The sequence below is a fragment of the Streptococcus dysgalactiae subsp. dysgalactiae genome (genome assembly GCF_900459225.1).
GTDB lineage: Bacteria > Bacillota > Bacilli > Lactobacillales > Streptococcaceae > Streptococcus > Streptococcus dysgalactiae.
Window position 1 is genome coordinate 1,717,672 of record NZ_UHFH01000003.1, and the last position, 57,671, is coordinate 1,775,342.

Sequence of the window (57,671 nt, forward strand, 5' to 3'; positions counted from 1 at the left end):
AAAAGTCATCCAAAAAACCAATGATGCCGTAAATGAGAACCACAGACAGAATTCCTGAGATTAATCCTAGACTTTGGCCATCGTGAAAAGAGAAGAAACCAATCAGAAAGGAGATGCTGGTGGCTACTAGAAGAAAAACAGTTCCTCCCATTGTAGGTGTTCCAGCCTTATCTAAGTGCTGTTTGACGTCTTCATGCATCTGTTGCCCACCAATTTTTTTTAGTTGGTAGAACTTGATAAAATGAGGCATTGCAAAAGCAGTTAACATAAGGGCTATGATTCCTGCGATAAGGGTTAAAAACATGTTAGTCTCCTAAAGTTATGGTAATTTTTTTGATTTTTTTCAAAGATTTGCCAACATCTAGACTCTGTTTAGTAACGCGTCCAGAATCTGATCCTTTAAAGGTTACATCAATTCCCGTCCATTTGGCAAATATTTTGACATTGGACTTGGTCCATCCATACATATCTGGCAACTCAGTAAAATGGTCAGATAGGATAAGAATCTGCTGGTTTTCCGACAAGCCTTTGCCTGCTTTTTGTGAGATTTTCTTAATCTTACTACCAGTGCCAAGAACAACAGGTTGAACGAGATTGCGGCGTAATTCGCTAGAAGTTTCACCAGGATTTTTACCAATAAAATCTGGCAATTGATAGGTTGTCTTATGTGCATCATCTGCTGCAACAGGTCTTGTCAACGTATCTTGCATCAAGTAAGCTTCTTCTAAAACAGGATTAACCACATCCTGCCAAAAAAGTGGGCCAAAATGCTCTGGCTGTGTCATGGTAACATACATCACAAAATCCGGTTTGTCAGCTGGAACCATGGCAACAACCGAGTAAACATAGTTAGTCAATCCACCATCTTGGTAACCACTTCCATCCTCGGCACCAATCTGAGCAGTCCCTGATTTAACGGCAACTGGAAGATCGCCAACCTTGATAATGGGACCATAAGTTTTAGAATAAAGGGTTCCAAACTCAGGGTCTGTTCCTACCCCAATCATGTAATGTCTGGTATCACTAGCAGCTTTCTTAGAAACAGGTTTTCCAACAACTTCTTTTTGGGCAGTCCTAAAACTGGCAGTGTTTGGATCATAAATTTGGCTAACAAATTGAGGTTCTAACATCTCACCATCATTAGAAATGGCCGTAAAAGCTCTTAGCATCTGAGCTTGGGTTACTGAAATCCCTTGTCCAAAAGCACTCATGGCTTGCGTAACGATATTGTCAGAAGGAAGCATTCCAGCATACTCATCTTGTAGACCAAAGCGAGTCGGGAAACCAAACCGGAATTTGGTCAAGTAGTTCATCCACTTAGCATTTCCCATCTTCTGTTCCAATTTGGTCATCCCCACGTTACTAGAAAAAGCAAAGCCTTGGGCATAGTTCATGTATTGCCCTGTAGAGATACCTTCGTTAATTGCCCAGTCTTGAATCGTTGCATCAGCAATGGTTAGCCCATTAGCGTTACTAAACGTTTCATTTGGGTTAAAGACTTTATCGTCAATAGCTGCCGCTAAGGTCATAACCTTCATGGTTGAGCCCGGTTCAAAGTTTCCTTGATGCAGCGCACTATACCACTTGTAATCTTTATTTTCTAACCCTTTAAGGGTATCTGCATTGTAGGTGGGACGTTGTGAAGTTGCTAAAATTTCACCGGTTTTAGCATTTACAAGTGTTGCCGTCGCTAGTTTACCATTGGATTTTGCTTGAAAAATATCCATCTGGGTTTCTAAAAACGTCTGGATAGGTTCAGACAAAGTGGTGTAAATATCTTTTCCATCAACAGCCTTTTTGACAGTCTTACCCGTTCCTAACAGAGTATTTCCATTTCGGTCCTTTTGATAGGTAATCACTCCGTCTTGCCCTGATAAAATCTTATCAAAAGAGGCTTCTAAACCTGATTTTCCAACTAAGCTTTTGACACCAGTCTTTTTATCTTCGGTCAACGACGCTAATCCAATAAATTCGGAAGCAAAGGTTCCATTGGGATACATACGTCCAGGACTATCAGAAAAAGCGATTCCTTTGATTTTAGCTTCTTCCATCGCCCTTTGAATATTAGACTTCGTGCTATAAGAAATGCCTGATCCTGAGGAACCAAAAGAGACTTGAAAAAGGCCTTTTCGTCTCAATTGTTTGATAACATCCTTTTTCTTCATGCCCAAATGTTCTTTTAAGATAGCAGCTACCTTATTGTATTGAGACGGCTGTACATACAGTTTTTCATCAGAAGCAGAAACAAAAGACTTATCAAGAATAGCGTAAATGCTGTAAGTTGTTGAGTCCACTGCAATAGCTGTCCCATTACGATCGTAGATGGTTCCACGTTTGGCTTGAACCGTGACAGTTTCTTGATAAACCTTTTTCGCACCTTCTGACAAACTAACCCCAAATTTCTGGTCCGTGCCTATAATAATCATGAAATTGATAATGAAAATAAAGAAGACGAAGATGGTTAAAAGCATCATGTTTTGCCCAACTCGGACACGGTTTTGAACTGGCGTCCGGCGGTCACGCACAACATAATTTAAAAAATATTTTTGCCATTTTCTCATAGATTACTCGACTTTCTTGATATTCTCATTGCGGTTACTCAAACCTGCTTTACCAGCGATATCAACAATGCGGTCACGACGTGACAATTCATTAACTTCTTGCTTAGCATTATTAAGTTCAGTTTTCTGATCTGAAATTTGACTGTTTAAGCTTGTGATATCTTGTTGCAACTGTAATTTACGGCTTTGCAGGTAAATAATGCTCACTGCCATGGTAATTGCCGTAATAATGATCGTAGCGTAAAAAGCTTTCTCAATTCGTGAGAAAGTTCTTATTCTTTTTTGAAGGGCATTTGAGACTGCCTGAGTTCTTTTTTCATTTGTCATAAGCTTATTTCCGGATTTTTTTGGCAACACGTAATTTAGCCGAATGTGCTCTATTATTGGCTGCTAGTTCTTCCTGACTAGGTAAAATTGGCTTGCGTGAGACAAGTTCAAATGTCGGTTTCATATCCTCAGGGATAAACGGTAGCCCTTTAGGCACATCCACCGTACTAACTTCTTTAAACAACTGCTTAGTCAAGCGATCTTCTAAAGAATGGAAGGTAATGACTGAGATACGACCATCGAGGGCTAATAATTCCATAGCATCCTGAATAGACTCATCAGCTGCACCAAGTTCATCGTTAACTTCAATGCGGATGGCTTGAAAAATCTGTTTTGCAGGGTGACCTTTTTTCTTCAATTCTTTAGCTGGTTTTGCTGCCTTGATTAATTCTGCCAACTCTGTTGTTGTCTCAATAGGCTTGATAGCTCTTGCTTGCTCAATTTTCCGAGCAATCTGCTTAGAGAATTTATCTTCACCATATTTGAAAAAAATCTTAACCAAGTCATTGAATGGATAAGTGTTAACCACATCGTAGGCAGTTAAAGGAGCTTGACGATCCATGCGCATATCCAAAGGAGCATTTTGCTTGTAAGAAAACCCTCGTTCCTTTTCATCCAATTGTGGGCTGGAAACACCAAGGTCGTAGAGAATCCCATCAATTTCGGTAACACCAAGAGCCTCTAAACGTGCCTTGAGATGTCTAAAATTATCCTTGATAAACGTCACTTGTCCCTTATCAATATATGGTTTGAGGATAAGCTGTGCATTATCGATGGCTTTTTGATCTTGGTCAAAACAATAGAGGTGCCCTTGTTCACTAAGTTTGGATAACAAATAAGCTGAGTGGCCTGAACCACCTAGCGTTGCATCAACATAGATCCCATTAGGCTTGATGTCAAGCATGTCCACTGTTTTGTGAAGGAGTACCGTCACATGATGAAATTCTTTTGTCATAACTTTAATTGTACCATACTTCAAAAGGTTTACAAATGAAAAAGCAAGAGAAAAGGGTTTCATTCCCGAGAGAATCTTCCTTTTCTCTAACTTTATCCTTTTTGTTAGTTATCAGCTAAGTCAACTTAGCAAGTGCTGATTTAGCCGCTGTTTCTAGAGTTTCAACTGCTTGTAAAAGATTTTTAGCTTCCTTAATCGCACGCCAATCTGTCAGTGGGTTGTCTAACCAAATATCAAAGGTTTGATCCCAACCCGTATTCGGTAAGTCAGCTAGTAATATCCTATCAACATCTGCCAGCTATTTTCGGCAGTTTTGAAGAGTAACGTGTAAGTCTATTAATAATTGGTTGACCTTGCTCATTTTTTGACATTTGATTCAACTGACAAGCATACCGTCTCCCAAAAAAATAAAAATAGCTCCACTTACGAACCAACCCTAATTTCTGATGACGGACCTGGACCTGTATCTGGTCTAACAAGCCATGTAAAGCAGCCTTTTCTTCTTTTTCTCTTTCGTTAGTCATTGACGGACCTTCTAGTAGCTTATTCTCTGATATGCCCATCCCCATTAATATAAAATTTACTACTGGTTAAGGCTTCCAATCCCATAGGCCCACGAGCATGCATTTTTTGAGTAGAGATTCCAATTTCAGCACCTAAGCCAAAGACAAACCCATCGGTAAATCGTGTCGAAGCATTGACATACACAGCAGCAGCATCCACTAAATCTTGGAAGGTCTCTGCTGCCTTAATATCCCTTGTGATGATAGCTTCGGAATGGTGACTAGTATACTGATTTATCCAAGAAATAGCTTCTTCCAAAGAGGAAACAATCTTAACAGACATGGTATAATCTAAAAATTCAGTCTCAAAATCCTCTGCTTTTGCAGGCACTGCCTGCTCAAATAACGTCAAAGCCTTGTCATCTGCCCGCCATTCTACTGGCTGAACCTCATTGATAGCTTTTTCAAGCATAGGAATAAACGTTGCTGCTACAGCTTCGTGAATCACCAAGCCCTCAGCTGCATTACAAACACTTGGGCGTTGGGTTTTAGCATTGATAACAATCTTAGTAGCCATATCTAAGTCAGCTTGAGCATCCACATAGATATGCACATTCCCCACACCTGTTTCGATGACAGGCACTTTTGCTTTTTCCTTAACGGTCTGAATTAATTTAGCACCACCACGTGGAATCAACACATCCACATAGTCCGTTGCCTGCATCAATTCTTCAGCAACAGCATGTGAGGGATCTTCAACTAGCTGGACAGCATCTGGAGTGATCCCTGATTTTTCCAGACTTTGTCGGATCAACTTCACCAAAGCCTTATTGGAATAAAGGGCATCCTTTCCTCCCCTGAGGATGATGGCATTATTCGTTTTGAACGCCAGACTAAAAGCATCCACTGAAACATTCGGGCGACTCTCAAAAATCATCGCAATCACCCCTAGAGGAACTCTCTTTTGGAGGATTTTAAGGCCATCGAGGTTAGTGTAGCCCTTAATGACTTGTCCGATTGGATCAGCTAAGTCAGCAACCTGTTGAACCCCTTGTGCTATCGCTTCAATCCGTTCTGCGGTTAGGCGCAAGCGGTCAGTCATGATATCAGAAATACCATGCTCTTTAGCATTCGCTAAATCTTTTTGGTTAGCAACTAAGAGAGTCTCTGTGTCGTCAACTAATGCCTCGGCTAAGGTGCTTAAAAAGCGATTTTTAATTTGCGTCGACAAAGGTGCTATTTCAAGACTAGCTTGTTTTGCCCTTTGCCCTAACATTGTTATATCAGTCATGCCTTACCTCTTCTATTTGTTTAAACCATGTGCCTAGTGGTTGCCCTTCAAGCACCCTTAAAATATCTCTAGGATTAGCTCCATTCATCAAGACCATCTGTCCTTTGTTTTCAAATACCATCTGGGCAGATTGAATTTTGCTAAGCATCCCACCTGTGCCAAACTTACTGCCCGCACCACCTGCTGACGCAATGATTTCTTGCGTAATGACCGCAACATGGCTGCGTAGCTGCGCATCCTCATAAATAGTAGGGTTTTTATCAAAAAGGCCATCAATATCAGACAACATGATTAATAAATCAGCTTTTGTGATACCAGCAACGACAGCAGATAGACGGTCATTATCTCCAAATTTAGTCGCATGATCCATTTCATCCACACTAACCGCATCGTTTTCATTAACAATCGGCACAATGCCCAAACTAATCAGACTTTCAAAAGCATTGGTAACATTCGCTAGACTTTCTGGGAAAACCACAACATCTCTCGTCAATAAAATTTGCGATACGTTAGTTTGGTAGTGTGCAAAAATTTGTGAATAAAGACTCATCATGGCCACCTGACCAACACTGGAAACTGCCTGTTGTTTAGCAAGATTGGTCGGACGTTTTTCCATTTTCAAAATATCTAGTCCAAATCCCATTGCTCCCGATGATACTAAAATAACTTCTTTGCCCTTATTCATCAAACTTGAAATCACAAAAGCCAGTTGGTCGATTTTTTCTAAATTAATTTTACCTGTTGGTAGCACTAATGAACTAGTACCGATTTTAATTACAATACGTGTTACATCTTCAAATTGTCGTTTCATCATACCAAGATTATAGCATAAAAAACAGCCCCAGAGGACTGTTTTTCCGAATAACGACCTCTCTTCGTTAAAGCTTCTCTAAGCTTTTCCAGAAGGTTTTTTGAATCCATAAGTGAGCAAGTCCTAAAACCATTAGTGTCAGACAACTCAATAGAATACTAATCAACAGAGGTTGGTGGATGATATTAGCAATGATAACAGCTCCAACACCTACTAAACCTGCGACTATTAAATTACCAAAGATAAGTCCCATTGTTAACCATTGCCCATTTCCTCTGGTAAATAGTTGTGTCATGTCTTGCCATTTCAAATCCAGAAGCCGGTAGTCACGACGATACATAAATTCCCCTTGCACAATCAGGGACCAGGCGTAACCAAGACAAAAAGCAATCGTTAGAAGGGGATGGAGGTGTAGCACAAAGAGACCAAGTACAAGATAAATAACCATAGGAACAATCAGTTGCAAACCCACGAGCAAGCAAAATTTATCCAGCAAGAATTTTTTTAACGTTATTGGTAAGCTTTTAATAAAGGTAAAGTTATCCTTTTCAAGGGAAATACCTACTCCAATAAAGCTGGTTGGTGTTGCACACATGACACCCAAACTGACCCCAAATAATAAGGCCACCCCAAAGTAATCTGGGGAAATATGCTTAAAGAAACCTGTGCCACGTGACAAACTTGGGCCGATAAAAAGCATCACATACATCAGAGGCATGAGATAGGTTTGTGTCAGTAAAGTTGCATTTTGTAACGTTAATAGGTGATGTTTTCGCAACAACTGCGCCAGTGATTGATTCTGATGAGGACGATTAACTGGTTTTTTAGTTTGCTTGGCTTTGTTCTCGTTACTAATATAAAAAGCCTCACGATAATAAGTTGGCATCACTTCTGTGACAATACCATATACCATAGCTAGAACCAGTAGCAATGACAACCAAAAGTTAAGGAGGGCCGCAGTAGAAAACGGTGCCTGAACAACATCATAGAATCCTTTGAAATACGGAATAGTTGGGTAATCAGTAAATACGCCATCCGTCATCGTACGATTGTTGTTACTAATATTAATCGCAAAAATTAAGACGAAAGCGCCAAAAGTTGAGACAAACATCATGATAGTTGAAATGAGTTTCCGCTTGCGACTTCTTACAATGATTTTACCCACCCAAGCATTGATATAAATGGCTAATACCATCGAACTCACTAGTAACACTAAAAAGAGCACAATAGCTACTAAAATAGACAAAGGATTTCCCAATAGTTGCCAGTAGGCAATTAAGAGAAGAGAGAGAAGAGGCATCAAAAAGACAGCACCCATCCCTAGCGACGAGACAATTTTTGCAATATAGAGTTCTTCTGACGTTACTGGTAAGTGAATATAAAGTTTTAGGTCATTACTTTCATAAAAAATGGTGTAAAGGGAGCTAAAGGCTGTCAAGGTTGACATAATAAAAAACATAGCAACGTCAAAGGAGAAAAGTCCTGGGTAATGACTGAAATCGACACCAATAAACATAAAGAGGTAAATTACCAAAAACATGGCAATCATTAAGGCCTGTTGCCTCATCATGCTTTTATAGGCTTTGAAGTTTTCTTTTGGGTGTTTTTCCTGACGCTTTTTGAGGTTAGCTAAACTTTGTGGATTGGAATAAAGAATGTTTATCTTGATAAGTTCCCAAATAGTAGACCAATTCATCCCATCACCCCTCTTCTTGCGCCTTACGCCCAGCGAGTTCAAGGTAGATGCTCTCCAAGTCTTTGTCAGGATGGTGTTCTTTCAACTCATCAATCGTTCCAACAAAAATCAATTTCCCTTTTTTTAGAATCCCGATACGATCACATAACTGCTCAGCGACTGATAGCACGTGAGTCGAAAATAAGACCGTATGTCCAGAAGCTGCATGAGCTTTCATCATTTCCTTAAGGTCAAAAGAAGCCTGAGGATCTAACCCTGTTAATGGTTCATCCAAAATCCAGATGTTGGGATTTGATACAAGAGCACCAATCACAATCACTTTTTGGCGCATCCCATGTGAAAAACTATCAATGGTTTGATTAACTTCTTCCTTCAGTTCAAAAAGTGTTGTCAATTGTGCTAACCGTTCTTCTCGATCCTCATCTGACACCCCATAAATTTTAGCTAAAAATTGCCAATACTCATTTGGAGTTAGATTCAAGAAAATATCAGGAGAATCTGGCACATAAGCAATTTGTTTTTTGATAGCTTCTCTATTTTCTGTCAGCAATTGACCATCCACAAATACTTCGCCATAACTCGCTTCGATAATAGAAGTCAAAATGCTGATGGTCGTGGTTTTACCTGCACCATTATGTCCGATGAGGCCAAAAATTTCACCGTCATTGATGGTGACGTTTAAATCGCTAAGAGCTTCTTTGTCGCCATACAACTTTGAAACGTGTTTAAATTCTATCATGGTATCTTTTTCCTTTTCTTCTCTATCTCTCCCTAGGCTGATGAGACTTCCTCTAAAATATAGTTGTCCAGTGCTTTTTTTAAGGGACAAAGTGAATTTGGGAGTAATAAGTCATTATCAAGCAAGTAGTGATCCAAGTCTTGATTCAACTGGTGCGCAATAACCAGAGGATTGCTCTGCTTAATTAATTTATTGGAAGCTGATAAAATAACTGTGATAAGACGATATTTTCACGATTTTCCGGGTAATCATAAGCCTGTCTAATCACATCTTATAAGCGCTGTCGTTTCTTTTCCATTTATACTCCTTTATTTTTGTACTTTTACGCTAATACAATAACAGTTAAATTATAATTTTTATGAATCGTTTTGTCAATGACTTCCTATCAAAAGAAGTGTATTAGGCAGTTTGAGGAAAAGAAAGAACTGGGTATTTTATTTTTTTTAAAAAAACAGAGTAAATCAAATGATTTACTCTGTTTGGGATGTTTAACTTAGAGTGATTTGTATAACTCAGTTGCATTTGCCACAGTGAAACCATATTCTTCGAAGATACGATTTCCTGGAGCTGAAGCACCCCAAGTGTCAATGGTCAATGTTTTTCCTGCTAGGCCGACATATTTTGCCCAGCCAAAGCTTGAACCTGCTTCGATAGCGAGACGTTTAGTCACAGCTGCTGGTAGGATGCTTTCTTTATACTCTGCTGACTGTTCGTCAAAGATATTTTGTGATGGCATAGATACGACACGCACATGAATGCCTTCTGCTTCAAGAGCTTCTTGAGTATCCATTGCCAGTTTCACTTCTGAACCTGTTGCAATCAAGATACCGTCAAGGTCGCCTTTGGCTTCTGACAAGATGTAAGCTCCTTTGTTAAGACCATCTTCTGCCAATTCTTTTGTGCCCTCAAGCACTGGAAGGTTTTGACGCGTCAATACAAGCATGGTTGGGCGATCTGTTTCACCAATGGCACGTTTCCAAGCAGCATTTGTTTCGTTACCGTCTGCTGGACGAATAACGTTCAAGTTAGGCATTGAACGAACACTTGCCAATTGTTCAATTGGTTCGTGCGTTGGCCCATCTTCACCGACAGCGATAGAATCATGTGTCATGACATAAACTGTTGGTAAGCTTTGGAGGGCTGCCATACGAACAGCTGGAAGAAGATAGTTTGAGAAGACAAAGAAGGTTCCGCCGTAAACGCGTGTTCCACCGTGAAGGGCAATACCATTCATAGCTGCTGCCATGGCAAATTCACGAACGCCAAACCAGATGTTACGGCCTTCATAATGACCTGGTTGGAAATCTGTTTCAGCCTTAACCATTGTGTTGTTAGATGCTGAAAGGTCTGCTGACCCACCCCAGAAAGAGGCTACTTGTTCTGAGATTTGTTGGATGGCTTGTTGGCTAGAAACACGACTCGCCATTGAGCTACCAAGTTCGTGCGCTTCAAGTTCTACTTGAGCAGCCTCGTTAGCAAAGGCTTTTTGGTATTCTGCTGCCAATTCAGGATATTCTGCTTGATAGGCTGCAAACAAGTCATTCCAGGCTTGTTCTGCTTTTTCACCACGTGCTTGAAGACCTTGAGCAAAACGTTCAGTCACTTCAGTAGGAACTTCAAAGTCTTGGTGAGTCCATTTGTAAGCATTTTTAGCAAAAACAATACCTTCTGCCCCAAGAGGAGCACCATGAACAGCTGATGTGCCCTGTTTTTCAGCACCAAAACCAATAATGGTTTTGACTTCGATGATGGTTGGTTTCTCAGTTTCAGCCTTAGCTGCTTCGATAGCGGCTGCAATTTCTTCTAAATCGTTTCCGTCTTTAACAAGGATATGTTGCCAGCCGTAAGCTTCGAAACGTCCTTTAACATCTTCTGTGAAGGACATTGAGGTTGGACCATCAAGAGAGATGTCGTTTGAATCGTAAAGCAAGACCAATTTTCCAAGTTTTAAGTGTCCTGCCATACTTGCTGCTTCTTGACTGACACCTTCCATAAGGTCACCGTCACCATTCAAAGCAAATGTGTAGTGATCAACGATGTCAAATCCTGGTTTGTTAAATTTAGCTGCTAGATGAGCTTCTGCCATGGCCATACCAACAGCATTCGCAATCCCTTGACCAAGAGGTCCTGTAGTTGCTTCCACACCATCGGTATGATTAACTTCTGGGTGACCTGGTGTTTTAGAACCCCATTGACGGAAGTTTTTTAAATCCTCTACAGATAAATCATAACCAGCTAAGTGTAACAAGCTATAAAGCATAGCACTTCCGTGTCCCGCTGATAGGATAAAACGGTCTCTGTTTGACCAATTACGACTTGTTTTTGGATTAATGTTCATGAAGTGATTCCAAAGAACGTAGGCCATAGGTGCTGCACCCATTGGAAGGCCTGGGTGTCCAGAATTTGCCGCTTGAATGGCATCCATTGATAGGGTGCGGACAGTATTTACTGCCAACTGGTCAATTGCATCAAATGTCATAAGTAAAACCTCTCTGTTTATTACAACTAAAATTAAACGTTTTCTATTGTCTATTGTATCACAAAAGTAGATTCTTTTTCAGAAAATCCTCTAAAGTTTCTAAATTCTTTTCTGCTAGAAAAATAACTAAAAACGTTATGTAATAAGCTCATATCACTTTCTTTTTGACTATCAAATAAGAAAGTCTGTTGACACATTGGCCACAGACTCTTTAGCCTTATTTTTTAAAGGAAGCCCAATCTTCCATAAATGTTTTCAATCCATCTGTTGTCAATGGATGTTGAGTCATCTTAGCAAATAATGGGTCTGGAATCGTCGCAATATGTGCTCCTAATTTAGCAACAGCTTCCACATGGGCTGTGGTACGAATACTTGCTGCGATGATTTCTGCTTGGAAATCGTACAAATCAATGATTTCACGAAGATCGCTGATTAATTGATAGGCATCTGTGCCAATATCTTCCAAACGACCGATAAATGGGCTAATGTAAGTTGCGCCTGCTTTCATTGCCATTAAACCTTGGCTTACTGTGAAAATCAAGGTCACATTAGTTTTAATCCCTTCTTTTGAAAGGATGTTTGTTGCTTTTAACCCTTCTGTGGTCATTGGAATTTTAACAACGACATTGTCATGCCATTTAGCAATGCTTCTAGCTTCTTCTACCATAGCATCTGCTGTTAATCCTGTCACTTCAGCACTGATTGGGCCATCGACGATGTCACAGATTTCTTTGATAACTGTTTCAAAATCACGTCCTTCACGTGAGATAATGGTTGGATTGGTTGTGACACCATCCACAACGCCAAGCTCATTAATCGCTTTAATAGCCGCTACGTTAGCTGTATCTAGGAAAAATTTCATTGTTTACCTCCAAAGTTTTTCAATATATTAACGCTCTAATTGGCAACAGTTTATCACCTATCGCCTAGAGTACCTACCTAATTATTATAAAAGTCTGACAGCCCTTAGAAAAGACCAAGTATCACACAGACTTGTGTTCAAAACTAGACTTAGCTTTTGGGCTAACCAGCGGTTCTTCCTCTTGTTTATTTTTTTGTTGAAAGAGTGATTTGAGAAAATCCTCTAAGGCAGCCAGTTCGTAGGGAGAATTGTACTGCTTTAAGCGATAATAAGGCAAATCTCTCCTCAGCAGGTGAGCATTTTGATAGGTTATTAGGCCATCATACTCTTTTTGAGGATTATAGATTTCTAACTGAAAATCTCGATTATTGCCCAACTGTCGCCGGATGGCAAGCTCTACAATGGCCGACTCTACCTTGTTTGGCCCCAGTGACAAACCTATTGCAAGGGGGACTTGATGTCGCTCAATAGAAAAAATTAATAATTCTAAGATGTCGTCACTTAGACACTGGCTAAAGTCTGTTCCCTGAATAGCTAACCTCCCTGTTTGAAGCATCAAATGATTCATCATGACAGTTAGAATTCCTCGTTTTTCATCATCAACTAGCTGGTAAAGTTGTTCTTTATTCTTTGATTGACTGATTATCGCTCCCTTAAAGAAATAGCTTTTTGCAAAAAAGAGTCCTAAACCATAAATGATTTCTTCTTTGGTCTGCTCTGCAATCACTTGAGCCTTCTTCAAAAGCCATAAAGCTTCTGAAATCCTATCTGCAATCGGACCACCAAAACCTAGAATATACTCCATGCTGGCAACTGGAAGCAAAGGATAGGAGTGCAGAAAAGCAAATAAACTCTTGGCTTCAAAACTGTCAAATTCAAGAGCATAACGTCTTAAATAGTGCAAGAGCACGCTTTCTAAACGCTTGAAGAACCTATTAGAGACGATAAAGTCACTATCTTTTAAAAGATTGGAACCTTCACCTTTTTGGAAAGCCATACGCCTCTGAGAAATCACTAACCAAATCAACAACTGCTCTAGAGCATCTTTAGACAAGGCTTGACCAATCAAACGCTCAAATAGATTAGCTAAATGCGGTGCATCTATACAACTTGTTAAGTCATTAAGCCCTTTCTTAGTCAACGTATGCCGCCATAATTCAAAGTAGAAATAACGCCACTGCAGTTCACTGCCAACTTGTCTTCCCTGTGACAAAGCCAAATCAAATTCAGCCAATAACTGATTGAGATGGGCTAACTGCCTGTTCAACGTTGCTTCACTAACCATTAGTTCCGCTGACAGAGCTGTAATGTTGAACTGTTCATGACAGCACAGGTAAGTCAAGACTTGATAAGCGACCGACTCTTTCAAAAGCGCTGCAACCAATTCTTGCCATGTCAGCTGCCCATTTTCTTCCAAAAAGACGATATCTTTGTCTAACACCACCTGACAAGATAAGCCTTGCTCTTGACACAAATGATTAAGGTTATCAATGTATTTCAAAAGGGTCACCTTAGACAAATGGGATTGCCTCATCAAATCTTTTAGCAATAAGCTATTTTTGGAAGCATAGAGAGCCTGCAAGAGACGATATTGAGCTTTTCGTTCTTTATCCATTAACTCTTCAATCTTCATGACTATGCCTCTTTTCAAAGAGTTTTAGACAAGCTTCATGAAGATGATAGGCGGCATCACTGTGACCTTGTAAAAAGAGAAAATCTTGAAAAGCAAGATGATCATCAGTTAATTTCAGGGCTACTGCTTGGCCTAATTGATTAGCCAGCAGCAAAGTATTGGACTTGGACAAGAGCTGAGCACCAACTAGAACCCCATCCTCTTTCCGAGCTATTAATTTCAGCCAGAAAAGATCTTCTGAGTAGCCGAATTGGTACAAGTAACTACAAGTATCCATGTACAGTTCTGCTTCTTCCTCGGTTAATCCAACACTAGCACGATAATACCCAAAATGATGGCTCCCAAACACCTTAACCGTTTGGAGTGGCGGAATAGGGTAGCCCGCCAAATGAAGTGCCAGAGCTTGTCCTGTTTTTATGGCCTGGTTAATCAAAGGCGTGTAGTATGCCATTCCGAGAACACCAAAATAGGAAGGAATTAAATCTCCAATGGCATAGATGTTCTCCTGACTGGTCTGTAAATGTTCGGTCACCAAAATGGTTTTGTCCAAGGCACAAGACACTTGACCTTCTAAGAGATGACTATTTGGTCTAAAGTTAATCGCCAAAATTGCCAAATCTCCTTGAAACAATTCCCCTTGTTCTGTTTGGGCTACAATTGCCTCATCCACTTCTTGGATGGCTGTCACCCGAGTATTCTTGATAAAAGTGACCTGCCTAGCAGACATATCGCTCATAATAGGAGCAATCATCTCTGCGTCTGTCTGGTAGACATCTGGACGGTCAGCCGCCTCAAGAAGGACAACATCTTTTCCTCGCAGCGACAAACTATAAGCAAGATCGAGCCCAATTAAGCCCGCACCAATAACCAAGATTTTCTGGCTGTTCTCAATCAGGTCTAAACTGCTCTGGCTATCATGATAATATTTGGTTACCAAAATCCTACGACTGGGTTGAACCTCCATATAATGAGACTCAGGGGTCGCCCCCATCGCACAAACCAAAGTCTCATACGGTTCTTCAAAAATCCGTCCTTGGCTATCTTTGAGAATCAAGAGATTTGAAGACGACTGAATTGCCAGCACTTCTGCCTCAATAAATTTATGTTGAGAAGGCGGATCCTGATAAGGACTTTGCCACATGGCTTCAGATAAGTTGCCGATATCTCCTCTCAATAGTTGATTAAGCCCATTGGGAATATAGTTCGGTGCTTTTTCCTTATCAATCACAATCAACTGGCAATCGGGGTTGAGAGATTGGTATTTGTCCACAAAAGCCTGTCCAGCAAAGGAAGCCCCAATAATATGTATTGTTTTCGTTCTTGATGTCATAATCATATTATAGCAATTGTTACCAAGATATGAAAACGTTTTACTGTTATCACTTGAAAGAAGTCATCAAGGGATTGACTAAGCTAGCCAATCCCTCAATTCAGGAACGTTTAAGACATTATTTGGAAGAGCAAGACCGCTAAAGCTGCTCCAATCATTGGTCCCACAATAGGAATCCAGGCATATGACCAAGCAGAATCTCCCTTGTTCTTTATGGGCAAGATAGCATGAATCATACGTGGTCCAAGGTCTCGAGCGGGATTAATCGCATACCCTGTCGTTCCTCCTAAAGATAAGCCGATCCCAATTACTAGGAGACCCACACAAAGGGTTCCTAAACCTGCTGGCATATCGTACAGACCAAAAGCTAAAATACCAAGCACAAGGACAAAGGTCCCAAAAATTTCACTTAATAAGTTTGAACTATTATCTCGAATAGCTGGGCCTGTTGCAAAAGTTCCTAAAATATCAGCTGGATTATCTGCAGCGACATAATGTGGTCGGAATTGAAGGAATACCAGAACTGAACCCAGCATGGCACCTAGCATCTGAGCCAGACTATAAACAATAGCTGTTGGCCAAGCAATGGTTCCCTTCATAGCAAAGGCAAGGCTGACAGCAGGATTCAGATGAGCCGGAGCTATTTTCCCGCTGATAAAAGCTGCCACAGCAACTGCAATTCCCCATCCAGTGGCAATAACGATCCACCCAGATGCATGGTTTTTAGTTTTGGGTAGGACAACCCCTGCCACGACACCATTCCCTAATAAAACCAATAGAGCCGTTCCTAAAAATTCGCCAAAAATATCCATGTTAGTCCTCCTGCTGGCCTTTTAGGGCACTCAAATCATTTTCTGCAATCACACGACGAAGCTCTTCTTCCTGCTTAACTTTTTCATCAGTTGACCAGTCAAAGTGTTTACCCATTTCCTCAATAACTGGCACTATTAAAGCATCTAGACTATCTCGCATAAACAAGAGGTGATTGGTTCTTCTCAGGAAATAATCCGTTGGTTTAAGAGCCATTTCATAATCCATCGCATAGTGTAAGGATAACGTTTCTGCTAAACTCAATCCTTCAGCGGCCTTTAATTGACGAGTTAAGGCAAAGACTTTTGGCGCATTAGATCCATACAGATTAGCCAAATACCTAGCATCGTCCATGGACAGTCCACTAAGAGTGCCTAATTGCGCATAAGCTTCCAATTCTGAATCCACGTTGGCTGGGTTAATTTCACCGCCAGAAACTGGATAGGTGGTTGAATTGATAAGCTTAAACGATTTGCCGAAATCTTCTTTTAAGACTTGGATAATGACTTTCAAAGCACCTTCAGCCATCTTACGGTAATCCGTAATCTTACCTCCTGCCAAGGTGAAGAGGCCATTCTCGTCACGCTCGAAACTGGAACCACGAGACACCGCTGAAGGATCCAATTCTTTTTCAGAAGTGCTGGTTTCTACCTGTTTAATGGCTTTCTCGACGGCTTCTCGACTATCTTCATGGTTAATATAGGCTTTAACGGTATCAATTAAGTGGTCAAAACTGTCATCGCTGAGTTTACCGCTATTGCCACCATTGTAATCAGAGGCACTATTGCCTGACAATAAGGGACGAAGACCAGCCCAACTACTTTCAATATCATTAATAGTCACGTTAGCATTTGGGAAGCGGTCATTGACAATCTCTAACAAATAGTCCACATCTTCTTGGGTAACTTGTGGGTGCTGCAAGTCTCCAGTGTAATCTGTATCGGTTGTCCCAAAATAAGTTTTTTCTTCACGTGGCAAGACAAAAACCATACGACCGTCATTTAACCCTGTGTCAACATAGACAGGTTGAGACACCGGTAATTTTTGACGGTCCACTACCAAATGCACTCCTTTTGTAGGACGCATTTGATGAATCGGTTGTCCCTTATGAGAGAATTGACGAATCTCATCACTCCATGGTCCTGTGGTATTGATGACCAATTTAGCCTTGATGATAATTTCTTGACCTGTTAATAAATCACGCGCCTTAACGCCGATAATGTTACCTTTATCATCTAACAGGAAGTCTTCTGCCTTCACGTGGCTAGCAATAAGAGCCCCATCACGATTAGCACGCTTAATATTCTCAATAACAAGCCTTGCATCATTATTGCGGAAATCAAGGTAAACACCACCACCAAGCAAGCCTTCTTGTTTTAAATCTGGTTCTCGTTTTAAGACTTCTTCCTTGGTTAACACCTTGTTGGCCGCCGGCGTATTGGACACACCTGCTAGAAGGTCATACAAATCCATAGCGACCTTCAAACGAAACATGCTAAAGGTGCTGCCAGGTTCGTCATAAACAGGTAATAGCATAGGATCTGGCTTAGGAATATGAGGTGCAATCTGTTGGACGACAGCACGTTCTGAAACAGTATCTGAGACGACTTCAACGTCAAACTGTTTCAAGTAACGAAGTCCCCCATGAACCAATTTGGTCGACCGACTGGAGGTTCCTTCCGCAAAATCTTGCATCTCAATCAGACCGGTATCTAGGCCACTAGCTGCCGCCTGAAGCGCCACACCAGCACCCGTAATACCTCCCCCAATAATCAATAGGTCTAAATCTCTTTCTTGCATTTTTTGAAGAGCTAAACGTCTTGTCTCTTTTGAAAATTCCATTCCATCCTCCTCTAATTATTCTGCGTCATCATCTTGCGTGAACACTTGAGTTGCTTTAACAGCGCGTTTCCAACCTTTATATAATTTTTCCTTGCGAGATTCATTCATGCTAGCTTTGAAGAGTTGTCCAGTGGCGTTTAATTCCTTCAAAGCATCCATATCTTCCCAATACCCCACAGCAAGCCCTGCCAAGAAAGCTGCTCCTAGAGCTGTTGTTTCTAAATTTTTAGCACGAGCGATGTCAATCCCCAAAATATCAGCTTGGAATTGCATGAGCATATTATTCATGGCTGCACCGCCATCCACACGGAGTTGTTGAATGTCAATACCTGAATCGACCTGCATGGTATCAATAACATCTCGCACTTGATAGGCGATAGATTGCAAGGTTGCTTTGACAAAGTCTTCTTTGCTGGTACCACGTGTCAACCCAAAGACAGATCCACGCGCATTAGAATCCCAGTAAGGAGCTCCTAAACCGGTAAAGGCAGGAACAACGTAGACTTCATCATCACTGGTAGATGCTAATGCCAGCTGTTCAGACTCTGGTGAGGTCTCAATCATTTTGAGACCATCTCGCAACCATTGAATGGCAGAGCCTGCAATAAAAATAGAGCCTTCTAAAGCATAGTGAACCTTCCCATTAATCCCGTAACCAATGGTGGTCAAAAGGTTATTACTCGATAGCTGCATCTCATCACCAGTATTCATGATGATGAATGAACCGGTTCCATAAGTATTTTTCACCATACCAGGTTCAAAGGCTAACTGACCAAATAGGGCTGCTTGTTGGTCACCTGCCATACCAGAAATAGGCACTTCCCCACCATAGAAATGGAAAGGAGCCGTTTTGCCATAAACTTCAGAATTGGATTTAACTTCTGGCAGCATCGCCTTAGGAATATTTAGCAAGTCAAGAATCTCATCGTCCCACTTGAGCTCTTTGATGTTATAAATCATGGTTCTGGCAGCATTGGAGTAATCCGTCACATGAACTGCTCCATCTGTTAATTTCCAAACCAACCAAGTATCAATGGTTCCAAAAAGTAACTCACCTTTTTCAGCTCGTTCTTGAGCACCTGGCACATGGTCTAAAATCCAACGGATCTTAGTTGCAGAAAAGTAAGCATCAATAACCAACCCTGTTTTTTCGTGAATCATTGCGGTGTGGCCATCTTGTTTGAGTTGCTCAGCAATTGGAGCGGTTTGGCGCGACTGCCACACAATAGCGTTATAAATCGGAAGACCTGTCTTTTTGTCCCAAACAACAGTTGTCTCACGTTGGTTTGTAATACCAATGGCATCAATTTGTTCCGGCTTGATACTGGATTCAATAAAAGCACCAGCAATCACAGACTGGACAGAATTCCAAATCTGATTGGCATTGTGCTCTACCCAACCTGCCTGTGGAAAAATTTGTGGGAACTCTTTCTGGCTACTGCTAATCTTTTCTCCTTTTTTATTGAAAATGATTGCCCGTGAACTAGTGGTTCCCTGATCAATGGCCATGATGTACTTTTCTTGTGACATGCGTCATCCTCCTTTTTGGTAAGCGTTTTCTTTTTTCTTGTTTCTATTATAACGAAATTTGATACAAATGTATTATCAGAAATTTTTAAAAGCTCAAAAAAACTGATAAGATCCCTACCTTACCAGTCAACTTTTTCTTAACCCTTTTCAACAATGATACCTGCTAGTATCTCACATTTTTCAAAAAAAGGGCCCTATGGCCACTCTAAAGATTCAGAGTGAGCGCGTAGAGCCGTAGAGAACTATGTCTCTTAACCATCAGGGCATTATTCCCAACGTCTAAGAGACTATAGGCCATTGGACACGATTGTCATTTCTTTGATGGTCATGAAGCATTCCTACTCATTAATCGGTTCAGAGGATTTTTCCACAATGTCACCTGTGTTAGCATCAATAGTGTAGCTGTATTCCTGATCTTTATGATGGAATTCAACGTCATAGACTGCCATGCCATCTTCATTTTCTTGACTAACGGTTACCATTTGAGCATCTGCTTCTGACACAGAAGCATCCTTAAAGGCAATTGATTTTGCTTTGTCTTCTGAAAGTTTAACTTTCTTGCTAGTTTGGCTTGTTTTTGGTTGATTATGCATGTGATCATCTTTATCATCCATGTCACAAGCAGCAAGGCTAAGTAAAGAGAGGCTGGCTATGGCTAAGAGAGAGAATTTTTTAATTGTCATAAGTACTACCTTCTTTCTTTTATTGCTTCTATTATAACTCAAATACATGATTTTTCCCAATATTTTGACTACACAATATAAAAACGTGTGGTCACTTTGGAAGTGTGATGCCGCTAAATAACAGTCATCACGATAAACAAAATGCAGCCCTAGAGCTGCATTTCTTATGATCTGGGGTCATCTAGCGAACGGCCATGCAAGCCTTTTTCGCGTTGCACTTGTCTTAATTTTTCAGGTGTCACGTCATTGCCTTCTTCATCCACAAGTTTAATGCCTTCGATATGGTGTCTAACAGAACGACGATAACCTTCAATATATTCTTCACGTAGCTTTGCCTGTTCCACCTTTTCTGGACCAGTTAGTCCTACCGTTTTTTTCTTTTTAGCAAGCTCATTGATACGAGCGATTTTTTTAGGATCCATACGGTGTCACACAGGACAGTTGACAGCAACAAGTTATGTGGGATTCTCTTCTTATTTTCAGAAAAAGAAATGCCTACTTCTTTACTTGTCACAAAGGGGACCTCTCTAGAACATCTAAGAGTTTCTTCTCAACTGCCCTCTCCTTTCTAATTACTTGGTGTTTAACTGATTAAATGCTGCAATACTCTTGGCCTTGCCAACCAAGACAGCTAAGAGAGCTAAACGATTGTTTTTAATAGCCTGGTCGTCTGCCATAACCATGGTATTATCAAAGAAGTCGTTAATCACAGGGCTAAGCGCGAAAACTTGTTCTACTTGGTTCTCGGCGCTTCCCTCTAAAGACAGGGATTGAATAGCTGCAAACAAAGCTTGTTCGTGGTCATTCTCAAAGAGACTAGGGTCTACACGGACAGACGCGTCCGCTTTCTCTGCCAAATTAAAGGCACGTGATAAGGACTCAACTGCTGGTTTATAATTTTCTGTATGACTAGCGTTCACAAGTACTTCAGCTGCCGCTAATATTTCAGGAACCACAAAGGTTGAACTCTCTAAAACTGCTTCACGAATATCTTTTGGAATTGCTTTGCCCATCATCTTATCCACACGAGCTCGAATAAAATTCATCACATCCACCTTATTGGCATAGTTCAAACTATCAAAGGACAAGTCATATAAGCTATCTACCAGCTTATCCATTGGGATGCGCCATCCAAAATGCTCAAGAATACGGACAATCCCTTGGGTTGCACGACGTAGAGCATAAGGATCATTAGAGCCAGATGGAATCAATCCAACAGAGAAGAAGGAAAGAAGGGTGTCTAATTTATCTGCTAAAGCTAGGACTGCACCAACTTTTGTTTCAGGCAAAACTCCTTCTGCAGCATCTGGCAAATAGTGTTCACGAATTGCTGTTGCCACTGCAGGGTTCTCACCAGCTAATAAAGCATATTTTTCACCCATAATACCTTGCAGCTCGTCAAATTCACCCACCATACCTGTTAACAGGTCAAACTTGTAAATTTGAGCAGCACGGTCAACAGCTGCCTCTTCCTCAGCAGATAAGTTAGCTTCTTTAGCGAGGGATGCTGCGATGACGCGTGTACGATCCATATGTTCAGCAAGAGATCCAATTTTTTCATGGAAAGTCACGTTAGCTAGCTTGGCTACTAAGTCAGCAACCTGTAATTTTTGGTCTTCACGCCAGAAGAATTCACCATCTTCCAAGCGAGCCACCAAGACTTTTTCATTCCCTTTAATAACATTGTCAATGGCTTGGTCGTTACCATTACGAACAGAAATAAAGTTTGGCATCAAGCGACCTTCTTGATCACGTACGACAAAATAGCGTTGGTGGTTTTTCATTGATGTCACAAGCACTTCCTCGGGAACATCAAGGTATTTCGCATCGAAACTTCCCATAAAGGCCGTTGGGAATTCGACCAAGTTCAAGACCTCGTTGAGCAAGTCAGCATCAATATCCACTTGTACTCCTTGAGCTGCCTCAATTGCCTTGATTTGATCCACAATCATCTCTTGACGCTCTTTAGCATCAGCAATAACAAACTGGCTGCGCAAATCATCCTCATAAGAGTCAGCACTGGTGATCGTTGTCTCTTTTCCAAGGAAACGGTGACCACGGCTGACGCGTCCAGAATGGATATCCAAGAACTCAAGGTCCAGAGCTTCATCATCCAAGAGTACAGTAAAGGTGTGAACAGGACGAATGTATTCAAAACTATTTTTAGCCCAGTGCATGCTGACCGGGAAGGTCATCTCTGCCAACACTTCTGCAACCCCTAGAAGTACTTCCTTAGCAGGTTTTCCAGCTTCGTGTTTGGTCACATAAACATATTCTTCTCCTTTGACTTCGCGGAATTCGATAGCATCTGTGGTCAAACCTTTACCACGAACAAAACCTTGTGCCGCCTTTGAGAAGTTGCCAGCCGCATCCAAGGCGATTTTTTTAGCAGGGCCTTTGAAATCCTCTGTCAAGTCTGTTTGTTGATTAGCAAGCCCAATCACACGCGCTGCCAAGCGACGTGGTGTTGAAAAGGTTTGTATATCTTCAAAAGAGAGACGATTTTCTGTTAAGAAAGTCGCCAAGCGCTCTCCCAGTTGTTTTTCACTTGGTGTGACCACGTAGGCTGGAAGTTCTTCCAGACCTAGTTCGATTAGTAGATTTTTGCTCATTTTATTCTCCTACTTTTTCTTGATACTTTTCTTAGGGGGCTCGGACGGCAGAAAACTCCTTTGGAGTTTCATGCCTAATTTTCAAGCCTATAGGTTTGAAAATTCCTTCAAAAATCAAGGAAGACACCTTAATCTTTGTTCCCCTATAGCGAAAAGCATCCTTGAGGCGACCTTCGGTCACCCACTTCTTGCTCGCTTCTAACATTACAAAGCTCACAACTAAAATCGTATTTAAGACAACTTATTCGCCATCTTCAGCTAGTAAAGCTGCTCGTGTTTTTTCGTCCAAGAGTGGGAAGCCAAGCTTCTTGCGTTCTGCAACAAAGGTCTTAGCAACGATACGTGCTAAGTTACGGATACGGGCGATGTAGCCAGCCCGTTCGGTTACAGATACCGCTCCACGAGCGTCTAGCAGATTGAAGGTATGCGAACATTTAAGCACGTAATCATAGGCTGGGTGAACCAAACCTTCTTCCAAAGCACGTCCTGCTTCTTTTTCAAACTTCTCAAAGTTTTCTAGGAGCATGTCTTGGTCTGAAATTTCAAAAGAGTATTTTGAATGCTCATATTCAGGTTGCAAGAAGATTTCACCATATTTAACACCTGGTGCCCATTCGATATCATAAACCGAATCCACTTCTTGAATGTAAGAAGCCAAACGCTCCAAACCATAAGTCACTTCAGCTGTTACTGGTGAAGTCGCAAGTCCACCAACCTGTTGGAAATAAGTGAACTGTGTGATTTCCATCCCATCAAGCCAAACTTCCCAACCGAGTCCCGCAGAACCAGTTGACGGGTTTTCCCAGTTGTCCTCAACGAAGCGAATGTCATGTTCCAATGGATTGATACCTAATTTTCCCAAAGACTCAAGATAAAGTTCTTGAATGTTTGATGGTGATGGTTTCATGACCACTTGGAATTGATGGTGTTGGTAAAGACGATTTGGATTTTCCCCGTAACGACCATCAGCCGGCCGGCGTGACGGTTCTACATAAGCCGCATTCCATGGCTCAGGACCGATGGCACGCAGGAAAGTATAAGGGCTCATGGTCCCAGCACCCTTTTCATTATCATAAGCCTGCATGAGCATACACCCCTGATCATTCCAGTATTGTTGTAAGGTCAAGATGATTTCTTGAAAAGTTAGTTTTTTAGACATAGTGTCCTCCATTATAAATTTCTTGTAACAGGAGCCGTTTGTCGCCGACAATGCGGCAAACGACGAGTTAGTACAGTATCTAGCTCAGTCATACTAGCAATGAGCGTTTGACAATACGACTAAAAGGAGAAAGTTGCTCTTGACACTGTGAAAAGTCAATTTTTTTGTTGACATAAATTCTCCATTCTGAAAGTTTAATATCTTGCGACGTGAGTGTCAGCAGCCAATAATGCTGCTGACAGCGAGCTAGTGCATAGGCTAGGCAAGTCGCTATTCAGCGATTGCTGTTTGGCATTAGACTGGTTATGTTTAGTTCCCGGTGTCTACTCCTGCTTCTTACAGGCAAACAAGCTCCTTGGTAATCGCTTTTCATCCCAGTTGAAGCTTTGATTCGGAGACCTCACTATTGAGTGAATCAATAACAAAAAACCACGCTCCTCGCCTCCCATGTCCATAGACATAGGGGCGTCAAAACGCGGTTCCACCCTAATTTATTACTTCATTGTCTTTAAATTGTAGTTCAAGTCAAGTCGCCTTTTTCAAATCTCACTTGAACAGAAAGCGCCAATCAACAATCCTAACATTCGGCTCTCACCACCCCGAACTCGCTTGAGATAAAAACTAGTCATTTTCTTTCCTAACGACTAGTTTAACATAAAATACCCGACTTGTCTAATAGGGAACTAGTATTCAGCTTAAGGTCTTAAGCTTTGGTCTGAGTACCGTTTGGGATAATCACTTCTGCCAATAACTTATTTTCTTCACGAATACGGAGGTAAATCACAATCACATAGCACGGGAAAAGCAACATAGCTGTGATTTGCGCGTGGCAAAGCAAAGCAATCCCCACGAGCTCTGGAGCGATATTCAAGAAATAGTTAGGATGCTTAACTGTCTTGAATAACCAGTGGTCAACATATTTATGGTCTTTGGCCAACATTAACTTAACAGTCCAGATGTCACCTAAGATACGTGTCACTTCATACAAAATAGATATTGAAAACAGCATGAGCAAGAGACCTAACAAACTGATGCCATCAAACTTAATTTGTTTAAGAAGGGCTTCTATCACCGCAAAAACATAAATCATGATATGAAGTAAGGTCAAGAATTTTGTATTTTGGACACCAAATTCTTGTCCTCCCTTGGCTAAAATGGCTTTTTCGTTTTTAATGGATTTTTTTAAGAATACTAATCGAATAGTAAACATCGCTAACATCACTAAAAAGATGATCACAATAGAACTCCTTATGTTTTAATTTATCGTTTTTTCACAAAACACTAATAAAGATTATAACTAAATGACAAATACTTGTCAAACCGTTTTCAAAAAAAGATTCAACCCGCTTAAGTTAAATCTTTAGTGTTAGGCTAAAAGTTAGTCGTATCAGGATTTGGGACCTCTGACATCCCTGATAGATGACGAATGCTATCTTTATCTTCCTGTGTCAAGCTCACATCAAAAATAGCCATATTTTCCTTGATGCGATCTTCATGAACGGATTTAGGGAGGGGAATAAACCCTTCCGATAGGGACCAGGCTAAGGCAATTTGTGCCACCGTTTTATTATATTTATCAGCCAACTCCTGCATGGTCTTATTATCAAAAATTTCCCCTTGTCCTAGTGGACTCCAAGCTTCTAGTAGAATTCCTTTCTGCTTACAGTAGTTAACCACTTCTTCTTGGAAGCATCCTGGTGCCAAACGAATTTGGTTCACAGCAGGACTTATGGTAGCAGTCTTACTAAGTGCTTCGAGATGATGCACCATAAAATTACTGACACCGATTGAGCGAACTAAGCCTTCTGCAACAGCTTCTTCCATATAACTCCAAGCTTCAGCATTTGCATCTTGCCAAGAATCACGTAGGGCTTTTGGATTTGGCCAATGGATGAGATAGAGATCCACATAGTCCAGACCTAGGCGATCAAGAGAGCCAGTCAAGGCTTCTTTAGCCCCTTCATAACTATGGGCATCATTCCAGAGTTTAGTTGTAACAAATAACTCTTCCCGAGGAATCCCTGAATCTTTAATGGCTCTTCCGACACTTTCTTCGTTTTTATAGATAGCTGCTGTATCGATATGACGATAGCCTGCTTTAATAGCTGCTAAGGTAGCTTGATAAGCTTCTTCGCCATTAGCAGCCTGGTAAGTTCCAAATCCTAAAACCGGAATATCATAACCACTAGTCATTTTTACTGTTGTTACCATCATAAGCTCCTCCTTTAATAATGGTTTCTATAAGCGATTACCACAACTTATTCTAACATATACAGAGGAAAAGTAAAAAGGATTGGTATTCCAACCCTTTCTTAGTTTATGAGGCATCAAAAACCTTTCGACCATCTAGATAGGTAGCTAGAAGCTCCAAATTCTGATCAAGAACAATAAAGTCTGCTGCATGACCGGATTTGATTTGACCACATACGTCGTCAATACCGACAGAAAGAGCCGGCACATAAGTCGCCATATGAATAGCTTCTGCTGGACTAGCAATTCCCCAAGCCACTACATTTTTAAGACCGTCTTTTAATTTCAAAATGGACCCTGCCAAATTACCACTCTCCTTGAGACGGGCAGTGCCATTCTGGACAACCACAGGAAATTCTCCTAACATATAATCGCCATCAGCAGAGCCACCTGCCCGCATACAGTCAGTAATCATAGCCACATAATCATGCCCTTTTTGTTGCATTAAAATATCACAAGCAACGGGTGAGACATGGTGTCCATCACAAATCAACTCTGCATAGGTGTTAGGCAAATTATAGACGGCACCAACCATTCCTGGCTCACGGTGAGTCAATCCTCGCATACCATTATAGGCATGGACCCAAACGCTAGCACCTGATTGGACAGCTTCGTTAGCCTCTTGATAGGTTCCATTTGAGTGTCCTAAGGCTACTGTGACACCTTGTTTGGTCACTGTGGAGATAAATTCTGCGACACCATCACGTTCGGGAGCAAGTGCAATTTTTTTGATGAGGCCTTTTGCAGCCTTTTGCCAAGCGTTAAATTCATCCAACCGTGGGTTTTTCATATAACTTGGATTTTGAGCACCCTTATATTCTTCGGTAAAATAAGGACCTTCAAAGTAAATGCCTTGAATCTTAGCCCCCTTAACTTGATTAGCGACTGACGCAACAGTTGCTGAGACCTTCTCTAATTGCTCAAAGGTAGAGGTCAAGGTTGTTGGTAAGAAGGATGTTACCCCTGTTGACAGCAACCCTTCACTCATTTTATGGATACCTTCTGCAGAATTATCCATGACATCAGCACCCGCGTAACCATGGATATGTGTATCCACAAGGCCCGGTGCAATCTGATAACCTGTGTAATCAATGATTTGGGCATCTGTTGGGGCCGTTTCTGACCACTCCCCAAAAACACCATCCTCAAGGCTTAAATAGCCTGCTGGTTTCACCTCTGTTGGGTAATAAAAACAATCCGCTTTTAGATAGCTTGTCATCTTTTTTCCTCCCTTTTTTCTTATTATACGCCTTATTCCAAACTTTGTAAATGGTATATACCACTTCCCGACCTAAAAAAGAAAACCTGATTAGTCATTCAGGTTTTCCATGGTTGCTAGAGTTGATGTGAAAGTACTTTCTCAGCCAAATTTAAAGCATGATCAGTAATTCGCGTGTAGTGGGAAATAATATCAATAAAGTTAATCCCAGCTTGAGCCGTACACTCTCCACGATTAAGGCGTTCAATGTGTGTTTTACGCAAACGACGCTCTTTCTCCTCAATTTCCTTGTGGCGGATGACAATCATCTGCGCCAGATTGCTATCACTATCTACGATAGCTCGTATAGCATCCAAGGTCAAGCAATGCGTCAAGCGGTACATGTCCGTTAATTCGTTGCGAGCTGCTGCTGAAAAGCCAATATGCTTTGTAGTAATCCCTTCAATTAAGGTTGCCAATGATTCAGAATGGTCTCCAATTCTTTCCAAATCACGGGAAGAATCAAGAATACCCGCCAGCACTTCATTTTCACTCGGGCTGAGGGCTTCGTTGGAAATATCAACCAAATAAGTGGTTAACTCCTCATCAATGGTATTGACTGCTTTCTCGTAACGTCTCACTTTTTCACCAAATTTATCATCTGCTGTCATGATATAGCTGTAGGAAGCTTCAAAAGCCTGAATAGCGTAAGAAGCTAGATGAATCAGTTCTTTATGAGCATTTCCTAAGGCGATAGATGGTGCTTGGGTGATAAGCAAACGATCAAGGTATAGCGCCTCGTATTTCACCACCTCATCCTCTCCCGGAATAAGTTTCGTTACTAACATCGCCAACAGACCAATAAAGGGAATCAGTAAGATGGTGTTAGTGATATTAAAAGAACCGTGTGAAAAAGCAATCGTCATTTCTGGTATCAGTTTCAATTCTGTTTGCAACCATAGCATCAAAGAAGTGAATGGAAGCAAGAAAATCATGAAAATCATGGTTCCAATCAAGTTAAACAAGACATGGGCTGCAGCTACACGCTTAGCCGCAATATTGGACCCAATAGCAGCTAATACTGCTGTGATACAAGTACCAATATTTGACCCTAGTAAGATTGGGATTGCTCCTTGCAGGGTCAATAACCCACCTGAAAAAAGGCCTTGTAAAATTCCAATAATAGCAGCAGATGACTGAATCACCATCGTCAAAACTGATCCGATAAAAACACCTTGGAAAGGTTTATCGCCCAGTGTGGCTAAATAAGTTTGGAAGCTAGACACTGACTTCAAAGGATCCATAGCATCTCCCATAAGATTAAGAGAAAAGAAAATCCCCCCTACCCCGAAGATAATGCGTCCTAAATTATTAAGTCTCTTATTCGAGGTAAAGAAAAGGCAGGCTGCCCCAATAAAAATCATTGGTAAGGCGTAATCTCCTAATTTAAAACCAATTAAAAAAGAGGTAACCGTAGTCCCAATGTTGGCTCCCATAACAATTCCAATAGCTTGGCGTAAATTTAATAAACCAGCTGAAACCAAGCCAACCGTAATCACAGTAACACCTGAACTGGACTGAATCAAGGCAGACATGGCAATCCCAACCAGAATACCAAAAAAGGGATTGCTTGTGTACTTATCAATATAGTACCTGAGTTTATCTCCCGCTGCTTGCTGAAGACCATCTCCCATGTACTTGATACTGAATAGAAAGAGACCTAGGCCTCCAAAGAAATGAAATGCAATGTCTTGCCAATTTACTGACACAATATTGTCCTCGCTCAAATTTTTAGTCTCTTCTATTTTAATGCATTCCTCTCTTTATCACAAGGTTTTTTTAATTCTTAGGAGTTAAGAACACCACTGATTAAGAGGCATAAGGTAAACAGGTTCGTCGTTCGATAACTTTTCTAAAAAGGCTTATCTTCAAATCCTTTCTAAAGACAGCAAGGTCTGACTTAGCAACCTTTTCATTTTTCTCTATTAACGGTATAATAAGGCTATGTTGAATTGAGCCAGTCAAAGGAGAAACCATGCAAAAATCCAAAAAAGAAGCCTTGTATCTGCTGTTAAGCATTTTTACCATTACTCTCATGGGAGGACTTTACCTCGTTTTTGGCAGCACTTCTAAAATGCCAACAACTCTCAGACGGCAAGAACAAGCTATATACTTGACAAAGCAAGCTGACCTAGCGGTCCAGGCCGCTGAAAAATTGGGAACTATAGCTGCCACTAATAAAGCCCAACATGCCATCGACCGTTTAAAAGCATCCTCCAAAAAACAAGGATTACAAGACCGTTTAGAAGCCGTCAAAGTAACTTTAGAACAAGAAGAAGCAGCCACTCGCGCCGTGAAATCAGCTGAAGATGCCCCAAGCCCAGCACTCAAAGATTTGGCTCAAAAAGCTGTCAATGAATTGAACAATTTTGGAAAAAAAACTGCCCTACAGGCAAGGCTTGACGCCATTGTGCTAGCTAAACCAGTTCCTGAGGAAACCCCTAGACAAGTAATAGATGACAACAATACTTCCACTTGGATTCCTGATCCAGCACCAAGTCAACCTCACACGACTGTCCCTCAACCGTCTAGTCCCGAAGCCACTCCGGAACCACCAACTCCAAATCCGGATCCAGAGCCAAGTCAACCTGAACCAAGCCACCCGTCAGCACCTTCTCTTCCTACACCACCAATTGGTTCAGGTGAGACCCACTCTAAAGAGTAATAGAGAGCTCTCTTAGTGTCCTTAGAGCTTCGCTAAGCGAACAAGACCAAGGTTAATCGTCAGCGCCCATAAGGTATCAGTCATCTTTTGTAATGTTTTGCTTGACTCATAGACTTTCTATCAAAAAATGTAAAAGAAAAAGGCTAGCCCAAATCTATTTGGGCTAGCCTTTTGTGATAGTCTTATATTTCATATCCCATTAGGATACCTTCATCTTCGGCGTAAAAACTACACAGTCCTGATGTTATTCCTGTTTGGATAACAGCATCTGGATAAATAGCTTTAATTTTCTCGCTAATTTGTTCACAAATTTTTGGGTTATTAGCATGAGCAATATAGACTTTGCCACCTTTGTAACCTGCTTTTTGAATTTCTTCTACTAAAGCAGAGACTGCTTTTTTCTGACCACGTGCTTTCTGCAACAACTCAAGTGTTCCTTCTTGGCTTGCTTGACCGACCATTCGAATGTTAAGGAGTCCAACAACTTTTCCAACCAATTTATTAAGACGGCCATTTTTCACCAAGTTATCAACTTTGGCAAGGACAAAAATCAATCGTGTTTTTTCTTGATAGGCGGTAATTCGCTCAACCACTTCTTCAAAAGAGAGTCCTAGGTTAATCAAACGCTCTAATTCTAAAACGATCAAATCAACTTCTCCACTAGCCGATAAGGAATCAATCACATGAATATTGGCATTCGGATAATCTTCAAGAAGATCATTTTTAGCCAGACGAGCGCTGTTATGGCTACCTGACAAAGTTCCTGTAATAGTGACAGCAATCACATTATCAACACCCTTATAAGCCTGTAAGAAGGCATCCGGACTTGGACAACTTGATGTAGCAGCCTTTGAAGATTGGTACATCGTTGCCATCATGTGATCAATATCTAAACCATCGTCATCTCTAAAGATTTCGGTGCCAATTTGCAGTGTTAAGGGCACGCGTTCAAACTGAAGCTCTTTAGATTGGCTTTCTAAACTCCTAAGGTCACAGCCCGAATCTGTTACAATTTTCCAAGTCATTTGTTATTTCCTCTTTTCCTCTAAGTCATTCTATTGTCATTCTAAAAGTAAGGTGTCATCTTTTTATAATCACGCTTCGATGACGCTTTATCAGCTTACCCTCAGGCTATTATTGTCGAGCTTAGTGTTTAGTAGCCTAAAAAGAGCCCCTTAAAAGAACCTGTACGAGTCCTTGACCTCTCACTAGCTAACTTTAGTTGACAAACTAAGCCATTTCCCATAAAATTATATCATTATTAAGTATGCTTTCGCTACTAATAACGTATCAGACGTAACACTTGAAAGGTATTTGTGATGACCGACAAAGTAATTTCAAAACGATCGCTTCAAAACTTAACTCAATTCAATCAGGAAGCACGCCAGGTAGCACGTGAATCAATGGAAATCGCCTTGCTTACCCTTTTAGAAAAGAAATCATTGGGAGACATTACAATTACAGAATTGGTGACTAGAGCAGGGGTTTCTCGCAACGCTTTCTATCGCAATTATAACTCAAAAGAAGCCATCTTAGAGCATCTCTTAACAACCATGATTCGCCGTATTTTTCACGGACTCAAACAATTTGATATTAAAACGCAAGCCTATCAAGCTTGGCTCTATCTCTTTAACGAAGCAAAAAAAGAAGCACAGCTACTTAAACTAGTATTTAAGCATCATTTGCATCACCTATTAACCCAATTAGTAACTAAGCGCCTCAAGGCCTATCAAAAATGGAAAGATAAGAAACAATCACACTATAAGCGACTATTTTGGAGCAATGCCATTGTCTCTGTCTTATCTAATTGGATTTCAGATGATATGGTGGTTCCAGCAGAAGAAATGGCAGCTATGGGACTTCCACTACTAACCTAAAAATGAACAAGAACCTTTTCCATCCTACGGAAATGCCCTTGTTCATTTTTTTAGGTTTTGCCCGTTCATTAGTAACAGCTCTTCTCAAATAGGGGGTAACTTCAGCCTCTATTATCCCCTCAACACGATTAGTCTTATGACTCTTTGTTAGGTAGCAACACAAATTGATGAATTGCTTGGGCAACACCCGCCTCATCATTGGTAATAGTCACCTGATCAGCTAATTGCTTAATAGCCTCTGAAGCATTGCCCATGGCAACCCCTAATCCAGCATAGTTAAGCATTTCAATGTCATTAGGAGCATCGCCAATCGCCATAACTTGATCAGCACTTAGATCTAAATCCTCTACCAATTCCCTCAAAGCAGATGCCTTGCTGACGCCCTTAGGAAGAATTTCCAAGATATTATCTTGACTACGCACCACATGATAGCTTTGACGAAGGTGATCACTTGCTGCTAATTCAAAAGCATCCAGCGCAGCTTTTTCCCCTAAATACATGGCTTGAAAAATCACCTGATATGATTGAGATAACTGCCTTAAAGAGACTGCTTGCACGGTTGCAAAGACCAAATCTCCATCTGCCTGAACAAGATCTGGCACTTCTGGTTCAAGGACTAAATAATCTTGTTCTCCTGTTAGGGTTAAGTAAACTCCAGGAAAGGATTGACTGACCTGCTCTAAGGCCTCAATATCAGAGTAGTTAAGTGACTTAGAATGGCGTAGTTGCCAGTCTGGACTACTGTAAGTGCTGCACCCATTGTTAAGGATGAGAAATTCTTCCTCAACCAACCCCAACTGATCAAAGTAGGGCCTTGTTCCCGATTGAGGGCGACCTGTACAGACGACAATCTTCACTCCAGTATTAGCAGCTTCTTGAATCATCTTAATATTGTCTTCTGGGATTTCTTTTTGCTCATTTAGCAATGTACCATCTAAATCAATAGCAATCAGTTGAATCATCTTATAGTTCCTCTTTCCATTTGATTTTAGGCAAGTTCCATTTTCTACGATGGCCAATCAACCGTAAAGTCGTTAATAATACAACTAAAGCATAGCATTCTAGCGTCGTGTCGGCTAATCTAAAATGGAGAACCAAGGCTGCAAAAATAGACCAACCGGCATAAATTTCGCTACGTAATACACTCGGTTTACGGCCTGCCAAAATATCTCTGACAACACCTCCACCTGCACCAGTCAAAACTGCGGCGACAATGACAGCACTTAGCGGCTGATTGAGGCGTACCGCATGCAAAGCACCTTGCACACTAAAAGCCGCTAAACCAATAGCATCTGTGAGAACTGCCGCTCTAACCCACCCTCTTGCAACAAGCTTGGGGAATAACATGATGAGAACGATAGCTAAAAAAGCACAGGTAAATTCTGGCTTTTGACCCCAGAGCGCCTCAATCGGTAGCCCAATCAAGGTATTTCGAATGGCTCCGCCCCCAAAGGCTGTTACAAAACCTAAAATAAAAATCCCTAGAATATCAAACTCTTCTTCCATGGCAACAATAGCACCTGAAAGAGCAAAAGCGATGGTTCCAATGATATTTAAAATTTCCCACATGTCGATTGTCATACGCCACCTATTGTCAGTTAATCTTCTCCTAGTTTACCACGTTTTCCTTTAAAAAATAAGCGAAAATAGTAAAAAGTGAGGACAAAAAAGCAAGGATAAAACTCATTTTCATCCTTGCTGTAAGAGGTTCAATTGAATAGCCCATACTTATCTTACGCATCAATATAGCCGTTTGATAAGTTAAGGTTGTTTTAGATTTTTTCTGTCCAAGGAGTAGCTGTTGCTTCCAACACCTTATTCAACTCGTCAATATTTTGGAAGCCTTCAGTACGGAGCCAGTTCCTAGCTGCCCCCTCACCCTCTCTAATGTAAACCGGAACAGCTCCTGCCCAGGTAGCACGTCCACAAAGTACCCCACTAAATTTAGCACCTGCTGCTGCCGCAAAACGCAAAGTCTCTTGAAAGAGCTGGGCAGATACGCCTGCACTCAAATAAATATAAGGCAAATGGCTAGCGACTTCTTGATCTCTAAAGGCCTGAGCAGCCTCTTCTTGACTGTAAAGCACTTCCCCATTAGCAAAACCGTCCACATAGGCCATGTTAACCGGCACTTCAACTTTAAGAACGTCAATGCCAAACCGGTCATCAGAGAAAACGGTCATTGCTCCGTTGACCTTATGAGGCTTCACCTTGGCAAAAGCTGTGCTGCTATTGTCTGCAATGGTTTCGTCATAGCTCAGTATTTCAAGGAAGAAAGGAATATCTTCAGCGGTGCACTCAGAACCGATACGTTCAATGTAGGCCTGCTTTTGCAAGTTGATTTGCTCATCGCCGTCCACATCATAGTAGAGTAGAAATTTGATGGCATCAGCCCCAGCTTCTTTCAGTCGCTTAACAGACCATTCTAGCAGACAATCAGGTAAACGACTAGTTGTAGTCGCATCGTAGCCTGTTTTTTCATAGGCTAGGAGCAGGCCAGCATTGTCATCACGGACCTTGGTTGCTGGCAAGCCATATTCAGGGTCTAACAGAATGGATGAGGCATAGGGGGTTAACTCCTCTGATACCAAAACTTTTAGGGCTTCCATCTGCTCAACTCTTGGCTCTGTTTCCTGATGAGCTGCCATCATGCGCTTTAAGGCGCCACGTTGGTCAAAAGCCAAGGCTGAAATGATTCCTCGATGGCTCACTTTTTCTAAATAAGTTTTTTTACTTGCTGTTATTGTCATGTGTTACCTCTCTTACTTGAAGTTCTTGATAAAGTTTGTCAAAATGAAACATATTGACATGTCCTGTTTTTGACTCTTGAGCATTTAACATGCCTAAAACATTGGCTTTCTTCAGGAGTGTTTCATCGTCATCTCCTTCTGCCAAAGCCCAAGCAATTCCTGCCACAGTAGCATCTCCAGAACCGACTGGATTAGCCACCTTAATTTTAGGGAGGCTGACGCGATAAAACCTATTATGATGTTTAGCAAAAGCTCCTTGGGCACCAAGGGAAATGATAATCCATTCTATTCCTTCAAATAAAGGTTGACTTAACAAGGAAACTAAACGTTCCTCATCTAAGGTAATCGATTCCCCTAACAAAGCCTCTAGTTCTTCCAAGTTGGGTTTAATCACGGTTGGCTTGTCTCTCCCAGCTAATACTGCTTTTAAGGGAGCACCTGAGCAATCTAAAACCACTTTTCGGCCATAAGCTCTCGCCATGGTAATCAAATCCTGATAATAGTTCGCAGCAAGTCCCTTAGGTAAACTGCCTGAAAAGGTCAAAACATCAAATTGTTTAGCAATAATGCTCATGTGATTCAAAAAGCCTTCGGCCTCGTCCACATCAATATAAGGTCCCGCTTCCAAGATTTCTGTCTGCATGCCCTCATGCAAGATAGCAATACAGTTTCTTGTTTCCCCTTTGATTTTGAAGAATTGGTTAGAAATGCCCTGTTCTTGTAACTGATGAATGACAAAGTCCCCCCAGTTTTCCACCGATAAATCCTGTTGCCACAACAGATTGTCCTACTTCTGCCAGTACTCGTATGACATTCAAACCTTTCCCACCCGCTGTTTTGCTTACGTGTGCGACACGATTAACCGTGTCTAGAGCCAGACAATCTAAAGGATAGGAAATATCGACAGAAGGGTTTAAGGTAACTGTTAAAATCATCGCTTCTCCCTAATCGTGATACTCGCCACGATCCCATCTTTCTAAGAATTCTGTAAAGAAATCAGGATCTTCTTGGCTGGCATGATGAGTTTCCAAGTGGGCTATTTTAGCAATTAGCTTCTTATTCTCTTCAGTTTCTTTGTATTCTGCCTTGATAAAAGCGTCTATAATATCACACATAAGAAGTTCACCCGTGATTTTACCACCAAAGCCAATCACATTGGCATTCAATTCTTCCTTGGCATAAAGGGCTGTTGTCATATCTCGAACAAGGGCGGAGCGAATACCTGGTACCTTATTTACCGCATTGTTAATGCCAACTCCAGTCCCACAAATACAAACGCCCAAGTCAGCTTGTCCATTAACCACAGCTTCGCCTACTTTTTTCCCAAAAATAGGGTAATGGGTACGAGTATGGTCGTAGGTGCCACAGTCAATAACGTCATAGCCTTTAGATTTCAAAAAATCAGAAACAGCCATTTTTTCGTTGGTGACAATATGGTCACATCCAATCGCAATTTTCATCTCTTTATCCTCCTTTAGGCCATTTTATTGAGCATATCAACACGAATTTGATGACGACCACCATCGTAGTGACCAGTCACAAAACCTTTGGCGATATTCTTCGCTAATTCTGGACCTACAATTTCTGCTCCCATGGTAATCATACGGGCATTGTTGTGACCGCGAGTCATGTAAGCAGAGCGTTCATCTGAAACTTCAGCAGCAACCATTCCTTTTAGTTTTGTGGCTACCATAAAGGGACCTGCTCCGTAAGCATCCACCATAATGCCTAAACACCCTTCTGCTTCATTAACGGCTTTAGCCACCGCTAATGTGTTATCAATAAAATCACTGTTAATATCAGTCACGTCAATAATGTCATAGCCTTCTTCTTGAAGAAAACTTTTTATTAATTCTTTTAATGCATTTCCGTGTGCATCTGCACCTAAAATAATAGCCATCGTTTCTCCTTTTCTAATCCAAACCGCTTGCCAATCTACAAAAAGGTAACAGGATTACCTGTCCTTAGGTCAGGATTATTGCCAGCAGTCTTAGTTGTCTTCCATTATTTCTTTCAAGAAAAGCGCTTGCGGGTACCCACAGAGCGCCTTGCCTTACATGAGGAATACTCTTTTCTCTCTAGGGGATTAAGCTGGAATACCTTAAGCGGTTATCTGCTATTCCCAATAGTTTTTTAGTTAGTCACCTAACCTGATTTTATTTCATTGTTTTCGCATACTCAGCGTTACGTGCCTTCATTTGGTTAGCATACCAAGCAAAGAGACCTAGGTAAATGGCCACAAAGATGATTAACGTAATGATTGAGGCAATCTGACCTGTTGTCGCTTGACCAATCACATAACCAAAGATTTTTTCCATTGGTCCTTCAAGAGTCGAATGCGTAATCAAGGAGCCAGCACTTGCACCTGCTGGGAAAGCACCTACTTTTTTAGCCAATTCAGTTGCGAATGGGGCAATCATGGTTCCTGACAAGAGGAATAACGGCAATAAGAGGGAGCCAAAAATGATCATGCGAATCAAACGACCACGTGTGACCACAAGAAGAGCTGGTGTCATCCCCATAGCAATAATTCCCGCCAATGGTAAAATCCCATTGCCAACTTTTGAAAGAAGAACGGATTCAATCAACATGATTGGAGCAAGAATATTGGCACAAGCCCAGATTTCAGCGCGACCAGCAATGAAAGGCCAGTCCAAACCGATATTGAAACGACGCCCATGCATTCTAGCATTGGCAAAATTGGTAATCCCTTGTGACAAAGGTTCAACAGCTGCGATAAACCAAGAGCCAATCAAAGAGAAAAGTTCCAAGCAGGCACCAGCTGTAAATCCTAGACCAAACCAATTTTTAACAGATTCAACACTGAAATGAGGGTCTCCCATAATACCAATCACAAAACCTAGAGCCATTCCGATAAAGAACTTAGAGCCCCAGAAGCCAATTTTTTTGTTCAATTTAGCAGCATCAAAGTCATATTTATCTAGCCCCGGAAAGACCTTGTCAAAAATCTTATCTAAGACCATAATGATTGGATTCATCATGTAGTTCATATGAGTTGATGTCATCGGTGATTGAGGCCCTGTTCCAAGGAGATCATCAAAGGTGGGTTTCATCAAATCAGAGTTAATGATTTTCAGTACCCCAACAAGAATAACTGCCACAGTAGCAATCAAAAGAGACACAAGGACTGGCAAATGGTTGCGAGCCGCATACCACATAATTAACAAGCCCGTAATGGATAAGTGCCAAATATCAAAAATATCGACGTCAAGGGTGTCTGTTTTTTTCATGACAATCATGACAATATTAACCACCAGCATCACCAGCAAGAAATAAAGGGTATAAGGGGAACCCCAGGTAATTGTTGCAAGCGGTGCCCAGCCCACATCAATAATATTCAAACTGATTCCTGTATTTTTGACAAAGGCCTGTAAAGACTCTGAAAAAGCTCCTGTTAAAATTCCAATAATAGCTCCAATCCCTGTCAAAGCGATGGCTAACTTAATCCCGCCTTCCAGTGCCTTTGTGAGTTTAACCCCGAAAATCATGGCTAAACCTGTCATGACAATCAGCATGACCACACCTGATCCTAACTGAATAGGAAATCCCAGAATCTTGTTAATAATGTCCAAAAAAGGTTGCATCATCTTGTCTCCTTATGTTTTTATTGACTTATTGCAAATGGTTTTCTTTAATCACGCGCTCCAGCTCCGCAAAAACAGGCTCACTCATGATTGGGATACGATAGAGAATCGGTCCTGCTTCTACTGTGGGAATTGGCATCTCAAATCCCAAGTCAGTTTTTGCAATCGGCGTAAAAATATCATAACGAGAAACTAATTCCTCAGTAATGTCCTTTACCATCACCGCATCACAGTGAACATCGTAACCACGGTCACTCATCTGAGTTTCAATCGCATCTTTAATTTGATGGCTTGAGTTAACACCTGCACCGCAGGCTGCTAGAATTTTAATCATGGTGAAACACTCCTTTTTCTATTAAATAGTTTGAAATAGCTTGTTTATCATCTTTTAGACTAGCTAGATGGCTAAGATTCCCCTTGGTAATAAAGAAGGTAATGAGATTGGATAGAATCGTCGTCTGACCCTCATTTTGACTATTGATAATAAAGAAAAAATCCGTTACGAAACAAGTCTCCTCTGGATTAATCATATGTTGAAAAGCAAGGGGATAACTGTTTTTCACGTAGATGACTTGGTTGACTAAGCAATACTTAGTTTCTGTATGAGGGATAGCTGCATAGAGAATATCCGAGCCGTCTTTCAAATCAATCTTAAGCCCAGTTGGAAAGGAAGCCTCCCGTTCAACCAACGCCTGATAGTAATCTGCCGTTACATAACCTATTTTTGTTAGGTGGCTAGCCACACGGTCAAAAAGCTCTGTTTGGGTCCTTGCATCAGTAACTAAAATATTTGGAAACACACCATACCGCCTTCCTATGATTTGTTTTACTTTTGTTGTTACCCATCATCTTCAAACAATCAGTAACCGTTTACAAAATCTATTATAGTATATAAACAAACATAAATCAACATTATTTTCGAAATATATTATTTTTTTGTTTTTTTTTGTTTTATTTATTTTATTTTGTTGAAATCTAATCGTTTGTATGCTATGATAATCCTAATCAAATACATCGGAAAGGAGGTCTTTAAGTGTTAAAAAGAGAGAGGCTTCTAACAATTCTTGAACAGGTCAATGAAAGAGGTATTATCACTGTTAATGATATTATCGAGACCTTAAACGTCTCTGATATGACCGTGCGCAGAGATTTAGACGAATTGGAAAAAGCAGGAAAATTAATCCGTATCCATGGCGGCGCTCAAAGCATTACCATGCCTAACAAAAAAGAACGGTCAAATTCTGAAAAACAAACCGTTCAAACAAAAGAAAAACGTGAATTGGCTTCCTATGCTACTCAATTAGTTAACGATGGCGAAACTATCTTTATTGGACCAGGGACAACTCTAGAATTTTTTGCTGGACAACTGAAAAACCGGAAAATTCGTATTGTGACCAATAGCCTACCTGTTTTCACTATTCTCCAAGACAGTGAAACCGTTGATCTTATCCTTATTGGCGGGGAGTATCGCTCTATTACAGGTGCCTTTGTCGGCTCACTAGCAAGTCAAAATATTACCTCCTTAAAATTCGCCAAGGCTTTTATTAGCTGTAATGGGATTTACAAAAACGACGTCGCTACTTACAGTGAAACCGAAGGAGAGATTCAAAAACTAGCCTTCAACAACTCTATCGAAAAATACCTCTTGGTAGACAATCAAAAATTCAATGCCTATGACTTTTTCGTTTTCTACCATCTCGATAACATTGATGCAGTTGTTACCGATTCTCAAATAACTGATGACGTCATTGAACGTTATAGTCAGTTCACCCAATTATTAGTAGCCCACGAAAACAAGGAGTAAACGTTTCATCAAGAATGGACAGCCTGTCAGCGCATCGTCCCTCGGCACCTTCTGGCAAAAGTGATTTGCTTCCAGAGAGGTGTTTTTATTTTGCTCGGAACACACCTGCTAACGTCAGAGTCTTTATTAGCGACCATAAAAAAAAGAGGTTCCAGTTTAAACTGGAACCTCTTTTGAAATTAAGTAAGGCTACCAAAATAACCTAAGATGATTTATGTAATTCAAATTTGGTATCCTTCAAAGCACGCTTGAGTAGGAACGTTAAAGGACGTCCTATCACCTTAGCCTGTCCTTTTTCCAAATTTACCTGGACCGATTGCACACCGGGAACAGCTGATAATTTTTCAGTGACCGTTCTTGCGCAACCGTCACATGTCATTCCTGTAACCTGATAATGTTTTTCCATTTTGTATTCTCCTTTAAATGGTTTTTCCTTTTAAACGCAATGCATTCAAAACAACTGATACTGAACTAAAACTCATGGCAAAACCTGCTAACATCGGGTTTAATAATGGACCTCCAAAAAGATGAAGTAAGCCCATGGCCACTGGAATTATAAGGACATTGTAAAGGAATGCCCAAAATAAATTTTCCTTGACAATCCTCATAGTTGCTCGACTCAATGACATGGCTTTCACCAAATCCAGCATATCAGGCCTCATCAGAATCACATCCGCCGATTCAATCGCAATATCTGTCCCTGACCCCATAGCTATCCCGATGTCTGCTACGGCCAATGCCGGAGCATCATTAATCCCATCACCTACCATAGCAACTTTTTTTCCTTGAGATTGGAGGTTTGCTATCACGCTTGCTTTTTGATCAGGTAAGACTTGACTAATCACATCTGTAATCCCCACTTGAGAGGCAATAGCCTTAGCGGTAGCATCGTAGTCACCTGTTAGCATGATAGTGTGAATTCCCAGTTGCTGCAAAGCTTGGACGGTAGCTTGACTATCTTCTTTGACAGCGTCAGCAATACTGAAAAGAGCTCTTAGCTGCCCCTCTTTAGCATAATACACAAGGGTTTGGCCTTTCCCAGAAGCCTTAGCACAAACTGACTGAACAGAAGATAAATCGATACCAAGGGTTGCCATTAAAGTAGCATTTCCAATCGCCAAACGACGCCCTTTAAGCTGACCGGTGACTCCTAGGCCAGTTAAAGACTCAAACTCTTCCACTGGTAGACTATCGCAACCAGCTTCCTGAGCAGCACGAACAATAGCCTCCCCTAAGGGGTGTTGAGAATAGGTCTCCAAGGAAGCAGCTTCTTGCAAGATAAGGTGATCATCTCCCGAAAAAATTAGGAAGTTTTGAAGACTTGGTTTCCCCTCCGTAATCGTCCCCGTTTTATCAAAAACAACCGTATCTACCTGATGGGCTTGTTCTAAGATGTCACCACCTTTAAAAAGAATACCATTTTCAGCTGCACGCCCTGTTCCAACCATAATCGCTGTCGGCGTTGCTAAACCAAGCGCACAAGGGCAAGCAATGACTAGAACAGCTATGGCTGTTGTCAAACTAAAACGAAGACTTTCCTGCATGAATACCAACCAAAACACCCCTGTTAACAGAGCTATTACCAAAACCACCGGAACAAAGACACCTGAGACCTTATCAGCAATAGCTGCAATAGGTGCTTTATTTTCTTGAGCATTCTCAACTAGTTGGATAATTTGTGCTAACAAGGTATCGTTTCCAAGCTTATCCGGTTTAATAGTGAGGGCGCCTTGCCCATTCAAGCTGCCCGCAAAGACATTATTTTTTTCTCCCTTTTCAACAGGCAAACTTTCCCCGGTTAAAAAGGATTCATCCAAACTGCTATGTCCTTCCACGATAATACCGTCAATAGAAACTTTTTCACCTGGTTGAACCAGGACAAGGTCATCATAGCTAACCTCTTCTAACGGCAACAATTGCCATTGGCTATTTCTCCATACCCTCACATCAGTAGCCTTCAAGGATAAGAGTTTTTGAATAGCTTGGGAAGTACGGCCTTTAGAACGACTTTCAAAATACTTTCCTAGACCAATGAGTGTCAAAATCACTACCGCCGATTCAAAATAAAGAGAGTGCACAAAGTGCGCCTGGCCCAGACTGATTTCAACTACTCCATAAAGACTATAAGCAAAAGCAAAGCTGGTTGCTAAAGCTACCAAGGAGTCCATATTAGGATGTCCCTTAAACAAAGCTTTAAACCCATTATGGTAATAATGACGATTTAATACTAAGACTGGAATCGTCAAGAGTAGCTGACTAAAGCTGTAAATGAAAGGATACCGATCTGGTTGCAGAAATGGAGGAAGCCATAAACCTACCATGTGACCCATAGCTAGGTATAATATAGGAATGGTGAATAAAGCAGACCACAAGACCTGAGACCAAATAACCTTTAGGCCTTCGTCACGACGACCTGTTTGCATATGTTTTGCATGTTCATCAAAGACTTGTGCACCATAACCAGCAGCTTTTACCGCTTGAATAACTTTGGCCGTTTCTAAATCGTCATCTTGATAAGTAACCGTGAGCTTCTCGGTCGCTAAATTCACAACGGCCTGTTCTACTTCAGGCAATTGATTGACCGTTTTTTCAATTGTTAGAGCACAAGAGGCACAACTCATTCCCTCCACTAAAAATATCTCTTTAGCCATTAATACGTCTCCTTTTTCTGACAGTGGCACTGCCCAGGCAGGCAATTACACGGCACCTCAAGAACTGCATTTTCTTTTTTGACTTCTAGTAGCTCTTGGAATGCCTCGATTTCCTCTAAGGTCATCGGTAAGTCATAAAACCGTTCAAGAAGTAGACGCGCGTGTTTACGCTGACAAATACCGTTTAAAGCAGTCGCTAGTGCTTCTTTTTGTAGCAAAGTCTCATCCAGAAGAGCTTGATAAATATAGGCCCTACCTTCCCGGTAAGTTCCTAAAGCCTTTTTTTCCACCAAACGCCCAATCAAGGTTTTAATGGTAGAATCTGACCATTGATATTTTTTCCTTAAAATAGTAATAATATCGCTACTTTTAATATCACCACTGGCCCACACCACACGCATGACTTCCCATTCGGCAGCTGATATCTGTTGCATAACGTCACCTTCATTCACAATTTATTTACATTTGTAAATCAATTGTAACGAATTTAACTACATTTGTAAATAAATAACTTTTCTCATTTTTCTATCCTTATATTGACAAATGAAATATTTTTACTATAATATTATTGCAATAAAAATAACATTTACATTAAGGAGATACCCTTGAAACATCCTATTCGAAAAACACTTGTCACCTTAGGTCTATTACTGACCTTATGCCTGCCGACTCCAGTTGCAGCTAGTTCTCGTTCTTGGAAGAGCTGGTTTATCGAGCAATATTTCTGGCTAAAACGAGACAAAAGCTACTATGCTGAAAAAGATGATACTAGTTTTCAAACCTATCTCAATGCTTGCCAAGAACAATCAGATAAGCCTTATGTGCTCGACCCTAATACCGTAAATGGTCCCCTTGTCCAAGAAAACTTATTTGATATGCAAGTGTACTCTTGGAATAGTAATGGAAAACCTGACCAAAAAACCATCTTTTATTTAGCAGGTGGATCCTACCTCAACAATCCAACATCTTATCACATCAGTATGCTCAAGACCCTCTCGACTAGCCTTGACGCAAAAATTGTTTTACCGATTTACCCTAAAGCACCACGCTACACTTATGATTATGCCATGCCAAGATTGGTTAATCTTTACAAGCATTATCAACAGCAACATTCCCAGCTTTTCTTGATGGGAGACTCAGCTGGCGGCGGACTTGCTCTAGGATTGGCTCATGCCTTGAATAATGAATCTATTCCTCAACCTAAACAGATTATTCTACTTTCCCCATGGCTAGATGTGACCATGTCACATGCAGAAACCCCAAATTACGAAGATGCTGATCCCATTTTATCAGCTTGGGGACTAAAACGTGTGGGTGAAAAATGGGCTAAATCTGCCGATAACACCAACCATATCTATGTCAGCCCTAAAAATGGTCCTGTTGACAAATTAGCACCAATCACCCTGTTCACTGGCACACGTGAGATTTTCTATCCAGATATTCGTGATTATGCCGCAACATTACGGGCAGCTAACCATCAACTAACCTTCATCGCCCAAGAAGGCATGAACCATGTTTACCCGATTTATCCTATTGAAGAGGCAAAAACAGCTCAATACCAAATCATTGATGCCATCAACAAAACCCCTTAATGAGAGGAATAATTCCTACCTGCCACCAGTTAATCTGGTGGTTTTTTGTAGTTTGTACCACAAAATAACAATTAAAAAGAGCCCTATCATAATGATAAGGCTCTTTCTGTCATAACATCCGCACCGCAATACTTAGGATTTGTTGTCAAGATCTCGTAAGAGTTGATCAATTTTATTGCCATAGGCGATGGAATTGTCTTTTTCAAACACCAAATCTGGAATTTTGTACATGGTCAATTGTTTACCAAGTTCACGTTTAATCGTTCCAGTAGCTTTTTCAAGCCCTGTTTGTGCTTTTTGATTATCAGATGCCAAGTCACTCATAATGGTGTAATAAACTTTAGCAAGTGACAAGTCACCCTGCATTTGCACTTCTGTAATGGTTACTCCCTGAACACGTGGATCACGCACTTTTTTCTGAAGAATATCATTTACTTCGCGCTTAATTTCCATCCCAACACGGTCAATACGATGATTAGCCATAGCCATTTCCTTTCCACATTTTTAAAACAAAAGCTAGACTGAAAGCCCAGCTTATGACATTGCTACCTGTTTTGATAACGACAATTAAAGAAAATCTGAGAATTCCACGACGAGACTGGAAGGAATGTCCCAAGTAGCTCGTCTGGTAGAACAAGTCATTATTTCCGACAGAGGAAAAAGTTATATCTCAGACCTTCTTAACCCTTATTTTCTCACAATTTCTTCCATAACATAAGCTTCAATGGTATCATCAACTTTTAGGTCATTAAAGTTTTCAATCATCAAACCACCTTCTTGAGCATTACCGACTTCTTTGACATCGTCTTTGTAATGTTTCAAGCTGGTAAGTTTACCATCAAAGATAACGACACTATCACGGATAACACGAACACTTGAATCACGTGTTACCTTACCGTTGATTACCATAAAGCCACCAATTGTTCCCACTTTAGAAACTTTGAAGGTTTCACGAATAATAGCTTCACCAAGAACTTTTTCTTGGTAAACAGGGTCAAGTTTCCCTTTCATCGCTTCTTCCACTTCTTCAATGACTTTATAAATAATACTGTGAAGACGAATTTCCACATCATCCGTATCCGCTTGTTGACGAGCTTGTGGAGTAGGACGAACATTGAAACCAATAATAACAGCATTTGACGCTTCAGCAAGGGTCACATCGGATTCGTTGATAGCACCTACAGCAGAGTGAACGACATTCACGCGAACACCTTCCACATCAATCTTCACAAGAGAGGCTGCAAGGGCCTCAACAGAACCTTGAACGTCTGCTTTGATGATGACATTAACAGTCTTAATCTCGCCTGCTTTAAGGGTATCAAAGAGGTTATCAAGACTAACACGTTGCGTGTTTTGACGCTGTTTGAGGAGGGCACGTTTTGAACGCTCTTCACCAGCTGCACGCGCAGCTTTTTCATCAGCGTAAACAGCAAAGTGGTCACCAGCCATCGGTGTTTCATTCAAACCAGTAATAGAAACTGGTGTTGATGGTTCTGCAGATTTAACACGACGACCAAGGTCATTTACCATAGCGCGGACACGACCAAAGGTATTACCAACAACGATTGGGTCTTGAACATGAAGAGTTCCTTGTTGAACAAGAAGCGTAGCGATAGCACCTTTACCTTTATCCAAACGTGCTTCGATAACAGTACCAATTGCACGAACGGTTGGATCAGCCTTAAGCTCTTCCACTTCAGCGACTAAAAGAACTGTTTCTAACAACTCATCGATGTTTTTATTGAATTTAGCGGAAATTTCCACAAATTCACTGTCCCCGCCCCAAGCAGTGGAGATAATACCATATTCTGCCAATTCTGCAATGACACGTTCTGGATTAGCACCTGGTTTATCAATCTTGTTGATAGCAACAATGATTGGAACACCAGCAGCTTTTGAGTGATTGATCGCTTCAATCGTTTGTGGCATAACACCATCATCAGCAGCAACAATCAAAATCGTGATATCGGTAACTGAAGCACCACGTGCACGCATACTTGTAAAGGCCGCGTGTCCAGGAGTATCCAAGAAAGTGATTTTCTTACCAGCTTCTTCAATCTGGTAGGCACCAATATGCTGAGTGATTCCTCCAGCTTCTCCCGTTGCTACACGCGAATTACGCAAGGTATCAAGTAAGGTTGTTTTACCATGGTCAACGTGTCCCATGATGGTTACAACTGGTGCACGTTCCACAATGTTATCAGGATTGAGATAGCTTTCATCTTCAAAGAAACGTTCGATGTCCGCATCATCAACTTCTACTTTAGCCTTAGCTTCAATACCATAATCTACCATCAATAATTCGATAGTGTCACCATCTAAAGATTGGTTTTGAGTTGCCATAACACCCATCATGAATAATTTTTTAACAATTTCAGCAGGTTCACGTTTGATACGTTTTGCGATTTCGGCAACAGTCATGCCTTCCGTGTATTCAAATTCTTTTGGCAATTCATGGAATTTACGCTCGGTTACTGGTTTTGGAGCAGTATTGGTATTCTTAGTGTTTTTGCCTTTTTTGGTCTTCTTGTTTTTGTTCCAGTTACTATTCTTTTGATTTCTCACTTGGTTTTGACTATTCCAACTCTTCTTATTTTTCTTTTGTCCCTCTTCTGAATGATGATCCATGTCACGATTCTTTTCAGGACGGGTCTGTTTTTTACGGCGGTTATCTGATGGCTTTGTGACAGCTCCTACTGGAGCAGCCATTGCAACCACAGGTTCAGCAGTTTTCGCCGACGCCTCGCGACGATTATTTTCTTCAGCCTGTGCTTGAAGAGCTGCTTCCTTAGCTTCTTGTCTGGCAACTTGAGCTAAGCGTTTAGCCTCTTCTTGTTCGCGGAAGCGGGATTCGCTCTGGCGAGAATATTCTGCATTCTGCTCAGCCTTTAAGGCAGCTGCACGGGCTTTAAAATCAATTCTAGGTCCACTTGGTTGAGCCTGTTCTTGACGTCTGTTATCAGCAAAGCGATCATTTTGACGATTCCCATTTGTAAAGGAACGGTTACGGTCACGATTGCCAGTTTGCTGACGGTTATCGTTGCGATTGCTTCCATTTGATGGTCTCTGATCAAATCGTCTATCTTTTGAGTGACCTTGCGAGCGATGACCTCTGCGGTCTTGATCACGACTACCTCGATTAGCCTGACGGGAATCACCACGGCGGTCTTCGGAACGATTTGTGCCTCCTGCTTGCCGACGCGCAGCTTGTTCTTTCGCCCGCGCTTCTCTCTCCGCTTTAAAATTACGGCTTTTTGGTTTAGTAACCGCAGGTTTTTCGGCTACCTCAGTCACTGCCTGCTTTTGTGTTGCTGCTACTGATTGGGCAATGTCTTTAGGCTTTTCTGATTGAGAAGGATCAGACGCGTTAATCGTTGCAGGTTTGACAAGCTTTGTAATGGATTGAGATGTCTTTGCGATAGGTTTAGAGGCTTTTGAAAAACTTGAGACAATCTTTTTAGCATCCGCTTCTTCGACACTTGAGGCATGACTTTTTACGTCCAACCCTAAAGATTTGGCCTGTTCTACCACTTCTTTACTACTTTTACCAATTTCCTTGGCAATTTCATGTAATCTTTTCTTTGACAATTTGTGTCCTCCTATTCGTCTATTCCATAAGAGTCCTCATTTTCTTTGAAAATCCAGCATCTGCAATGGCAACAACCTTCCTCGGCTTACCTAATGCAGCACTTAATTCCAGTGCACTAAACACTGTGGAGACTTCTACACTATAATAATTACTTTTATCTGTTACTTTTTTTGTCACATTGGGGCCAGCATCATTGGCTAGAAAAACCAGTGCTACTTGCTGACTTTGAATGGCTTTCACCACCAATTCTTCGCCAGAAATCACTTTTCCAGCCCTTTGAGCTAGACCAATGAGATTAGATAATCTTTCTAAATTAGTCAAGACCTAACTCTCTTCTTTTGACTTTGTGATCAACATAAGCAATCAAGTCATCGTAAAAACTTTCTGGAATGTCCATTGAAAAACTACGATTAAAAACTTGTTTTTTCTTGGCCATTAAGGCCTCTTGATTGTCTAATTTGATATAGGCACCACGACCATTTTGTTTACCAGTTGGATCAATGAAAACTTGACCATCCTTTGTTTTGACTATCCTTAGGAGATCTCGCTTGTCAATGATTTCACCAGAAACAAGTGATTTTCGTAAAGGTATTTTTTTGACTTTAGACATCAAACACCTCTTTTCTTATACTTCCTCGTTAGCGGCACTATCGTCAGCAACTGATTCTTCCATCGCCATCGCTGCTTCTTTTTCAGCCTCAAGTCGGTCATAGTCACTAGCTGATTTAATATCGATACGGTAACCAGTCAAATGTGCCGCTAGGCGAACGTTTTGCCCACGACGGCCAATGGCTAATGACAATTTGCTATCTGGGACAACAACTGTCGCACGTTTAAGGTCATCATCATCAAAGAGAACCATGTCCACTTCAGCTGGTGCAATGGCGTTATAGATAAATTCTGCTGGATCATCTACCCATTGAATCACGTCAATGTTTTCTTCGACTGGAATCTCAAGACCTGTCTTAGCGTCCAAACGTTTAGGATGGAATTTGCTAATGACTTTTTTGATATTGCTTCCGCCACGTCCAACAATGGTTCCGATAGCATCAACATTCGGGTTATGACTGCGAACAGCAACCTTCGTACGATCTCCTGCTTCACGAGAAACACTCATGATTTCAACAGTTCCATCGAATACTTCAGGAATTTCTTGCTCCATAATCCGTTTGATAAATTCAGGATGGCTACGACTAACAAAAACGTTAACCCCTTTAGGATTATTTTCAACCTTGTAAACATAAACCTCGATACGGTCATGTGATTTGAATGTTTCTCCTGGAATTTGATCCTGGTGTGATAATTGTGCTTCAAGTGACCCTAAGTTAACATAGATAAAACGTTGGTCAAAACGTTCAACTGTACCTGTCATGATTTCACCTTCATGCTCTTTGTACTCGTTGAAAGTAACTTCACGCATTTGGCGACGCATTTTTTCCATAATGGTTTGTTTAGCTGATTGAGCAGCAACACGTCCAAATTCATTAACAGATTCCTCAAAACGAATCTTATCCCCTAATTCATAGGCAGAACTGATAGCAAGAGCATCTTTCAAACTAATTTCAAGACGGCTGTCAAAAACTTCTTCAACAACCTCACGAACCGTGAACACTTGAAAATCAGCGGTTTTTTCATTAAATTCAATAACACATGATTCTGCCTGACCATAGCGACGTTTATAGGCTGACTTTAGTGATTCTGTGACTGCATCAATAATATCTGCCTTATCAATGTGTTTTTCTTCTTCCAAAATGCGGAAGGCTTCTAGCATTTCTTTGCTCATAATATTATCTACCTTGCTTATAAAGCTTGGCAAAAATCCTTTCTTAAAGTAATACATCCACGAGCCCTCAGGGCTCAGTTAGTTTCGTTCCATTTAAATCGGTTGCTAGCCATTGGGTATTCGGCTAATCTGGACTCGATACCTATAGTTTAACAGCTAAACGAGCCTTAGCAACTGTTTGGTAAGGAATGTCTACAGTCTTATGGCGAGTCTTGTCAAGGTAATCAATCGTCAACGTCTCACCATCAAAAGCAAGTAAATCACCTTGAAAAACTTTAACCTTATCAATCGCTTTATAGAGGCTCACATTAACATAAGAACCTACTGCTGATTTTAAACTCTCAACAGTTTTCAAAGGACGTTCTAAGCCAGGACTCGATACCTCTAACATATATTGATCCGGAAAAGGGTCTGGTGTAATGGTGTCTAGCAAGGGGCTAATAATATCTGTTAAATCAGAGGTGTCCTCTACCGTGATGCCGCCTTCTTTATCAACCAAAATGCTAAGGACATAGTCACTCCCCATTTTGTCATACTCAACGTCTACTAATTCATAGGGTGCCTTAATCTCAGGCGCTACCGTCTTGGTCACGATATCAATAATAGATGTGTTTGCTATTTTGATTACCTCCTCTACTTTCTAATGGTCATTAGGCCAAAGGCCTCTTCAAATTCAACTCAATACAAAAGTGGCGAGAGACTTCTCACCACCTTTCTGTATTATTTAAAGCTATTATACCACAATAAAAAAGGAATGCAAGAAAATATGTTCCTTTCCTCATAAGCAGGCCTTATCACGTTCAGCTTTAAGGTCTATTGTCACCTTTTAGTAGGACAGGCTGAAAAGGCAACACTTTTCTGTACAACATTTATAAAGTGTTTTCTAGGCAATTAATCTTTTAGTCATTGGTGTTTGGTAGTTGAGACTACCATGAATGCGGTGGTAATTCCACCAATGAACATAGTCTTTAGTCTTAAGAGCTAGTTCTTCCAGCGATTGAAAGGTTTCTTGATAAACAAATTCAATTTTGAAAGCACGATACGTACTTTCAGCTACGGCATTGTCATAAGGACAACCAGCCTGACTGAGCGAACGTGTGATTCCAAAGGCTTTCAATATTTCATCAATTAACTGATTATCAAACTCTTTGCCACGATCTGAATGGAACATCTTGACTTTGGTCAGGGCGTAAGGGATGCTTTGAATGGCTTGCTTAACGAGTTCAGCGGTCTTGTGCCAACCAAGAGACAGGCCGATGATTTCACGGTTGTATAGGTCAATAATAAGGCAAACATAAGCCCAACGATTGCCTACACGAACATAGGTTAAGTCAGTGACTAAGGCTTGTAGTAGTCTTTCTTGCTTAAATTGCCTGTCTAAATGGTTGGGAATAGGGGCTTCATTCTTGCCTCTGTAATGTGGTTTGAAGGTGGCTTTCTGATAAACAGAAACCAAATTGAGTCGCTTCATAATGCGTCGAATCCGACGACGTGAAAGTGTAATACCTTCGTTATTCAAGCATATTTTGATTTTTCTGGATCCGTATCTGGACTTGCTCTTGAGGAAAATTCTTTTAATAGTTTCTTCAAACTCCGTTTCAGATACTGACTCCACGGCTTGATAGTAATAACTTGAGCGTGGCATATTCAGCCAGCGACACATGGCTGAAATGCTATAGTTATCTTTATTAGCAGTGATTATTTCCCTTTTTGTGCCATAATCACCGCCGCTTGCTTTAGGATATCTAATTGCATTTCGAGTTCTTTATTGCGTTTCCTGAGTTCAATCAGCTCCCGCTGTTCATCTGTCAGATTATCAACAGACTTGAATGAACCTGTTGTTTTGGCTTGTCTAACCCACTTATCGAAGGTGGAAGGGGTTAGTTCATATTCCTTGATGAGACTGCTACGCTTTCTACCAGCATTGTAAAGGTCAACAATTTGTTGCTTAAAATCATCGGTGAAGTGGCGACGTATTTTTCTAGACATATCTGTTCTCCTATTTTCTTTAGTGTAGAACACTTTATAAATTCTGTCTAGTTTAGTGTAACCTATTCAGGCAAACCTTATCTCTCGTCACAACAAATCGATACCATTGCTATAAAAAATACCCAAGTTCCCAAGGGTATTTGTTTGATATCAAAAGATGGGCAAAAAACCTAAAACCATTGATCTATCAATGGAATAAAAGGAGAGGAGGGGATTCGAACCCCCGAGCCCCGTTAAGGACTACACGCTTTCCAAGCGTGCGCACTCGGCCACTATGCGACCTCTCCATAGATAAAGAAGTTAATGGAAACACCAACTTCTTTAGTTTATCATGTTTTACTGAAAAATACTACTAGAATTTTGCTTCAACACGGTAAATCACTTGACCTTTACTTGAAAACTTTTCTTCGTATTCGGTCATCACGTTGTCTTCAAAGTCACTCGCATGCAAGTCAAGCCAAACCTGTTTCAAAGTCATGCCGTATTGGGAGAAGCTAGCTAAACTGTATTCAAACAATCCACGATTATCTGTTTTAAAATGAATTTCCCCATTTTCAGGTAGGATACGCTTGTAAGTGTCTAAAAAGTCTTTATAAGTCAAGCGACGTTTCTCATGCTTGGTCTTTGGCCATGGATCTGAGAAGTTCAGATACATCATGTCCACTTCACCATCCTCAAAATAATTAGTTAAACTTGATCCATCCACTCGCAAAAGTTTGACGTTGGGTGCTTCTGAGGCTATTACCTTATCCAAGGCATAGCTTAGGACAGATAGCTGGATGTCAATGCCAATATAGTTAATATCAGGATTTTTCAAAGCCATTCCTGTAATGAAACCACCTTTTCCTGATCCAACCTCGATATGGATAGGATTAGCGTTTCCAAAGACGTCGTGCCAACGGCCCTTGGCATCTTCTGGATTTAAAATCACATAGTGTGGGTTATTAGCTAAGTGCTCTTCGGCACCTTTTCGTTTTCTAACTCGCATTATTTCTTTCTAAACATTTCTCTAAATTTTCGCAGGGCATAAATCTCCTGATTCACATGCTCCATATCACGCTTGTCAAAACATTTGAGGATTTGTGTCAGGTAAGAAAATTGACCATACCAAATGATTTTTTGCATGACCTTGTCATTATTTTTATAGCCATAGTAAGATAACCATTCTGCCCAGCGAGACCTTGGAATATAATGGCTCAACAAGTAGGCAACATCATACATCCGATCAGTCAGCCGAACAGAATCCCAGTCCACCAGAAAAATCATGCCACTGGTGGTAATTACCCAGTTGCTATGTTTGATATCTCCGTGAACAATGGTTGCTACTTCTGAACGAAATTCTGGCAAACTACGTTTAAGCTCTTTAACGATGGCTTGCAAGTAGGAATTCTGTTGAATTTGCAAAGGCGCATTTTGCTCAAAATCAACCAATAAATCATAAGGATTTTCGATTTTATAGTTAAGTTGGAGTAATTGATTAACCAGCTTTTTAGATTTATGGAGGCGTAGCAAAATATGAACAATCTGTTTACTGTTCATGTCTTCCTTAGTTAAGGTGCGACCATCAAGCCATTCCTGGGCGCTCATCATGTCTCCATTACCCATGCGTTTGGCCCAAAGCAATTGTGGAGCAATCTGTTCTTTGGCTAAGGCAGGTAGGATAGGTGTTGTGTTTAATTTAATGAAGACACATTCTCCATTTGGATAAGTGCCCTTATAGGCTTGGCCACTCTTTCCCCGCAAGGGAGTCAAAGCAAGATCTTGTTCTGTCGTTGTCACCTTATCACCCCTCCTTTTCTATCTTTTCTAATCGTTTATTCCTATTTTACTTGTTTTAGACTACTTAGTCAATTATCTTCTTCAACTTATAAGGGAGATAGAAAAGTGTAATGACTCCCATGACCACTACTAAAATAAGGGCTTTTTCTAAAGAATGGCAGAGCAAGAGGTTGATAACTAATATCAGACAACTTAATCCTCTCAAAAAAGTCAATAGATTCGCCCGCTTCCCTTGATGTTTCTCTGGATAAAGACTAGTCATGTAGTGGTAATCGTAATGGTAGTAAAGAGACAACAATTGAAAAAGAATCAAATAATTAAAGACCAGGGCTAAAGCCACTGATAGGTAAGTGTTAGAAATAAACAGCAAGGCTAGGGAACTCAATAATAATAAGCGTAAAAAGAGTCCTAAATAGTCTGAACTTCGTAAAAAAGCTTTTAAATAGAGCGTTAGCCAGAGGTGCTTACTATTTTCTTTTACCAATTTTAGAAGAGGATTTAAATAAGATCTTTTCTTAACCTTTGTGGAAATTCCCTTAACATTTGTGAAAAGAGAATAAAACTTTAAGATAGCCTGTTTACGATTACTCTCAAAAGCAATGACTTTTTCCCAATCCAGTCCATCTTTCTTTAAAAATTGTCTTACTTTATACCCCAAAAGGAGTCGTTTAAGAGCTAGTAATCCCAAAAGTAAAAGAGCAAAAGTAACTAGGGAGAAGCCTAGGCGATTGAAGATCGGATATAAAAAGATGAGGATAGCTGTCTGTAAACAGCCCCAAATCACAAGAGCAGAGCGCTCAGCTTGTTTAATATGAGCAACCACAGCTTCTTCTTTCGGAAGTAGAAAATGGTGATCAGGCTCTTCTAAATAAGTTGCCACCGAGCCCAAGTGAAGCAATAACAGCATCCCCACCATGAGAAAGAGCCATATCGGCCAATGATTACTAGGAAAATGCTTCAATAACTGGCTGTATTGCACCAAGCAAAAACCAAGCAAAAACATCAGGACCAAGACAAAATGGTCATTAAAGACATAGCGCAGGTATTTGCTCTGTTGTTTTTGAAAGTCTTGACGGCGTTTCAGAAATAATGCTTTCATGCTTAGCCCTCTTTTGTCAATGCCAGGTAAATATCGTTAAGGCTAGCAGAAGCATCACCAAAGGCATCCTGCAAGTCAGCAAGCGTCCCCTGAGCCCGTACTTGACCATGGTGCAGAATGACAAAACGATCACACATTTTTTCAGCAGAGTCAAGCACATGAGTACTCATTAAAATCGATTTGCCTTTGGCTTTTTCAACCTCCAAAGTCTGAATCAAGTCTGAGATAGCCAACGGGTCTAATCCTAAAAATGGCTCGTCAAGGATAAACAGACTTGGATCAATCACAAAAGCACAGATAATCATGACTTTTTGCTTCATGCCTTTTGAAAAGTGAACAGGAAACCAATCTAATTTATCAGCTAAGCGAAACATCTTTAAAAACGGTTCTGCTCGTTTCTGTGCCAATTCCACATCAATATCATAGGCCATAGCTACAGTATTAATATGCTCTGCCAAAGTTAATTCTTCATAGAGGCTAGGTGTCTCTGGGATAAATCCAATTTTCTTACGATAGGCAGCTGGATCTACAGCCAAGGTTAGTCCATCAATCGAGATTTCTCCCTGATAAGGTTTTAAAAAACCAATAATTTCATTGATGGTTGTTGATTTTCCAGCTCCATTTAGGCCTATCAACCCAACTAATTCACCATTGCCAACAGAAAATGAGACCTCTTTTAAAACGGGAATATTGAGGTAACCCCCCGTTAGATTTTCAATGTTTAACATATAAATTCTTTCTAGTTTTTGATATACTTATAGTACATTATAACAAATTCAACTAGAGAAGGTGATATAAAATGGAAAATTGTATTTTTTGTAGCATCGTTCAAGGAGATATTCCTTCATCCAAAGTTTACGAAGATGAGCAGGTCCTTGCCTTCTTAGATATTTCACAAACCACATCTGGTCACACCTTGGTTATTCCTAAAAAACATGTCCGAAATATGCTAGATATGGATGATGAAACGGCGAGTCAAACTTTCGCACGCATTCCTAAAATTGCTCGCGCTGTCCAAAAAGCAACCGGTACTCCTGCCATGAATATCATTAACAATAATGAACCTCTTGCAGGGCAAACGGTGTTTCATGCTCATGTCCACTTAGTTCCTCGTTATCATGAAGAAGATGGTATCTCAATCCAGTACACTACTCATGAACCTGATTTCCCAGCTTTGGCAAAATTAGCAGAGCAAATTAGCCAGGAGGTGACATCATGAAAACCAAAACTTTCCTAGCATTAGGACTCCTAGCTTTTGCAGCTTACAAAGGTTACCAAAAACGAGACCTTATTAAGGAAACTGTAACATCAGGCTTAGATGCCAAAGAAGCTATCCAGTTTGATTTAGATAAAATCAAAGGTGACTTGGCCCTTATTCAAGATCAGAGCCGTCATATTCAAAACATGGGACAAGATTTGACTTACAAGTGGCGGGTTTTCAACCAAGAAACACAGGCACACTTGTCTGAAATACAAACTCGACTTGCCAAATACCAAGACAAAACAAACACTGACTCCTCTCAATCGGATATCTAACGAGTACCAACACGTGTCATTGCATCATATTTAGACTTAAATAGCCAAAAACAACCAGCTGAGTATTCTCAAAAATAGAATGCTAAGCTGGTTATTTTTGTTTCCTTATTTTTTGATAGAATCTAGCCATCAACTTTTCCAAAAACACACAATCTAGCCTTAAGGAAGAGAAGTGGTTGTACCGGCAGAACCTGCATCAGAGGTACTGTCACTAATTACTGGAACTTCCGCTTGTGGTGCTGGAACTACGGGTACACTACTTGATGTCGTAGGGTCTTGAGTGCTAGCATTTCCCTGATAGGCTGGACTCGTCTCACTTACACCTGAGTAAGAAGAATAGCTGTTACTATCAGAATAGGATGGGCTTTGCCCTGAAAAATCATAGCTATTATCAGAAGATTGGCTCTTTCTTGAGCCATAAAGGTTTTCATAGACTGTGGCACTGGTCTTAAGTTGAGTGACCTTACGAAGTCCTAATTCACCTCGAATACGATTTTGGGTTTCTAATAAGTGGTCAGAAGTGACAATTTGATAAGAACCACCATCAGACAAGGTCGCATCTTCTCCTTTTAATTGATAAGTTTTTATCGTTTTTAGGGCATCCCGATAACCTAATAAACCTGGAATGGTATTTGATGAAATCTCAATATTGGTCTGCATATTTCCACTTACTGCAGATAAAATCTTACGATAAGAACTAATACTGTCTAAGGCAAGAATTTTTTTCAGCACTTTCTGAATCACTTCCCGTTGACGCTTTTGACGCCCATAGTCACCTTCCGGGTCATCATAACGCATACGAGCATAAACCAAAGCCTGTTCTCCATTAACCTTATGAGTCCCAGGGGCAACTGTAGCTTGGTATTCTGGTTCATTATCTGCAATTGAAATGGGGAAATCAAACTCGTTAGTTACGGTAATGCCGCCAACCGCATCCACCAAATCAATGAGCCCTTGCATATTAATCTGAACATAATTATCAATAGTGATATTCAAAAGGTCCTGGACAGTCATGATAGCCATTTGGGCACCGCCTGCTGCGTAAGCAGCATTCAACTTAGCTTCAGCTCCATTCATGTCATTGTTCTTTGGACCAGACAAGGTGATGAGAATGTCGCGTTCTAAGCTGGTCATGGTTGTTTTTTTAGTTTCCGGATTGACCGTCACTAAAATCATGGAATCACTATTTCCTTCCCATTGGGAAGTTCGCTCTGAGGAACCTGTATCTACCCCCATTAACAGAATAGAAAAAGACTTGGTCTGCTTAATCGCATCACTTTTTTTGGAAGATGTCGAAAAGTCTTTAAAGGTTTTTGATAGTTCTCCTGTTGAGAAAGTATAAGCACTCGTTAGATAAACACCTAGCGCCAGGACTGTCGTCAAAACAATCGCCATCAACATTACTATTATTTTTTTTCCAATTTTCATTGATTCACTTATTAACCCAGAGGCATACACATGCGGTAAACTGCCAGGTCATCTCCATCTTTTGATTTGGCACCATTTTCTATGGTGCCGTCAATATGAAAGCCATATTTTTTATAAAGGTGAATAGCTCTGCTATTTCTCACCTGAACTTCTAACGTAAGAGCTTCGATATAAGGGGTCTCCTGAGCCCAAT

Annotated in this window: 55 protein-coding genes, 1 tRNA gene and 2 pseudogenes (2 of these 58 only partly in view); 6 read left to right on the top strand and 52 right to left on the bottom strand. The window is 40.8% G+C overall.

Annotated elements, in window-relative coordinates:
* From mraY to DYD17_RS08960, 25 genes and pseudogenes are all read right to left on the bottom strand, one after another.
* Positions 1-304 carry the 5' portion of a phospho-N-acetylmuramoyl-pentapeptide-transferase gene (gene mraY / locus DYD17_RS08835; protein ID WP_115276461.1) on the bottom strand. 707 nt of this gene lie to the left of the window's left edge, so the window shows 304 of its 1,011 coding nt (coding positions 1-304); its start codon is at positions 302-304; the stop codon falls past the left edge of the window.
* A gap of 1 nt (position 305) precedes the next feature.
* Positions 306-2,561, bottom strand: a complete 2,256-nt coding sequence (gene pbp2x / locus DYD17_RS08840; protein WP_115253081.1) for a penicillin-binding protein PBP2X — start codon at positions 2,559-2,561, stop codon at positions 306-308.
* Positions 2,562-2,564: 3 nt separating this feature from the next.
* Positions 2,565-2,888, bottom strand: coding sequence for a cell division protein FtsL (ftsL, locus tag DYD17_RS08845; RefSeq protein WP_003052222.1), 324 nt, complete (start codon positions 2,886-2,888; stop codon positions 2,565-2,567).
* A gap of 4 nt (positions 2,889-2,892) precedes the next feature.
* Positions 2,893-3,843 carry a 16S rRNA (cytosine(1402)-N(4))-methyltransferase RsmH gene (gene rsmH, locus DYD17_RS08850; protein ID WP_304364341.1) on the bottom strand — a complete coding sequence of 317 codons (951 nt, stop codon included), beginning with the start codon at positions 3,841-3,843 and terminating at the stop codon, positions 2,893-2,895.
* Positions 3,844-4,127: 284 nt separating this feature from the next.
* Positions 4,128-4,367 carry a hypothetical protein gene (locus DYD17_RS08860; RefSeq protein WP_160147952.1) on the bottom strand — a complete coding sequence of 80 codons (240 nt, stop codon included), beginning with the start codon at positions 4,365-4,367 and terminating at the stop codon, positions 4,128-4,130.
* 19 nt (positions 4,368-4,386) lie between these two features.
* Positions 4,387-5,637 (bottom strand): glutamate-5-semialdehyde dehydrogenase, encoded by a 1,251-nt coding sequence (locus DYD17_RS08865; protein ID WP_003052228.1) that lies wholly within the window; start codon positions 5,635-5,637, stop codon positions 4,387-4,389.
* On the bottom strand, positions 5,630-6,451 hold the full coding sequence (gene proB / locus DYD17_RS08870) for a glutamate 5-kinase (protein ID WP_003052230.1): 822 nt from the start codon (positions 6,449-6,451) through the stop codon (positions 5,630-5,632). The genes DYD17_RS08865 and proB overlap by 8 nt, the downstream gene beginning before the upstream one ends.
* Positions 6,452-6,515: 64 nt before the next feature.
* The gene (locus tag DYD17_RS08875; RefSeq protein WP_003052231.1) at positions 6,516-8,144 is read right to left on the bottom strand and encodes a hypothetical protein; all 1,629 of its coding nucleotides are present in this window, start codon (positions 8,142-8,144) and stop codon (positions 6,516-6,518) included.
* 4 nt (positions 8,145-8,148) lie between these two features.
* Positions 8,149-8,883: an ABC transporter ATP-binding protein gene (locus DYD17_RS08880; RefSeq protein WP_002988881.1), complete on the bottom strand. Its 735-nt coding sequence runs from the start codon at positions 8,881-8,883 to the stop codon at positions 8,149-8,151.
* A gap of 32 nt (positions 8,884-8,915) precedes the next feature.
* Positions 8,916-9,151 (bottom strand): annotated as a pseudogene (locus tag DYD17_RS08885) (bacteriocin immunity protein).
* A 225-nt stretch (positions 9,152-9,376) separates the two neighbouring features.
* On the bottom strand, positions 9,377-11,362 hold the full coding sequence (gene tkt / locus DYD17_RS08890) for a transketolase (RefSeq protein ID WP_003052233.1): 1,986 nt from the start codon (positions 11,360-11,362) through the stop codon (positions 9,377-9,379).
* 217 nt (positions 11,363-11,579) lie between these two features.
* Entirely contained in the window at positions 11,580-12,224 is a 645-nt protein-coding gene (gene fsa / locus DYD17_RS08895; RefSeq protein WP_115253083.1) for a fructose-6-phosphate aldolase, read from the bottom strand.
* Positions 12,225-12,345: 121 nt separating this feature from the next.
* Entirely contained in the window at positions 12,346-13,857 is a 1,512-nt protein-coding gene (locus DYD17_RS08900) for a helix-turn-helix domain-containing protein (protein WP_115253084.1), read from the bottom strand.
* Entirely contained in the window at positions 13,847-15,187 is a 1,341-nt protein-coding gene (locus DYD17_RS08905; protein WP_003052239.1) for an NAD(P)/FAD-dependent oxidoreductase, read from the bottom strand. Before DYD17_RS08905 ends, DYD17_RS08900 begins: the two co-directional genes overlap by 11 nt.
* A gap of 110 nt (positions 15,188-15,297) precedes the next feature.
* On the bottom strand, positions 15,298-15,999 hold the full coding sequence (locus DYD17_RS08910) for an MIP/aquaporin family protein (protein ID WP_003052241.1): 702 nt from the start codon (positions 15,997-15,999) through the stop codon (positions 15,298-15,300).
* A gap of 1 nt (position 16,000) precedes the next feature.
* A complete protein-coding gene (gene glpO, locus DYD17_RS08915) occupies positions 16,001-17,839 on the bottom strand; it encodes a type 1 glycerol-3-phosphate oxidase (RefSeq protein ID WP_003052244.1) in 1,839 nt (612 codons plus the stop codon).
* 15 nt (positions 17,840-17,854) lie between these two features.
* A complete protein-coding gene (glpK, locus tag DYD17_RS08920; RefSeq protein ID WP_003052247.1) occupies positions 17,855-19,369 on the bottom strand; it encodes a glycerol kinase GlpK in 1,515 nt (504 codons plus the stop codon).
* Between the two features lie 338 nt (positions 19,370-19,707).
* Positions 19,708-20,052 carry a PepSY domain-containing protein gene (locus tag DYD17_RS08925; RefSeq protein WP_003052249.1) on the bottom strand — a complete coding sequence of 115 codons (345 nt, stop codon included), beginning with the start codon at positions 20,050-20,052 and terminating at the stop codon, positions 19,708-19,710.
* Positions 20,053-20,216: 164 nt separating this feature from the next.
* On the bottom strand, positions 20,217-20,474 hold the full coding sequence (locus tag DYD17_RS08930) for a DUF896 family protein (RefSeq protein ID WP_003052251.1): 258 nt from the start codon (positions 20,472-20,474) through the stop codon (positions 20,217-20,219).
* A 150-nt stretch (positions 20,475-20,624) separates the two neighbouring features.
* Positions 20,625-22,664 (bottom strand): glycine--tRNA ligase subunit beta, encoded by a 2,040-nt coding sequence (glyS, locus tag DYD17_RS08935; RefSeq protein ID WP_003052253.1) that lies wholly within the window; start codon positions 22,662-22,664, stop codon positions 20,625-20,627.
* Positions 22,665-22,905: 241 nt separating this feature from the next.
* Positions 22,906-23,823, bottom strand: a complete 918-nt coding sequence (glyQ, locus tag DYD17_RS08940; RefSeq protein ID WP_115246355.1) for a glycine--tRNA ligase subunit alpha — start codon at positions 23,821-23,823, stop codon at positions 22,906-22,908.
* Positions 23,824-24,526: 703 nt separating this feature from the next.
* Positions 24,527-25,060 (bottom strand): isoprenylcysteine carboxyl methyltransferase family protein, encoded by a 534-nt coding sequence (locus tag DYD17_RS08945; RefSeq protein ID WP_003052261.1) that lies wholly within the window; start codon positions 25,058-25,060, stop codon positions 24,527-24,529.
* A 134-nt stretch (positions 25,061-25,194) separates the two neighbouring features.
* Positions 25,195-26,034, bottom strand: a complete 840-nt coding sequence (locus DYD17_RS08950; protein ID WP_037585133.1) for an aldo/keto reductase — start codon at positions 26,032-26,034, stop codon at positions 25,195-25,197.
* Between the two features lie 106 nt (positions 26,035-26,140).
* Positions 26,141-27,292, bottom strand: a complete 1,152-nt coding sequence (gene nagA / locus DYD17_RS08955; protein ID WP_115253086.1) for an N-acetylglucosamine-6-phosphate deacetylase — start codon at positions 27,290-27,292, stop codon at positions 26,141-26,143.
* A 116-nt stretch (positions 27,293-27,408) separates the two neighbouring features.
* Positions 27,409-29,040 (bottom strand): Na/Pi cotransporter family protein, encoded by a 1,632-nt coding sequence (locus DYD17_RS08960; protein WP_037585134.1) that lies wholly within the window; start codon positions 29,038-29,040, stop codon positions 27,409-27,411.
* Positions 29,041-29,306: 266 nt separating this feature from the next.
* Here DYD17_RS08960 and DYD17_RS08965 point away from each other — a divergent pair, with 266 nt between their 5' ends.
* A complete protein-coding gene (locus tag DYD17_RS08965; RefSeq protein ID WP_115253087.1) occupies positions 29,307-29,996 on the top strand; it encodes a GA-like domain-containing protein in 690 nt (229 codons plus the stop codon).
* 182 nt (positions 29,997-30,178) lie between these two features.
* On the opposite strand, the gene DYD17_RS08970 is transcribed toward DYD17_RS08965, so the two are convergent.
* A complete protein-coding gene (locus DYD17_RS08970; protein ID WP_003052272.1) occupies positions 30,179-31,021 on the bottom strand; it encodes a DegV family protein in 843 nt (280 codons plus the stop codon).
* 294 nt (positions 31,022-31,315) lie between these two features.
* Here DYD17_RS08970 and DYD17_RS08975 point away from each other — a divergent pair, with 294 nt between their 5' ends.
* Entirely contained in the window at positions 31,316-31,873 is a 558-nt protein-coding gene (locus DYD17_RS08975) for a TetR/AcrR family transcriptional regulator (RefSeq protein ID WP_003052274.1), read from the top strand.
* A gap of 134 nt (positions 31,874-32,007) precedes the next feature.
* Here DYD17_RS08975 and DYD17_RS08980 read toward each other — a convergent pair whose 3' ends face one another.
* The 9 genes and pseudogenes from DYD17_RS08980 to DYD17_RS09025 form a co-directional block, all read right to left on the bottom strand.
* Positions 32,008-32,835 (bottom strand): Cof-type HAD-IIB family hydrolase, encoded by an 828-nt coding sequence (locus DYD17_RS08980; RefSeq protein ID WP_003052276.1) that lies wholly within the window; start codon positions 32,833-32,835, stop codon positions 32,008-32,010.
* Between the two features lies 1 nt (position 32,836).
* Positions 32,837-33,454, bottom strand: a complete 618-nt coding sequence (locus tag DYD17_RS08985) for a trimeric intracellular cation channel family protein (RefSeq protein WP_003052279.1) — start codon at positions 33,452-33,454, stop codon at positions 32,837-32,839.
* Positions 33,455-33,645: 191 nt separating this feature from the next.
* The gene (gene lacD / locus DYD17_RS08990) at positions 33,646-34,623 is read right to left on the bottom strand and encodes a tagatose-bisphosphate aldolase (protein ID WP_115253088.1); all 978 of its coding nucleotides are present in this window, start codon (positions 34,621-34,623) and stop codon (positions 33,646-33,648) included.
* A pseudogene (locus DYD17_RS08995) lies at positions 34,604-35,558 on the bottom strand (tagatose-6-phosphate kinase). The gene lacD and the pseudogene DYD17_RS08995 overlap by 20 nt, the downstream one beginning before the upstream one ends.
* A gap of 9 nt (positions 35,559-35,567) precedes the next feature.
* Entirely contained in the window at positions 35,568-36,083 is a 516-nt protein-coding gene (gene lacB, locus DYD17_RS09000; RefSeq protein ID WP_003052284.1) for a galactose-6-phosphate isomerase subunit LacB, read from the bottom strand.
* Positions 36,084-36,097: 14 nt separating this feature from the next.
* Complete coding sequence (gene lacA, locus DYD17_RS09005) at positions 36,098-36,523, bottom strand: galactose-6-phosphate isomerase subunit LacA (protein ID WP_003052286.1); 426 nt, start codon at positions 36,521-36,523, stop codon at positions 36,098-36,100.
* Between the two features lie 256 nt (positions 36,524-36,779).
* Positions 36,780-38,231 carry a PTS galactitol transporter subunit IIC gene (locus tag DYD17_RS09015; protein ID WP_174221697.1) on the bottom strand — a complete coding sequence of 484 codons (1,452 nt, stop codon included), beginning with the start codon at positions 38,229-38,231 and terminating at the stop codon, positions 36,780-36,782.
* A 25-nt stretch (positions 38,232-38,256) separates the two neighbouring features.
* Complete coding sequence (locus tag DYD17_RS09020) at positions 38,257-38,562, bottom strand: PTS sugar transporter subunit IIB (RefSeq protein WP_003052292.1); 306 nt, start codon at positions 38,560-38,562, stop codon at positions 38,257-38,259.
* Complete coding sequence (locus DYD17_RS09025) at positions 38,555-39,028, bottom strand: PTS sugar transporter subunit IIA (protein WP_115253090.1); 474 nt, start codon at positions 39,026-39,028, stop codon at positions 38,555-38,557. The genes DYD17_RS09020 and DYD17_RS09025 overlap by 8 nt, the downstream gene beginning before the upstream one ends.
* Positions 39,029-39,261: 233 nt before the next feature.
* On the opposite strand from DYD17_RS09025, the gene DYD17_RS09030 reads away from it, so the two are divergent.
* Complete coding sequence (locus DYD17_RS09030; protein WP_115253091.1) at positions 39,262-40,032, top strand: DeoR/GlpR family DNA-binding transcription regulator; 771 nt, start codon at positions 39,262-39,264, stop codon at positions 40,030-40,032.
* Positions 40,033-40,234: 202 nt separating this feature from the next.
* On the opposite strand, the gene DYD17_RS09040 is transcribed toward DYD17_RS09030, so the two are convergent.
* Genes DYD17_RS09040 through DYD17_RS09050 form a run of 3 tightly spaced genes read right to left on the bottom strand, consistent with a single transcriptional unit; the run spans position 40,235 to position 43,117 of the window.
* Positions 40,235-40,438 carry a heavy-metal-associated domain-containing protein gene (locus DYD17_RS09040; protein WP_003052306.1) on the bottom strand — a complete coding sequence of 68 codons (204 nt, stop codon included), beginning with the start codon at positions 40,436-40,438 and terminating at the stop codon, positions 40,235-40,237.
* A 13-nt stretch (positions 40,439-40,451) separates the two neighbouring features.
* Positions 40,452-42,683, bottom strand: coding sequence for a heavy metal translocating P-type ATPase (locus tag DYD17_RS09045; protein WP_174221698.1), 2,232 nt, complete (start codon positions 42,681-42,683; stop codon positions 40,452-40,454).
* Positions 42,683-43,117, bottom strand: coding sequence for a CopY/TcrY family copper transport repressor (locus DYD17_RS09050; RefSeq protein ID WP_115253092.1), 435 nt, complete (start codon positions 43,115-43,117; stop codon positions 42,683-42,685). The genes DYD17_RS09045 and DYD17_RS09050 overlap by 1 nt, the downstream gene beginning before the upstream one ends.
* Positions 43,118-43,300: 183 nt before the next feature.
* On the opposite strand from DYD17_RS09050, the gene DYD17_RS09055 reads away from it, so the two are divergent.
* Complete coding sequence (locus DYD17_RS09055; protein ID WP_236593295.1) at positions 43,301-44,275, top strand: alpha/beta hydrolase fold domain-containing protein; 975 nt, start codon at positions 43,301-43,303, stop codon at positions 44,273-44,275.
* A 132-nt stretch (positions 44,276-44,407) separates the two neighbouring features.
* Here DYD17_RS09055 and rbfA read toward each other — a convergent pair whose 3' ends face one another.
* From rbfA to DYD17_RS09115, 12 genes are all read right to left on the bottom strand, one after another.
* On the bottom strand, positions 44,408-44,758 hold the full coding sequence (rbfA, locus tag DYD17_RS09060) for a 30S ribosome-binding factor RbfA (protein ID WP_002994317.1): 351 nt from the start codon (positions 44,756-44,758) through the stop codon (positions 44,408-44,410).
* Between the two features lie 204 nt (positions 44,759-44,962).
* On the bottom strand, positions 44,963-47,863 hold the full coding sequence (gene infB, locus DYD17_RS09065; RefSeq protein ID WP_115253094.1) for a translation initiation factor IF-2: 2,901 nt from the start codon (positions 47,861-47,863) through the stop codon (positions 44,963-44,965).
* Positions 47,864-47,882: 19 nt separating this feature from the next.
* Positions 47,883-48,185, bottom strand: coding sequence for a YlxQ-related RNA-binding protein (locus DYD17_RS09070; RefSeq protein WP_003052320.1), 303 nt, complete (start codon positions 48,183-48,185; stop codon positions 47,883-47,885).
* Complete coding sequence (gene rnpM / locus DYD17_RS09075) at positions 48,178-48,474, bottom strand: RNase P modulator RnpM (RefSeq protein WP_003057040.1); 297 nt, start codon at positions 48,472-48,474, stop codon at positions 48,178-48,180. Before rnpM ends, DYD17_RS09070 begins: the two co-directional genes overlap by 8 nt.
* Positions 48,475-48,489: 15 nt before the next feature.
* Positions 48,490-49,647 carry a transcription termination factor NusA gene (gene nusA / locus DYD17_RS09080; RefSeq protein WP_003052330.1) on the bottom strand — a complete coding sequence of 386 codons (1,158 nt, stop codon included), beginning with the start codon at positions 49,645-49,647 and terminating at the stop codon, positions 48,490-48,492.
* A 142-nt stretch (positions 49,648-49,789) separates the two neighbouring features.
* Positions 49,790-50,272: a ribosome maturation factor RimP gene (rimP, locus tag DYD17_RS09085; protein ID WP_080555695.1), complete on the bottom strand. Its 483-nt coding sequence runs from the start codon at positions 50,270-50,272 to the stop codon at positions 49,790-49,792.
* Positions 50,273-50,530: 258 nt separating this feature from the next.
* A protein-coding gene (locus DYD17_RS09090; protein ID WP_115253095.1) for an IS3-like element ISSdy2 family transposase occupies positions 50,531-51,636 on the bottom strand; the annotation gives its coding sequence in 2 pieces (ribosomal slippage) (positions 50,531-51,360 and positions 51,360-51,636; 1,107 coding nt in all).
* A 200-nt stretch (positions 51,637-51,836) separates the two neighbouring features.
* Positions 51,837-51,923: transfer RNA gene (locus DYD17_RS09095), tRNA-Ser, on the bottom strand.
* Between the two features lie 65 nt (positions 51,924-51,988).
* Positions 51,989-52,624, bottom strand: a complete 636-nt coding sequence (gene trmB / locus DYD17_RS09100) for a tRNA (guanosine(46)-N7)-methyltransferase TrmB (RefSeq protein ID WP_003052470.1) — start codon at positions 52,622-52,624, stop codon at positions 51,989-51,991.
* The gene (gene ccrZ, locus DYD17_RS09105) at positions 52,624-53,415 is read right to left on the bottom strand and encodes a cell cycle regulator CcrZ (RefSeq protein WP_115253096.1); all 792 of its coding nucleotides are present in this window, start codon (positions 53,413-53,415) and stop codon (positions 52,624-52,626) included. Before ccrZ ends, trmB begins: the two co-directional genes overlap by 1 nt.
* 64 nt (positions 53,416-53,479) lie before the next feature.
* Positions 53,480-54,514, bottom strand: coding sequence for an ABC transporter permease (locus DYD17_RS09110; RefSeq protein WP_003052473.1), 1,035 nt, complete (start codon positions 54,512-54,514; stop codon positions 53,480-53,482).
* A 2-nt stretch (positions 54,515-54,516) separates the two neighbouring features.
* Entirely contained in the window at positions 54,517-55,242 is a 726-nt protein-coding gene (locus tag DYD17_RS09115; protein WP_003052475.1) for an ABC transporter ATP-binding protein, read from the bottom strand.
* 71 nt (positions 55,243-55,313) lie between these two features.
* Between DYD17_RS09115 and DYD17_RS09120 the strand changes: the two genes are divergently transcribed.
* Positions 55,314-55,733 (top strand): HIT family protein, encoded by a 420-nt coding sequence (locus DYD17_RS09120; protein ID WP_115253097.1) that lies wholly within the window; start codon positions 55,314-55,316, stop codon positions 55,731-55,733.
* Entirely contained in the window at positions 55,730-56,050 is a 321-nt protein-coding gene (locus DYD17_RS09125) for a hypothetical protein (protein WP_003052479.1), read from the top strand. The genes DYD17_RS09120 and DYD17_RS09125 overlap by 4 nt, the downstream gene beginning before the upstream one ends.
* A gap of 159 nt (positions 56,051-56,209) precedes the next feature.
* Here the strand turns inward: DYD17_RS09125 and lytR are convergent, their stop codons facing one another.
* Together lytR and DYD17_RS09135 are read right to left on the bottom strand one after the other, a co-directional pair.
* The gene (gene lytR, locus DYD17_RS09130) at positions 56,210-57,478 is read right to left on the bottom strand and encodes a glycopolymer--peptidoglycan transferase LytR (protein WP_115253098.1); all 1,269 of its coding nucleotides are present in this window, start codon (positions 57,476-57,478) and stop codon (positions 56,210-56,212) included.
* Between the two features lie 11 nt (positions 57,479-57,489).
* Positions 57,490-57,671, bottom strand: partial view of a GNAT family N-acetyltransferase gene (locus tag DYD17_RS09135; RefSeq protein WP_003052483.1) — the 3' end only. Its footprint extends 340 nt past the window's final position; only the last 182 of its 522 coding nucleotides appear in the window; its start codon lies off the right edge, out of view; the stop codon is at positions 57,490-57,492.

Excerpts from the sequence above, each read along its gene's own strand:
- pbp2x (WP_115253081.1), bottom strand. The coding sequence starts at position 2,561 with ATGAGAAAATGGCAAAAATATTTTTTAAATTATGTTGTGCGTGACCGC.
- ftsL (WP_003052222.1), bottom strand. The coding sequence starts at position 2,888 with ATGACAAATGAAAAAAGAACTCAGGCAGTCTCAAATGCCCTTCAAAAA.
- rsmH (WP_304364341.1), bottom strand. The coding sequence starts at position 3,843 with ATGACAAAAGAATTTCATCATGTGACGGTACTCCTTCACAAAACAGTG.
- DYD17_RS08860 (WP_160147952.1), bottom strand. The coding sequence starts at position 4,367 with ATGACTAACGAAAGAGAAAAAGAAGAAAAGGCTGCTTTACATGGCTTG.
- DYD17_RS08865 (WP_003052228.1), bottom strand. The coding sequence starts at position 5,637 with ATGACTGATATAACAATGTTAGGGCAAAGGGCAAAACAAGCTAGTCTT.
- proB (WP_003052230.1), bottom strand. The coding sequence starts at position 6,451 with ATGATGAAACGACAATTTGAAGATGTAACACGTATTGTAATTAAAATC.
- DYD17_RS08875 (WP_003052231.1), bottom strand. The coding sequence starts at position 8,144 with ATGAATTGGTCTACTATTTGGGAACTTATCAAGATAAACATTCTTTAT.
- DYD17_RS08880 (WP_002988881.1), bottom strand. The coding sequence starts at position 8,883 with ATGATAGAATTTAAACACGTTTCAAAGTTGTATGGCGACAAAGAAGCT.
- tkt (WP_003052233.1), bottom strand. The coding sequence starts at position 11,362 with ATGACATTTGATGCAATTGACCAGTTGGCAGTAAATACTGTCCGCACC.
- fsa (WP_115253083.1), bottom strand. The coding sequence starts at position 12,224 with ATGAAATTTTTCCTAGATACAGCTAACGTAGCGGCTATTAAAGCGATT.
- DYD17_RS08900 (WP_115253084.1), bottom strand. The coding sequence starts at position 13,857 with ATGAAGATTGAAGAGTTAATGGATAAAGAACGAAAAGCTCAATATCGT.
- DYD17_RS08905 (WP_003052239.1), bottom strand. The coding sequence starts at position 15,187 with ATGACATCAAGAACGAAAACAATACATATTATTGGGGCTTCCTTTGCT.
- DYD17_RS08910 (WP_003052241.1), bottom strand. The coding sequence starts at position 15,999 with ATGGATATTTTTGGCGAATTTTTAGGAACGGCTCTATTGGTTTTATTA.
- glpO (WP_003052244.1), bottom strand. The coding sequence starts at position 17,839 with ATGGAATTTTCAAAAGAGACAAGACGTTTAGCTCTTCAAAAAATGCAA.
- glpK (WP_003052247.1), bottom strand. The coding sequence starts at position 19,369 with ATGTCACAAGAAAAGTACATCATGGCCATTGATCAGGGAACCACTAGT.
- DYD17_RS08925 (WP_003052249.1), bottom strand. The coding sequence starts at position 20,052 with ATGACAATTAAAAAATTCTCTCTCTTAGCCATAGCCAGCCTCTCTTTA.
- DYD17_RS08930 (WP_003052251.1), bottom strand. The coding sequence starts at position 20,474 with ATGGATCCTAAAAAAATCGCTCGTATCAATGAGCTTGCTAAAAAGAAA.
- glyS (WP_003052253.1), bottom strand. The coding sequence starts at position 22,664 with ATGAGCAAAAATCTACTAATCGAACTAGGTCTGGAAGAACTTCCAGCC.
- glyQ (WP_115246355.1), bottom strand. The coding sequence starts at position 23,823 with ATGTCTAAAAAACTAACTTTTCAAGAAATCATCTTGACCTTACAACAA.
- DYD17_RS08950 (WP_037585133.1), bottom strand. The coding sequence starts at position 26,034 with ATGGTAACAACAGTAAAAATGACTAGTGGTTATGATATTCCGGTTTTA.
- nagA (WP_115253086.1), bottom strand. The coding sequence starts at position 27,292 with ATGACAAGCTATCTAAAAGCGGATTGTTTTTATTACCCAACAGAGGTG.
- DYD17_RS08965 (WP_115253087.1), top strand. The coding sequence starts at position 29,307 with ATGCAAAAATCCAAAAAAGAAGCCTTGTATCTGCTGTTAAGCATTTTT.
- DYD17_RS08970 (WP_003052272.1), bottom strand. The coding sequence starts at position 31,021 with ATGACTTGGAAAATTGTAACAGATTCGGGCTGTGACCTTAGGAGTTTA.
- DYD17_RS08975 (WP_003052274.1), top strand. The coding sequence starts at position 31,316 with ATGACCGACAAAGTAATTTCAAAACGATCGCTTCAAAACTTAACTCAA.
- DYD17_RS08980 (WP_003052276.1), bottom strand. The coding sequence starts at position 32,835 with ATGATTCAACTGATTGCTATTGATTTAGATGGTACATTGCTAAATGAG.
- DYD17_RS08985 (WP_003052279.1), bottom strand. The coding sequence starts at position 33,454 with ATGACAATCGACATGTGGGAAATTTTAAATATCATTGGAACCATCGCT.
- lacD (WP_115253088.1), bottom strand. The coding sequence starts at position 34,623 with ATGACAATAACAGCAAGTAAAAAAACTTATTTAGAAAAAGTGAGCCAT.
- lacB (WP_003052284.1), bottom strand. The coding sequence starts at position 36,083 with ATGAAAATTGCGATTGGATGTGACCATATTGTCACCAACGAAAAAATG.
- lacA (WP_003052286.1), bottom strand. The coding sequence starts at position 36,523 with ATGGCTATTATTTTAGGTGCAGATGCACACGGAAATGCATTAAAAGAA.
- DYD17_RS09015 (WP_174221697.1), bottom strand. The coding sequence starts at position 38,231 with ATGATGCAACCTTTTTTGGACATTATTAACAAGATTCTGGGATTTCCT.
- DYD17_RS09020 (WP_003052292.1), bottom strand. The coding sequence starts at position 38,562 with ATGATTAAAATTCTAGCAGCCTGCGGTGCAGGTGTTAACTCAAGCCAT.
- DYD17_RS09040 (WP_003052306.1), bottom strand. The coding sequence starts at position 40,438 with ATGGAAAAACATTATCAGGTTACAGGAATGACATGTGACGGTTGCGCA.
- DYD17_RS09045 (WP_174221698.1), bottom strand. The coding sequence starts at position 42,683 with ATGGCTAAAGAGATATTTTTAGTGGAGGGAATGAGTTGTGCCTCTTGT.
- DYD17_RS09050 (WP_115253092.1), bottom strand. The coding sequence starts at position 43,117 with ATGCAACAGATATCAGCTGCCGAATGGGAAGTCATGCGTGTGGTGTGG.
- rbfA (WP_002994317.1), bottom strand. The coding sequence starts at position 44,758 with ATGGCTAATCATCGTATTGACCGTGTTGGGATGGAAATTAAGCGCGAA.
- rnpM (WP_003057040.1), bottom strand. The coding sequence starts at position 48,474 with ATGTCTAAAGTCAAAAAAATACCTTTACGAAAATCACTTGTTTCTGGT.
- nusA (WP_003052330.1), bottom strand. The coding sequence starts at position 49,647 with ATGAGCAAAGAAATGCTAGAAGCCTTCCGCATTTTGGAAGAAGAAAAA.
- trmB (WP_003052470.1), bottom strand. The coding sequence starts at position 52,624 with ATGCGAGTTAGAAAACGAAAAGGTGCCGAAGAGCACTTAGCTAATAAC.
- DYD17_RS09110 (WP_003052473.1), bottom strand. The coding sequence starts at position 54,514 with ATGAAAGCATTATTTCTGAAACGCCGTCAAGACTTTCAAAAACAACAG.
- DYD17_RS09115 (WP_003052475.1), bottom strand. The coding sequence starts at position 55,242 with ATGTTAAACATTGAAAATCTAACGGGGGGTTACCTCAATATTCCCGTT.
- DYD17_RS09120 (WP_115253097.1), top strand. The coding sequence starts at position 55,314 with ATGGAAAATTGTATTTTTTGTAGCATCGTTCAAGGAGATATTCCTTCA.
- DYD17_RS09125 (WP_003052479.1), top strand. The coding sequence starts at position 55,730 with ATGAAAACCAAAACTTTCCTAGCATTAGGACTCCTAGCTTTTGCAGCT.
- lytR (WP_115253098.1), bottom strand. The coding sequence starts at position 57,478 with ATGAAAATTGGAAAAAAAATAATAGTAATGTTGATGGCGATTGTTTTG.